Genomic DNA, 55,781 nt, shown 5'->3' on the forward strand with positions numbered 1-55,781 from the left:
GTTCTACACAATGCCGGACAAATGAAGCGGAGGTGACGTGCTTTGACAGATTTTTTGCCGGAAAATGATCAGGAATTGCGGGACTGCCTGTCCGAGTTGGCAGAGAGCATCGTCGCACACATCACCGACCAGGATCCGGAGCACTATCAGGAACTGCTGAGCGCTTTTGTTTCGCAATTGTTTTTGTGCGCCACCAGGCAGAGCATACGTAAAGAGCGCAAAGCGCGCCAGGCAGAGGGCATTGCCAAGGCGAAGGCCAAGGGCGTCAGCTTTGGCCGGAAGCTGCGGCCCCTGCCGGATAATTTTGAGGAGGCGCGGCTGCTGTGGCGCAGCCATGAGATGAATTTGCAGGACGCTGCCAAGCACTGTGGATTGCCCAAAAGCACCTTCTATGGGGCGGTGCAGCGGGTGGAAAGCGCAAACAAGTCTTAAGGGGCCTCGAATAAGTCACCCCAAAAGGCTTAGCGCACGTCTCGCTAACGGCCTTTGCGCGGTATTGCTATAAAAACGAGTGGGAGGGAACCCATGCTGACTTTGAGGATCAAATCGGGAGAATACATTACCATCGGGGAGGACGTGGCCGTACAGATTTTTGACCGTCCAGGCGATTCCTTTGAGGTATCCATAAAGGCCCCGCGGGAAGTGCCCATCTTCCGCAGCGGCGTTTTTGAGCGCAGCGAGAGCAGGCCCGATGGCCTGAAAGACCAGCGGGTGAAGCCGCCGTCGGAGAAGCGGCGGGACGAAAAGCGCCTGCGGGCTTTGGCAAGGCGGGAGGAACGGTATGCCGCTGTGCGGGAAATGAGCACGATTCTGGATAAATTGGAAAAAACAAGGGACTGCGCGGAGCTGCACGAGATGCGCAGGCTGTTAGACAGAGTGATTTAGGTTTCTGCGGGCACGCGCGGCCCGTTGAAATATACAGCGCTGTGCGGGTGAACTTGGCCAGTTTGCCTAAACGGCGCAACGCACACAGAACTCCGGCGACGAACGCCGGGGCGAAGTTTACGCTAAAATCATATTAAAGGAGAAAAGTTATGCGTATTCAACACAACATTATGGCGATGAACGCCTACCGGAACTACAATACCAACACTTCCGCGCTGAGCAAGAACCTGGAGAAGCTGTCCTCCGGCTATAAGATCAACCGCGCTGGCGACGACGCTGCCGGCCTGGCTATTTCTGAGAAAATGCGCGCCCAGATCACCGGCCTGAACGCTGCCCAGAAGAACGTAAAGGACGGCGTCAGCCTGGTAAAGACCGCTGAAGGCGCCATGCAGGAGATCCAGGACATGCTCAACCGCATGGACTATCTGGCCACCCAGTCTGCCAACGGCACCTATGACAACGAAGTGGACCGCAAGAACCTGCAGAAGGAAGTGGACGCGCTGAAGTCTGAAATCAACCGCATTGCGGACAGCGCCAACTTCAACGGCATCAAGCTGATGGACGGCCAGCGCGCAGAGTCCGCAGGCACTGCTGTTACCATTAACAGCAGCGTCAGCGGCACAGTTACCGCTGGCGTGGCTGGCGGCGGCGGGGCTATCAGTTTAGGTGATGCTAATTTCACCACAGCCAATACGGATTCACAGCACGCAGGCGCAGACGGAGTTAATCGTCAGGATGCTAGCTTCACTATTGATTTGACAGGCTTTTCGGCTACTGCTGGGACAGCCAATGAGACAGTTTCGATCAAATTTGGTGCAATCACTCTTGGAACAGTAACCATACAAACTGCTGGTAGCGCAATGAACGCGGTTGGACTCGCAACTTCCATCGCGGATGCCCTTAGCGCATCAACCGTTAATATTGGCGGTGTGGGTTTTACTGTAACCAATACTGGTAGTACTCTTGTCTTCACTATGGATCCCGCGGCTGCCTTAACGAGTGCGAATGCTGCTAGTGTTAATGAACTTATTGGCGCAGAGGTGCAGATTGATGGCACGGCCCAGATTGACAAGAAGGGTGTTGAGCATGGTGCTGTAGACATCACAGAGGCTGTTGCAGCGAAAGCAGGAGACCTGGCCGGTATTGACTTCACAATCACCGAAGATCTGATGGGCCAAGGCAAGCAACTGACCATTGGCGATACGACATTTGTATTCCAGACAGAAGCGGGTACGACTCCTGATACTACTACTGTACCCACAGGTACTACAGCAGTTGTGATTGATGTCAGCGGCAAAAAGACTGCTGCTGAGCAGGTGCAGGAAGCTGTGCGTAAGATTGCCACGGCTGGTAGAAACATTGGGCATGACAAGGATGGCGATGGCACATCAGATGCCACTTTTAATATTTCCTCTGTCGGCCCGAACACGATCCATTTGGATCAGCAGATGCCTGGCACCGGTACCCCGCCGGTTTACAGCGTTGATGACATGAAGGGGATGTTCTCCGCTGCTAATCCCACCACGTCTGCTGTAGCAGGCAGCCTGGAGCTGTCTCCCACCATCAGCGTGGACGTTGCGGAAGGCGAGCGCGTAAGCTTTGGCGACGGCAAGACCTATGTGATTGTCGGGGCCACCAGCGACAAGCTGACCGCTGATATTGCCGCAGCCCAGGCCGATGAGAAGGTAAGCGAAATTTACGTAACGGCTGAAAGCTTCAACGAAGAGCTGAGCAAGTTTGCCCTGGATAAGGCTGTGAAGGACGCGCTGGCTGACACCGCCGCAACCGGGTATAATGGCAGCAAGCTGACTGCCGCCGTTTCCAACGGCACAGCCACCATTACAGCCGCTGCAAGCAGTGATGTTGGAGTAGAAGACACACAGACAAAGCTGGAAGCCTTCCAGACGGCTGTGGAAGCAAAGCTTGCTAACTTTAAGGTGCAGAAGGTCACCGAAGACGACATAGGCAACTCTGGCCTGAAACTGCAGATTGGCGACACCAGCGACAGCTTCAACCAGCTTCAGGTGAAGATTGGCGATATGCACACCAGCGCTATGGGCACCATGGAGTCTGTTGTAGAGGGCGGCAGGCAGACGGCTGTTTCCGGCAAGTCCATTGCGGACATCAACATCAGCACCCCCGAGGGCGCCCACGAGGCCATCGACGTTATCAAGAACGCCATTAACTATGTTTCCGGTATCCGCGGCGACTTGGGCGCAACCCAGAACCGCTTGGAGCACACCGCTAACAACCTGAGCGTTATGGCTGAGAACATTCAGGATGCTGAGTCCACCATCCGCGACACAGACGTTGCCGAGGAAATGATGGCTTACACCAAGAACAACATCCTTATCCAGTCCGCACAGGCTATGCTGGCCCAGGCCAACGCAGTGCCTCAGGGTGTTCTGCAGCTTCTTGGCTAATCTTTACAGCATTTTTACAATTTCAAAAAAAGGTTATGGGGCGGGCGTGTGCCCGTCCCATTTCCTGCTTTTGGGGGAGCCGCCCGCCTGGGGCAGTTTCCCCAAGGTCAGGAAAAGGAGGAAAAACATGGACACCATTTTATCCATTGGCATTATTTTTAAAAACGACATCCGCTGTATCGAGCGCTGCTTGAAGGCGCTCCAGCCCTTGCGGGACGCTGTCCCCTGCGAGCTGGTGATGGCGGACACAGGCTCGGACGACGGCAGCCGCGCAGTGGCGGAAAAGTATGCGGACACCTTGTTTGATTTTCCCTGGATCAACGATTTTGCGGCCGCCCGCAACGCGGTTATAGACCGCTGCACAGGCGAATGGTACTTATCTGTGGATACGGACGAATACATGGACGAGGATGTGGAGGAGATTTCCCAGTTCCTCCTCACTGAAAACCAGTCCTGCAACCTTTGCCGCGTTACCATCCGCAACTATCGGGACTATTCTATGGACGGCTCTTACGCCGACTTTTACACCCTGCGCATGGTCAGGCTTTCCATCGGGGCACGCTATCAGGGGGCCATCCATGAGGCGTGGACGGGCCTGGAGCGTGCCGGCTCTGCTTTGCAGTTTACCAAGACCATTTTCCATCACGACGGCTATGTGAACATGGCCCAGAACCCGGAAAAGCTTAAGCGGAATATGAGCCTTTTGCGGGATAAGGTGAAAAGCGACCCCAAGAACCTTCTCACCCGCCTGCAGATTATCGAAAGCGGTTTTCAGGAGCCGGACTACTTAGACCAGTTGAAAAAGTCCCTTTCTATGGTAAAGCGCAAGGTGGCTGGGTGGAAGCTGTTTGGCCCGCCGATTTTCCGCCACGCAGTTTCCATCGCCCACGACCGCAAGCTGGCCGAATTCCAAAAGTGGGCCGACCAGGCGGAAGAGTGGTTCCCGGATTCCTATTTTGTCCGTATCGACGTAAAGGTTCACCGGATGCTGGAGAGCTTTGAGCGGGAAGAGTATGCAGAAAGCGTCCGCCAGGGGGAAGCGCTGCTGGAGGCTTATGCGGATTACCGGGCAGGCCGCGGGGATTTGAACTGCCAGGCGTGCAGCACGCTGCAGATGGCCTCGCCTTATCATGAGCGGACTGTGCGGCTTTGTCTGGCCAGCGCCTGCCTGGAGGATGGAAAAGCCGGAAGGGCCTTGGCGCTTTTGCAGGAGCTGGAGTTCAGCCGCCTGGACAGGGTGCAGACAGAAAACCTGACCAAAACCTTGTGCGCCCTGCACATGCGCAGTCAGGAGGACACAGACTCCCTGGTACTGGCAGCGTGGGAGGGGATTACCACCCCGGAGCCGGACGAAAAGCGGGCAGAAGAACGCCGCCTGACCTTCATGGTGTTTGGCTCGGCAGCGTTTACCGCCAACTACCAGCAGGACGAGGCAAAGAAAGCAAACTTCTGCCGCCACGCCTGCGGAGTCTTTGCGCCTTTGGCGGAAAAGTGCGGGCTGGGCCTGGCTGCCTCTATCCTGGGAACGGAAGACCCGGAGGAAATGGCTGCCTTGCTGGCCCGGGTGGGCAAGTGGGCAGAGCTGCCCTTCCCGGCCCTCAGCCGCTCCATAGAGTCCGGAGTGGAGTTCCCGCTGCCTGGGAAGCCCCTGAACGTGGAAAGCATGGACGAGCTGGCAGGCCGTTTGGCTGCAGACTGGGGTGTGTTTTTCCCCATGGTACAGCGCGCGGCAGAGGAGGATTTCGCCCAAAACTGGCAGAAGCTTTGCTGGGCCAGGGGATTGTCCCTAAACGCACTGCAGAGGCACAACTGGAAAAGCGGCAGGGAAGAGGACGGCATGGCCCTGGCACGCTTTTTCGCAGACGTTGAGAAGGTGTTTTTGCCCAGATGCTATAACCCGCAGGTGCTGGCAGAGGAAAACCTCTCTGTGCTGCCGCCTATGCACCGCTTCGGGTGGTATTGTGTTCAGGCTTTTGACGCGCTGGACAAGGGGGATGTGATTAGCTACACCCACTTGCTACGCAAGGGCCTGGCGGCCCATGAGGGCATGAAAGCCGTGGTTGAATTCTTGACCGACCACACCCCTCAACTGCAGGCCGCGCGGCCTGACCCCGAGCTTCTGGCTTTGGCGGAAAAGGTGCGGGGGATGCTGTCGGTCTATCCGGAGGACGACCCGGCGGTGGCGGCAATAAAGCAAAGCCCCGTATACCAACGGGTGGCGCATTTAATTGAGGAGTGAAGGTATGGATAAGGAGACAGGGAATGCCTTAAGGGCCTTTCTATGATGGAAATCAGCATAATGAGGTTAGAGACAAATGACGTTGGCCGTCAAATCCTTTATGGAAGGTACGGCAGAAAAGCTGGGTGTAGGGAAGCGGACGGGAGGGGTTCAATGGTTCCTGTCGGCAGGGAACAAGCTGCCATAAACGCAAAGCAATCATAAAAGGCCGACCCGCAGGTTCTCTTCCTGTGGGCCGGCCTTTTTCGCGTCAGGGCAGAATGTTCTTGTAAGCCAGCCGCTCCATGCCGCCGCCAAAGAGACAGGCCTATCGGTTGCGCTCCTTTAAGCTTCTCTCTATATCCCTCTGGGCATCCCTCTTGGCAGCGTCTGCCCTCTTGTCATAGAGCTTCTTGCCCGAGGGCAAGAAAGCCGCTCCATGCCGTCGTCAAAGAGGCTGGCCTATCGGTTGCGCTCCTTTAAGCTTCTCTCTATATCCCTCTGGGCATCCCTCTTGGCAGCGTCTGCCCTCTTGTCATAGAGCTTCTTGCCCTTGCATAACCCCACCTGCACCTTCACCCGGGAATCCTTAAAATAGAGGGAAAGGGGGATAAGGGAGTAGCCCTGCTGCTTGACAACGCCGTAAAGCCGCTGGATCTCCCGTTTGTGCAGCAGCAGGCGGCGCACCCGCATGGGATCCCGGTTAAAAATGTTGCCGAAGTCATAGGGGCTGATGTGGCAGCCGTTTAAGAGCATTTCCCCGTCCACCACAGAGCACCAGGCGTCCTTCAGGTTCACCCGGCCTTGGCGCAGGGATTTTACCTCCGTGCCTACCAGTTCAATGCCGGCCTCATAGCTTTCCTCCACGAAATAGTCGTGATAGGCTTTTTTGTTCTGTGCAATGGTTTTTGTGTTGGATTTCGCTGCCATAGCGCACCTCCTTTTTGCTAAAGGGCAAAATGTTCCTCCAGAACCGCCAGTGTTTCTTCTATTGTGCGCGTGCCGTCGCGCAGCAGCGTGAAAAAGCCGCTGCTTTCAAACGCGCGGTACACAGCAGGGCTGTTAACCTCTGCCAGGCATTCCCGGTAATTCTCCATGGCCTTTTCCGGATTCTCCGCCTGCTGTATCTGCGACAGGATAAACTGCTTTTCCGGATCCTCCCGGTCAAAAAAGCTTTCCACAGAAAGGCTCTGGGGAGCCAGCAGGAAAGCCACATGGTGGTAGTCGGAGATTCCTTTCAGCCACGCGGGGGAAATGTTGGTGTCCACAAACACCTTTTCCCCTCCCCCGCCAACTGGATCAGGCGGGCAATCTCCAGGCCCGCCGCTTCCTGGCTGCACCCGTCAATCCACTGGGCATACTCCTGGGGCGTGCGGCTGATAAATTCCTGCCAGCTTTCCATGGTCTGGAAATAGGAAAGTGCCGGCTGGTTCTCCGGGTCAACAGCATCCATCAAAACATCGTGGTAGTTTTCGCCGCAGCAGATACCGCCATGCTTTTCCGCCAGCAGCCGCACCATGGTGGATTTCCCGGCGCAGGCCGTTCCGTTGATAAAGTAACAGTCCCGGAAAAGGGTGCGCAGAATATTGCTTTTTATGGGGATTTCCATTTTTTCCTCCTAAAGGCCCAACGCCCCAGCAGCCAAAAGGCCAGGATGCACAAAAACAAGGCGGCCACATTATACTGTATCGGGGCCAAAAAGGATACGTTGAAAAACATGTGGCACAGTGCGGCAGAAAGCAAATTCCCATGCCGCAGGTAGAGCCATCCCAGCACAAAAGAAACCAGCACTGCCCAGAGCAGCAGGAACGGGATGTCCTTTGCCCCCATCCCATTCCGGGCAACCCACATGGGGATATGCCAGAAGGCCCAGGCCAGGCCCGCCAGCAGCAATGGCCCGGCCTTTTTCTCGCCTGCTGCCAGGCTTTTCAGGAAAAACGCGCGCCATGCCAGTTCCTCCGCAAAGGCGGTGGCGTAAAGGTACACGCAGCTAGTCGCAAGGCCCCCTATGGATCCGTAAGAGTCCCGGAACAGATGGGCCTCTGTGGCAAGGGCGTAGGCCAGCGACACAGAACACCCCAGCACTGCGACGCCCAGGCAGGCCACTGCCTCTTGGGGGGAAAAGGCCCGGCAGTTTTCCAGGATATGGGATTTCGCCTTGCCGGCAGGCAGCAGGAACCCTAAGGTGGCCAGGGGCGGCACAAGGACAAAGGCCCCTGACAAGCCTGCCAGAACCCTGGGGACTGCCATGCCGCCCAGCTCCAGCAGGCGGGGCAGGTAAAGGGAGATGGAAAAAACATAGACCAATACCAGCCACAGGGCGGCTTTCCTTTTATCCGTCATAATTCCTGTCGGCCCTCCATAGCCCTTTGCAATGTGACCTCGTCGGCGTATTCCAGGTCGCCGCCCACAGGGATGCCATAGGCAAGCCTTGTCACCTTCACCCCCAAAGGCTTTAAAAGCCGGGAAAGGTACATGGCGGTGGCCTCCCCCTCCACAGTGGGGTTGGTGGCCATAATCACCTCCCGCACCCCGCCGTCTATCCGGGGCAGCAGCTCCTTGATTTTCAACTGCTCCGGCCCAATGCCGGACAGCGGCGAAATGGCCCCATGGAGCACGTGGTACAGCCCGTTATACTCCCCGGCCCGCTCCAGGGCAAACACATCCTTCGGCTCCTCCACCACGCAGATTAAGGCCTTATCACGCACAGGGCTGCGGCACACCGGGCACAGCTCGTCGTCCGTCAGGTTGCAGCAGACAGCGCAGTAATGTATTTTCTCGTGGGCCTCCAGAATGGCCCCCGCAAAGCCTTCCGCCTGCTCCTTTGGCATGTCCAGCACAAAATAAGCCAGCCGCTGGGCGGTTTTGTGGCCTATGCCGGGCAGGCTTTCAAATTTTTCCACCAGGCTTTCCAGGGGCGGGACATGGTATCCCGCCATTACATCAGCCCCGGTATGCTCATGCCGCCGGAAAGGGCGCCCATGCGATCTTCCCGCTCAGCGGCGGCAGCCCGCAGCGCCCCGTTGACAGCGGCGGTCACCAGATCTCCCAGCATTTCCGCGTCCTCCGGATCAATCACCTCGGGCTTTATCTCCACAGCCTTCACTTCCAGCTTGCCGGAAACCACAGCCTTCACCGCGTCTCCCCCGGCTGTGGCGCTGTACTCCTTCTCGTCCAGCTCAGCGGAAATCACTTCCATCTGCTCCTGCATTTTCTGGGCCTGCCGGGCAAGCTGCTGCAAATTGGCAGCCCCTCCGCCGCCATATCCCTGGGGTAATCTTGCTTTCATAAAGCTGTCATCCTTTCAAAATCAAAATATTATAGTGTCAAATCCTGAACTTCTCCCCGCTCACTCCTCCACCTGGGTGGGGATGCCCGCTTCTTCCGCCCGGCGGAGCAAATCCTCCAGCGGGTCTGCGGCAGCGCTTTCCTTAGAGGCGGGGGGCCGGTAGGGGCCAAGCTTATAGGCCCGGCCTGTCACCTGGAAAACCGCCTCCCGCATACGCTGGCGCTGCTCTGCCTTCTTTAAAAGCTCAAAGGCGATTTCCGGGGCCTCAATCAGCAGGTATTCCCCGCTGGTGTAGGCGGCAGAGCCGTCAAAGGCCATGGCCACGCTTTTGGTGGTGCCCCGTATCACCTGCAGAATCTCCGGCCACTGGCGGAAGCGCTGGGCCTCGGCGGAAAGGGCCTCCACGTCCACTGGGGGCTGGCTTTTAGGGGCCGCGGGCTTTTTAGGCGCCGGGGCTGGGACAGGCTTTTCCGCCGGCGGGGCGGGGGGGCCGTCGAACACCGGAGGAATTTCCTCTGGCTCCGGCTCAGCCGCCGGGCTGGCGGGCGCGGCTTCCTCCGCCCGGGCAGGGGCTTCCTCCTCCAAAGGGGGCAAGGCCCTGGGCGGCACGCCGCTTTCAAGCTGTTCAATCCGCCGCAGCAGGGCGGCAGTGCTGTCGTCCAGCTCCGGGGAGCACAGCCGCACAAAGGCCATTTCCAACTGGGTGCGCTGGTTCATGTACCGCATTTTGTGCAGCGTGTCCTCCAGGGTGTCCAGCCCGTGAAGGATGGCGGAAAGGCTCATGCCATAAGCCTGCTGCTCCAGGGCCGCTATCTGGGTGGGGGGCAGGGTGAGGAGCTTTCCCGGATCCCGCATGGTTTTAAACAGCATCAGGCTGCGGAAATATTCCGCCATCTCCTCGCACAGCCGCACCATGTCCTTCGACTCCCTGTGCAGGCCGTCCAGGGTTTCCAGGGCCTTGGCTGCGTCCCGCTCCGCCACAGCCTGGGCCAGGGTGGTGAGATACCCCTGGGCCGCCACTCCGGCGGTAAGGCCCACCACCTCCAGGGTGACGTGCCGCCCCCTTCCCAGGCACTGATCCAAAAGGGACAGGGCGTCCCGCAAAGCGCCGTCTGCAATGCGGGCAATAAGCAAAGCCGCGTCCTCGTCCAGCTCCGCCTCCTCCAGCCCCGCCACCTGGATAAGCCGCCCCGCCATGGCCTGGGGATCGATGCGGTGGAAATCGAACCGCTGGCACCGGGAGAGGATGGTGGGCAGCAGCTTGTGAACCTCGGTGGTTGCCAAAATGAAGATCACATGGGCAGGAGGCTCCTCCAGGGTTTTCAAAAGGGCGTTAAAGGCAGAGGCCGAAAGCATATGCACCTCGTCGATGATATACACCCGGTATTTGGCGGTGGTGGGGGTGAAGTTTGCCTCCTCAATCAGCCCCCGGATGTTGTCCACGCCGTTGTTGCTGGCAGCGTCAATCTCCACCACGTCCAGGATGGACCCTTCCTCCAGCCCCCTGCACACCGGGCACTCCCCGCAGGGATCTCCCTCCCTTGGGTCAAGGCAGTTGACGGCCCGGGAAAGGATTTTGGCGCAGGTGGTTTTCCCCGTCCCCCGGGAGCCGGTGAACAGGTAGGCATGGGCAATACGCCCCCGAGTCAGCTCATTTTTCAGGGTTACGGTAACCTGGGGCTGGCCCACCACGTCCGCGAAAAACCGGGGCCTGTATTTCCGGTACAGCACCTTATACACAAACGCCGCCTCCCTTCATACGTTTATCTTTATTTTATAGAAAAACAACAGCCCGATAAGATATGAGAACGGACAGGCGACCTGCATCGCCCGGGAACATCCGCTTAATGCTGCTCGGTTCCCCGCCTGACATGGTTCACGGCGTCCCGCCGCGCAGACCTGTCCGCTCCCATATTCTATCGGGCCATTTGGCCGCCTGTCCACTATTATAAACGCTTTCTCTTGAAAAAACAAGAGGGAAATGCTATTATAAGAGAAAATGCATCGTGTAAAAAACCTGGAAGCTGTACCAATAGGCTCCTGCACAAACCTTTTCGGGAAATTTAGCGGGCTTTAGTGTTGGAAATCCTCGAAATACGAAAGTAATCCTTGCGGTTTCCGCCTTGAACCCCACAAAATTTCCTCGAAAATCTTCCCACCAATCCTATCGGTACAACTTCTTAGAGAAAGGAACGATACCGGGCACAAAAGGGGAGGCTTCCCCGCTTTTTGTGGAAATCCCGTATCGAATGGCGATTTTTATGCAGATTCGTAGAACCACCCCCGCAGACCTTCCCGCTGTGGCAGCCCTGTATGACGAGGCCCGGGCCGCCCTCCGCGCAGCCGGGGTAAATCAGTGGCAGGACGGCTACCCGGACGGGGCTTCTGCCAGGGCCGATATGGAAAAGGGCGCAGGCTTTGTGCTGGAGGACGGCGGGGAAGTGATTGCCACAGCCTGCCTGGCCTTTGGCCGCGAACCCACCTATGACGTAATAGAGCAGGGCGCCTGGCAGGCCCAGGGAGAGCCTTACGGCTTCCTGCACCGGATAGCCGTTTCCCCCAGGGCAAAGGGAAAGGGCGCGGCAGGGCTTTTCTTTGAAGAGCTGAAGCGGCAGGCCCGGGAAAGGGGTATCCGCGTCCTGCGGGGGGACACCCACCGGGACAACAAGGCCATGCAGCGGGTGATGGCAAAAAGCGGCCTCTCTTACCGGGGCATTATCCATATAGAGGACGGCACCGAGCGGCTGGCCTATGAGATCATCCTGCCCTGACGCGAAAAGCCCGGCCTGCAGGAGGGAGACCTGCGGGCCGGACTTTTTTATGCTTGTTTTGTTAAGGCAGCTTGTTCCCTGCCGCCAGATAGAGGGCGTACCAGTCCTCCCTGGCAAGATCCACGTCGCACCCGGCGCAGATTTCCTGCAGGCGGGCCGCATTGGTGCTGCCGCTTATCACCTGCATCCCTGCCGGATGGCGCAGAATCCAGGCAGTGGCAAGGGCCTGGGGGGTAGAGCCATACTTTTCAGCCAGCTCCTCCAGCTTTTCATTCAGGGCCGGGAACTTGGGGCTGCCTAGGAACACGCCCTCAAAGAAGCCATACTGGAAGGGGGACCAGGCCTGGATGGTTAAGCCCTTCAGGCGGCAGTAATCCAGCACCTCCCCGTCCCGGTCGGCGGCATGGGGGAACTCCGTATTGGCGCAGATGGCGTGATCCACAAGGCCCGTAAAGGCCAGGCCGAACTGAAGCTGGTTTACGGCCAGCTTTTGCTTTAACCCGGACTGGAGCAATTCCGCCTGCCGGGCGTTAAAATTGCTGACGCCGAAATGCAGCACCTTGCCGCTGCTTTCCAGGCGGCTGAAGGCCTCCGCAACCTCCTCCGGCTCCATCAGCGCGTCCGGGCGGTGGAGCAGCAGGAAATCCAGCCTGTCCGTACCCAGCCGGGAAAGGATGCCCTCCACGCTTTCCAGGATGTGCTCTTTGGAAAAATCATACATATTTTTGCGGATGCCGCACTTGCTCTGGAGAACCATCCTGTCCCGCAGGCCCGGCTCCGCTGCCAGCAGCCTGCCAAAGGCGGCTTCGCATTCCCCGCCCCCGTAAATGTCCGCATGGTCGAAAAAGTTCACGCCATTGTCCAAAGCCGTATGGACAAACCGGGAAAGCGCCTCCGGCTCCATGCTGCCAATGCGCATACAGCCCGCCACAATGGCGGAGGCATCCACCCCGCTGATATCCAAATATTTCATAGCCGCGTCCTCCTGTTTTCCGCCTGCTTTGCAGGCATGTTTGCAAATAGTATAGCATGGATGGTATACTATTTACAAGCCGGCAGGCGGCACATGCTGCCAGAAACAGCGCAAAGGAGGCGGCTTATGGCGGAGAAATGGGAATTTGATGGGGTTCTCCATGAAATACCGGAGAAGGGCGGGGCCTATGTGGCCTTTCCCTGGGACATCCGGCAGGTGTTTGGGAAGGGGCGGGTGAAGGTACACGCCCTGTTTGACGGCCTGCCCTATGACGGCAGCATTGTAAACATGGGGCTGAAAGGCCCAAAGGGCGAAACCGTCTATATTATCGGGGTACTGAAATCCATCCGGCAGAAGCTGGGGAAAAAGGAAGGGGATTGTATCCACGTTGTGATAGAGGAACGGCAGTGACCTTTCCCCCTGCAAACCAGCAAAATTTTGTCGAAGGGCTTGCATAGTAGGCCCTTTCCGATTATAATGAAATAAGATTGGTATTTCGGGCAAAGCCTGCCCTGAAAAACATTATAAATTTTGAAAGGAGTACCAATATGAACTATTCCCATGAAGTGGAAAATATGTGTACGGTGAAGAAAGGCCCTCATCATGGCCCGGCCCCCATCCCCGAAGAGGGCAAGTGGGTCAAGTCCTATCAGATTTCGGACATCAGCGGCCTTTCCCACGGCATCGGCTGGTGCGCTCCCCAGCAGGGCGCCTGCAAGCTGACCCTGAACGTGAAGGAAGGCATTGTGCAGGAGGCTCTGGTGGAAACCCTGGGCTGCTCCGGCATGACCCACTCTGCCGCCATGGCCGCGGAAATCCTCCCCGGCAAAACCCTTCTGGAGTGCCTGAACACCGACCTGGTGTGCGACGCCATCAACGTTGCCATGCGTGAAATCTTCAAGCAGCTCGCTTATGGCCGCAGCCAGACCGCCTTCTCCGAGGACGGCCTGCCCATCGGCGCCGGCCTGGAAGACCTGGGCAAGGGCCTGCGCTCCCAGGTGGGCACCATGTTCTCCACAGGCGCCAAGGGCGTGCGCTACATGGAAATGGCTGAGGGCTATGTCATCAAGATGGCCCTGGACGAGGAAGGCGAGGTCATTGGCTATCAGTTTGTCAAGCTGGGCAAAATGCTGGAGGACATCCGCCATGGCGTTTCCCCTGACGAGGCCTATAAGAACAACATTGGCCAGTATGGCCGTTTTGACGGCGCCGCCAAGTATATTGACCCCAGAGAAGAATAATAGAGTGACCATACATAGATTAGGAGGACAACGAAATGGCTAATGACGTCATGTTTGAAGGCAAGGAAAGAAGAATGCCCAAAATTGAGAAGTGCCTCAACCAGTATGGCCTGGGCAGCCTTGAGGAGGCAAGGGAGCTTTGCAAGTCCAAGGGTTTCGACCCCTACGATATCGTCAAGGGCGTACAGCCCATCGCTTTTGAAAACGCCGGCTGGGCCTACATCCTGGGCTGCGCCGTTGCCATTAAGAAGGGAGTAAAAACCGCCGCCGAAGCTGCCGAGGCCATCGGCATCGGCCTGGAGGCTTTCTGCATTCCCGGCTCTGTGGCTGAGCAGCGCAACGTGGGCCTGGGCCATGGCAACCTGGGCGCCATGCTGCTCAGGGATGAGACAAAGTGCTTTGCCTTCCTGGCAGGCCACGAGTCTTTTGCCGCCGCCGAAGGCGCTATCGGCATCGCAAAAACTGCCAACCGCGCCCGCAAGGAGCCTCTGCGCATCATCCTCAACGGCTTGGGCAAAGACGCCGCTTACATCATTTCCCGTATCAACGGCTTTACCTATGTAAAGACAGACTATGATTTCTTCACCGGCGAGCTGAAGGTGGAAGAAACCAAGCCCTTCTCCGACGGCGAGCGCGCTGCTGTTAAGTGCTATGGCGCAAACGACGTGCTGGAAGGCGTAGCCATTATGAAGCATGAGGGCGTGGACGTTTCCATTACCGGCAACTCCACCAACCCCACCCGTTTCCAGCATCTGGTAGCTGGCACCTATAAGAAGTGGGCTTTGGAGAACGACAAGAAGTATTTCTCTGTGGCCTCCGGCGGCGGCACCGGTCGTACCCTGCACCCGGACAACATGGCAGCCGGCCCCGCTTCCTATGGCCTGACCGACTCCATGGGCCGTATGCATGGCGACGCCCAGTTTGCCGGCTCTTCCTCTGTGCCTGCCCACGTGGAAATGATGGGCCTTATGGGCATGGGCAACAACCCCATGGTAGGCGCGACCGTTGCCTGCGCTGTGGCAGTATATGAGGGCATGAAGTAAGAAGCTGTACCAATAGGCTCCTGTACAAACCTTTTCGGGAAATTTAGCGGGCTTCTGTGTTGGAAATCCTCGAAATACGAAAGTATTTCTTGCGGTTTCCGCCTTGAATCCCACAAAATTTCCTCGAAAATCTTCGCACCAATCCTATCGGTACAGCTTCTAAATCCCGCCTTGCCCATACAGTATAAAACAAAAAAGCCGGCGCAGCTAGGATGGCTGCGTCGGCTTTTCCTATATGTTTCGTTATTTTGGGGGCTTCTCCACACCTTTTGCCTTTTCCCGCTCCTGCAGCTCCGGCAGGGGCGCCATGCCGTTTAAAAGGTCATGGAGCACGTCCGTCACCGCCAGCTTTTCCGCCCGCAGGCGGTAGGAATAGAAGTCCAGCATCCCGGGATCCGCCCCTTTCAGCTTTTCCCTCACTTCCTCTGCCCGGGATATATAAACTTGTATCTGCTGCATAAACCGGGCAAAATGCTCGTTCTCAATCATGGCGCTGACAAGCTGGGGATTAAGCCCTTCCGGCTCCCCTGTGTTGTGGGCGCTTTGCAGCAGCACAGCAGCTTTTTCGCTGAGGCCCATCTCCCTGACAGTCATCCTTTCATTTTCCTTCACCCGGAAGGCGGAGCGGCCCAGCAGCCAGTCCACAGACACGCCCCACAGCTCTGAAATTTTCTGCAGCACCTGGGTGTCCGGGAACCGGGTTCCCGTCAGGTAAGACCGCGCCAGAGCCTGGGACATCCCCAGCTTTTTGGCAAACGCCTCCAGGGACATGCCCCCCTGCAAATCCTGGAAGGATTTCTGAAAGGCGCGGAATATCTCGCCGTTGTTTTCCTCTCTACGCATAAGCCCTCCTGTATGCCCACCCTGCTTCCATACTTTGACTATACGGCAGTTTCCCTCTAAAGTCAAGGGTTTTTTTGGTATTCCCTTTAAAAAACTTTCCCGCCGGAAAGCTCTTTTTCTTGCATGTGGGAAAGGAAAGAGATACAATGATAGCAGGGGTTAAAAAACGCAGGCCCTGATACTTAGAGCGTGTCCGCGCAAGCTGAACACATTCCACTGAGGAGGTTATACATCTTGAAAGCATTTATGGACAAAGATTTTCTGCTGGCCACCCAAACGGCAAAGGAGCTGTACCACGGCTGTGCCGCAGGGCTGCCCATTCTGGATTACCACTGCCACATCAGCCCCCAGGAGATTTTCGAGGACAGGCGGTTTGAGAATATCACCCAGGTGTGGCTGGGCGGGGAGAACCCGGCGGGCGGCTGCGCCGGGGATCACTATAAGTGGCGGCTGATGCGGGCGAACGGCGTGGAAGAGCAGTTTGTCACAGGCAGCGCCCCAGACAGGGAGCGCTTCCAGAAATGGGCGGAAACCCTGGACAAGGCTATCGGCAACCCCCTCTACCACTGGAGCCATCTGGAGCTGCAGCGGTTTTTCGGGTATAAAGGCGTGCTGGGGGCTGATACGGCGGAGGAGGTATGGAACCTGTGCAATGAGAAGCTGCAAGAGCCTGCCATGAGCGCCCGCAGCCTTATCACCCAGTCCGGGGTCACGCTGCTCTGCACCACCGACGATCCTGCCGACGATCTCCGCTGGCACAAGGCACTTGCGGAAGACGCAAGCTTCCCGGTGCAGGTGCTGCCCGCCTTCCGCCCCGACAGGGCCATGAACCTGGAAAAGCCGGATTACCTTTCCGCCATATCCAGCCTGGAGGAAGCGGCGGGCATGAAGATTGCAGGCTTTGGGGACTTGCGGGCAGCGCTGCAAAAGCGCATGGCTTTCTTCCATTCCATGGGCTGCCGCCAGTCCGACCACGGCCTGGAATATCTTATGTACAGCCCCGCCCCCCAGGAGGATGTGGAGAAAATCTTCTCAAAGCGCCTGGCAGGCGTTATGCCCACCAGGGAGGAAGAGGAACAGTTTAAAACCGCCTTCATGCAGTTTGTAGGCGGGGAATATGTCCGGCTGAACTGGGTGATGCAGATACACTTCGGCTGCACCCGGAACAACAACACCGCCATGTTCGGGCGGCTTGGCCCGGACAGCGGCTTCGACGCCGTCCACAGCGGTTCCCCTGCCGTCAGCGCCGGGGCCTTCTTAAACGCCCTGGCCCAGAAAAACGCGCTGCCCAAAACCATCCTCTACAGCCTGAATCCCAACGACGACGAGCCTCTCTGCTCTATCACCGGCTGCTTCGCAGAGGGAGGCACTGTGGGCAAGGTGATACAGGGCGCGGCCTGGTGGTTTAACGACCACAAAACAGGGATGATAAAGCAGATGACCTCTTTTGCAAACACAGGCCTGCTGGGAAATTTCCTGGGTATGCTCACCGATTCCCGCAGCTTCCTGTCCTATCCCCGCCATGAGTATTTCCGCCGCATTCTCTGCGATCTGCTGGGCGGCTGGGTGGAAAACGGGGAGTATCCCTATGACATGGAAAAGCTTACGAAAATTGTGAAGGACATCTGCTATAACAACGCTGTCCGCTATTTTGGCTTTGACCTGGAAACCATCTAAAAGGATGTTGCAAAATGGGGGGAAAGCTGTTGTTTTGGGATCGCCCCTTTTTCAAAAGGGGTTGCGGGGTGTGGGGTGGTTGCTATGAGCTGATCGAGCCGGCAGGCGAGACTCAAAGCCCTATAGGTATGCACCGTAGATATAAACTGCGTGTTCGGACACTCCCCCTGGATTTCCCTCTATTGATTCCCCTCAGCCCCTGTGGTATAATAGCCGCAAAGCGGCTATTATACTTGATCTAAAATGTGTCCCGCCTTAGCCTTTCCTTCGGTCAGGCAGGCGATGGACACAATACCAACGCGTTTCGCGCTTATGGTATAATTTGTAAAAAAGAACAGGCTCGGCATAAGGAGGAAGAAACGTGGATTACGCGGCAAAAGCACTGGAAATGCATAGGGAATGGAAGGGGAAAATCAGGGTGGACACCCCCTGCCCCCTGGCAGGCAGGGACGATCTTTCTGTGGCCTACACCCCGGGGGTGGCGGCCCCCTGTTTGGAGATTGCCAAGGATAAAGAGCTGTCCTATACGTACACACGCCGGGGCAACCTGGTGGCTGTGGTGACGGACGGCACCGCTGTGCTGGGCCTGGGAGACATCGGCCCCGAGGCGGGGATGCCTGTGATGGAGGGCAAGTGCGCCCTGTTTAAGGCTTTTGCCGGGGTGGACGCCTTCCCCCTGTGCATACGCAGCAAGGACGTAGACGAAATTGTGCGCACAGTGGAGCTGCTGGCTGGCTCCTTTGGGGGCATCAATTTAGAGGATATCGCAGCCCCCCGGTGCTTTGAGATTGAAGAGAAGCTTCAGGAGCGCCTGGACATCCCGGTGTTCCATGATGACCAGCATGGCACTGCTGTGGTGACGGTGTCCGCTATGATAAACGCCCTGCGCCTCACAGGACGGAAGCTGGAGACGGTTTCCGCCGTGGTCAACGGCGCGGGGGCCGCGGGCACCGCCTGCACCCGGCTGCTCATGGCTCTGGGGCTTAAAAATGTGGTGGTGTGCGATAAGGCAGGGGCGCTCTATGAAGGCATGGAGGGCATCACCCCGGCCCAGCAGGCTTTAGCCGCCGCAACCAATCCGGAAAAGAAAAAGGGCGCCCTTGCCGACGTTATACGGGGCGCGGACGTGTTCATGGGCTTCTCCGCCCCAGGGTGCCTCACAGGGGAGATGGTGCGCACCATGGCAAAGGATCCCATCATCTTTGCCTGCGCCAACCCCACCCCGGAGATTTTCCCCGAGGAAGCCTTGGCGGCAGGGGCCAGGGTGGTTGGCTCCGGTCGCTCGGACTATCCCAACCAGATAAACAATGTCCTGGCCTTCCCCGGCATTTTCCGGGGAGCCTTGGATGTGCGGGCCAGGGAGATTAACGACAAGATGAAGGTTGCCGCAGCTAAGGCGCTGGCAGATCTCATCTCCCCCGCAGACCTCAGGGAGGACAATATCATCCCCTCCGCCTTTAACCCCGCCGTGGCCCCCGCCGTCGCCGCCGCTGTGGCCCAGGCCGCCAAGGATTCCGGCGCAGCCCGGGCTTAAGGCTCCGCATTTAGGAATCCGCCAAAGAGCGTCCCGCCTTTGGAATTTCGCGCATGCAGATTGTGAGAATGGGCAGGCTTACGGCCCGCGTTTTAGAATGGATTAGGAGGATGCTTATGGAATATAACAAGCTGGTGCGAGATAAAATACCACAGATGATAGAGTCCCAGGGGGAAAAGCCTGTTATTAGAATCTTAGGGGAAGAGGAATACCACGCCGCGCTGGAGCAAAAGCTCCTGGAGGAAGCCGGGGAGTACCGGGAAAGCCGGGAGCTGGCAGAACTGGCGGACATCCTGGAGGTGGTTTTCGCCCTGTGTGAAGCGGACGGGCACACCCTGGAGGAACTGGATACAGCCTGTCGGAAAAAGCACGAAGCCCGGGGAGGCTTTGCAGAGAGGGTGTTCCTTGTCTCAAAAAGCACTTGACAAAACCCCCAGGAGGCGCTATCCTGTTTTTGCGGCCGCTGGCATTGCAGGCCGGAACTTAGGAAAGAAGGAATGAAGATGGGAAACTCCCAAAAGTCCGTTTACAAAATTGCGGCAGTCGGTATATTCGCCGCTTTGGTTTTCGTATCCAACTTAATCAGCATCCCTATCCCTGTGGCTATCGGGGACGTAAGCCGCATCCACCTGGGCAATATTTTCTGCCTGCTGTCCGGCTTTGTGCTGGGGCCTGTGGGAGGCGGGCTGGCGGCGGGCATCGGCTCTGCCCTGTATGACGTGACAAACCCTGCCTACATCGCCTCCGCGCCCTTCACCTTTGTGTTCAAGTTCCTGCTGGCTGCTGTGTGCGGCTGGGTGGCCTATGCCCGGCAGCAGGAGGGCGCAAACCACAAGCTGAACATCTGCGCCGCGGCTGCGGGCAGCCTCGTTTACATGGCGCTGTACCTCTCAAAGGCTTTTGTGCAGGGCCTGCTGGTTGGCAGCGAACTGGGGGCGGTGCTGGTCGCCGTTGCCACAAAGGCCGCCACCTCCGGCATCAACGCCATCATCGCTGTGGTGATTTCAGTGCCCCTGTGCGCGGTAGTGCGGGCGGCGCTGAAAAGAAGCCATCTGCTGGATAAGCTGCAAAGGGGCTGACCCATGGAGCGCCTGGGCTTCGACCTCGTTACAGCCATTATCCTCCTTATCGCCCTGTATTTTGTGGTGAAATCCGCAGTGAGCAGCGCCATTGATGACAGCAAAAATGAAATTGCCAAGGCTGTGAAAAAGGGCATAGAGAAATACGAGCGGGAAAAAGAAGAAGGCAGCCCCAAAGAGACAGAAGAAGAATAGCGCGAAAAAGCAGGCCGCAATATGCGGCCTGCTTTTTGTATAGGCTTTTACCCCTTCTTTTCCTCGGAAACCTCCGCCAGATCCTTTTTGTAAAGGTATTTTTCCACTTCCTCCACCATGTTCTGGGGCACCTTGCGCTCTACAGGGAACACCCTGCCGTTAATCAGCGCCCGGGAAACCTCCAGCACCAGGCGGGTGGTTTTTTCCAAAGCCTCCGGGGAAAGGAAGCTTAAGGTATCAAAGCGGTTGTGGATATAGGCCGCGCCCGGGGCGCCGTCCCGGCTGAAGTTGATGGCGGGCACGCCGCTGTCTGCAAAGGGGATGGAATCGCTGGAATAGATGCCCTGCCGGACAGCCGCCCCGCAGCCGCATATTTTCATCATGTATTCCGCAAAGGCCACAAGCTTTTCCTCCGCTGTCACAGCTATCTTGTCCACGCCCAGCACAGGGCCGCCCACGTCCACGTTTATCATCAGCAAATGGTCGGCAAGCTCCTCTTTATGGGCCTTCACATAGGCCCAGCTTCCTTCCAGGCCAATTTCCTCTGAGCCGTACCACATGAATTTTACCGTGCGGCGGGGCGGGTTCTCCACAAAATACCGCAGGATTTCCATGTTGATAACAGAACCCGCGCCGTTATCGTACACGCCCTTGGAAAAGTCCACAGAATCGTAATGGGCGCCGAAGGAGACGATTTCTTCCGGCTTTTCTGTGCCCACCACTGTGGCGATAACATTGTGGGAGGTGCGCTCCACTGTGGTGTTTTTCAGCACAATGCGGGCTTTGGCGGCCCCCCGCTTCACCATGTCGAAGGCGTCCAGCACCCGGGTATGCACCATGGGCACATTGCCAAAGGCCCGCAGGGTGCGGCGCAGCTTCCGGGTGGCTAAATCCGTCTCGTCCCGGCTATCCCGCAGCTCCCCCTCCATGGTGACGATGCCCGCCACGCCGGCCTTCATCAGCTTCTTGAACAGCGGCACCCGCATAAAGCCGTTTACCAGCACGATTTTCCCTTTGGCTTCAGAAAGGCTCACCTCGTCCCCGTCCTCCACATAGAGGAATTCAGCGGCAAGCCCGTCGCCGAAGGTGTTCTGGGCACATTTATAGCCTGTGACAGGATAGCTTTGCTGGTATGGCTCTAAAATTTCCAGGGTGGCTGTTTCAACCTCCGCATCCTCAATTTCAAAATCCTGGAGGATAACAGGCACCCCCAGGGCCTCGCATTCCGCCTTTAAAATCTCCGCCGCCTGCAGCTCCTCCGCAGAGCCTGCTGTGCGGGTGAACCCGATTTTTTCCAGCAGTTCCATTTCCCTTTTTCCACAGATATCCATTTGCAGCCTTCCTCTCTTTTTTAGGGTTTGTTTGAAAATAGAGAAAGTGTCGAATTTTTGAGACAAAACAGGGCGGTTTCAAGGCGGAACCCGCAAGACAGGCTGTCGCCTGTCGAGGATTTCCAACACAGAAAACGCACGTTTTGGACAAAAAGACGGTGTTTACGATTTTTCAAACAAGCCTTAGTTATTCCGGTTTTTCTTTACTTTCAAATTTAGACTGGCACAGCCCGGGGTCGCGCCGTTTTGCTAGGCTTCTATGCCCTTTGGACATTATAGCACAGGGGCCGGGGAAAGTCACGGGCAATTTCCCGGTTCGGCGCCTTCCTGTTCGTCTTTACAGGCAAATCCGGAGGTGATGGCCCCGGCAGGGCAGGCATCCCGGCACTTTCCGCAGCGGATACACTCTGGGCCGCCGCAGCCTTTTGTAACCTCCACTGCCATGGGGCAGGCATGTTCGCACTTTTTGCAGCCTGTACATTTGCTTTTGTCCAGCTTTATCTGGTAAAAGCTGAAGCGGTTAAACAGGGAATAAAAAGCGCCTAAGGGGCAGAGATAGCGGCAGAAGGCCCGGGGAATGAACACGCAGGCCGCCAGGATTACAACCAGCACCAGGGCTTTCCAGCTAAAAAGCGCCCCCATGAGGGATCGCAGGGAGGGGTTTGCCAGCAGCAGGGGCACGCCGCCTTCCAGGGTGCCTGCCGGGCAGAGGTATTTGCAGAAATAGGGCGGGGCAACTCCGGTATCTGTCACAGCAAAGGCGGGCAGCAGCACCACCAGCACCAGCAGGACAGCATACTTAAGCCACCGCAGGGGCTTGTCTATTTTCTTTGGCACCCGCAGCTTGGGGGAGGGGATTTTAAAGAGCAGATCCTGTACCAGCCCGAAAGGGCACAGAAGCCCGCAGATAAGCCTGCCCAGCGCTACACCGAAGAGCATAAGCAGGCCCAGCACATAAAAGGGGAAGCGGCGGCTGGAGCCGCCCAGTACGGCCTGGAGGGAGCCGATGGGGCAGGCCCCCAGGGCGCCAGGGCAGGAGTAGCAGTTGAGGACAGGCACGCAGACAGCTTTTGTGCCGCCTGTGAAAATTTTCCCCTTGGCAAAGCCTATGGCATAGCCGTTTACCACTGCGGCGGCAAGGAGCTGCACCCTGCGCTGGAAGGAAAGCTTCCCCTTTTTCAGCCTATCCCGATGCATTCCAGACATATTTTCACCGCCTTCTGCAAAACCCCCATGTGTTCCTGTCCTAAAAGGCCCAGGAGGATGCATACAGCCGCCAAGGCCAGCAGGCCGTACCGCGCTGCCAGGATCCCTTTACGTTTCAAGGGTGATCTCCTTTTTTCCGCCCTCCTGCAGGGCCTTGTTCATGGCGTCCAGGAATACGCCGGACAAGTCTGCCTGCCCGCCGATAACCGCCTTGCCCACCTGCTTGCCGGAGGAATCCAGGAAAATGGTGGTGGGGATAGCCTGGATATCAGTCAGAAGGCTTTGGAAGGCCTCGTCCCCACTGACAAGGGTAATCCCCTCATACCCGGCAAGCTCCAGCAGGGCTTTGGCTTTGCCCTCGTTGCCCTGGGCGTCGGTACACACGGTGATAAGCTGCACATTGTCCGGCAGGGCCTTTTCAAAGGCAGCCAAATCCGGCATTTCCGCAATGCAGGGGGAGCAGAAGGTGCCCCAGAAGTTAATAGCGGTCAGATCTTTTGCGGCAATGTCCTTTTCTGTGAAGCTGCCGCCGTCCAGGGTTTGGGCGGTGAAGGCCTGCGCCGCCTCCCCGGCAGAGCAGCCTGCGGCCAGCAGGGCAATTGCCAGCAGCATGGGCAAAAGGCGTATGACAAGTTTTCTTAATGGCATGGTTTTCCCTCTCTTCCTAGAAAAAGTCAAGTAATAGGTGCTAAGGCTTATTATACCCCCTGCCGGGGAAATCGGCAAGGGCGAAAAACAGCATGTATAGGGTACGCAGTTCAAAAGAGGCAATAGCCTTTTTGGAACCAGCGGCAATGCCGCATGCTTGAAAATCGGGCTATACCGATTTTCAAGCGCGTTTACTATACGCCCCCGGCTGTTTTTTATCCTGATTTTTAAGGAAAGGGCTTTATTTTGGGGCCAGATTGCAATATAATATAAAAAGCGGTTCTGCCCTTCGCAGCGGAAACGGGAAGCGCGGCTTTCCTATTATACAGGTTAGGAGATACTGGACATGACAAATTTTGATGAAAATCTGCTGGACAAGGTAAAGCGCCTGCACTTTGTAGGCATTGGCGGCTCGGGCATGTGCCCCATGGCAGAGCTTCTGCACCATGGGGGCTATGTGCTTACAGGTTCTGACCGCAACGAGTCCGACACCCTCCAGCGGGTGCGGGCCATGGGCATCCCGGTTTTCACAGAGCACCGGGCGGAAAACATCGGGGACGCAGAGGCTGTGGTGTATACCGCCGCCTGCCGGGACGATAACCCCGAGCTTGTGGCCGCCCGGGAAAAAGGCGTCCCCACCCTGGAGCGGGCCGTCATGCTGGGGATGCTCACCCGGCGCTTCCAGCAGACTGTAGGCGTTTCCGGCACCCATGGCAAAACCACCACCACAGCCATGCTCACCCAGGTTTTCATGGAATGCGGCATGGATCCCAGCGCCATTATCGGCGGCAAGCTGCCCCTCATCGGCGGCAACAGCCGGGCTGGGAACAGCGAAACCATGGTGTGCGAGGCCTGCGAGTATGTAGACAGCTTCCTGCAGCTCACCCCGGCAGTGGCGGTAATTCTGAACGTGGACGCGGATCATCTGGACTATTTTAAGACCCTGGATAATATTGTGAAATCCTTTCATCAATATGCCAGCCAGGCAACCCGCCTGCTGGTGGTAAACGGGGATGACAAAAAGGCCATGGAAAGCGTGGCGGGCCTTGACAAGGAGCTTGTCACTTTTGGCCTCAGCGATAAAAACGACTACTATCCCCAGGAGATGAACGAGGAGCCTTCCGCCTGCGAGGACTTCACCCTGATGCATAAGGGGAAGCCTTTAGGCCGGGTGGAGCTTTCTGTGCCCGGGCGCCACAACATGCTCAACGCCCTGGCTGCCGCTGCCTGCGCCCACGCTTTAGGCGCGGAACCGGAAGCCCTGTGCCAGGCGCTGCACCATTTTGCCGGGGTACACAGGCGCTTTGAGGTGCTGGGGAAGTTTGAGGGGGTTACGGTGGCGGACGATTTCGCTCACCATCCCACAGAGCTGACGGCCACCCTCACCTCTGCCATGAAGATGGGCTACCGGAAGGTGTGGGCCATTTTCCAGCCCCACACCTATTCCCGCACCTACACACTGTTAGAGGATTTCGCCAAGGCCCTGGCTATCCCCGACCACCTGATATTGACAGAGATTCTGGCGGTGCGGGAGGAAAACATCTACGGCATCAAGACAGCGGATCTGGCACAAAAAGTGCCGGGCAGCGTGTGGTTTGAAGGCTTCCCCGAGACAGCGGACTATGCCATAGCCCACGCGGGGCCTGGGGATCTGCTGCTGACTTTAGGCGGCGGGGACGTGTATAAATGCGCCAACCTGATAGTGGAAAAATATAAGCAGCGGCAGGAGGCAGGGAATGATGGAGCGGGACATTAAAGCGTGTTTTTTCGACATTGACGGCACCCTTATCGACCATGAGGGGGGCAGCGTTATGCCCCAGTCCACCAAGGAGAGCCTTTGCGCCCTGCGGGAAAAAGGGGTGAAGCTCTTTGTGGCAACAGGGCGCCCCCCCACCATGGTGGATTTTATTGAGCAGTATTTCCAGTTTGACGGGTTTGTTTCCTTAAACGGGCAGCTTGTTGTGCTGCGGGACGGCACAGTGCTCCACCGCATGGCCCACAACCCGGAGGATATCCGGCGGCTGGTGGAGATTGTGAAAAAGGAAAAGTTCCCCTGCCTGATCATTGAGGAACATGAAAGCTTTTACGTACTCGACGGCGAGGCTGTCACCCAGCACCACAGGCGGGCCGGGGTGGCCCTGCCCCGGCAGTATGACATCGGGAGGCTGGAGGAGCACCCGGTGCTGCAGTTTCTGGTATACGGCCTGGAAAACCTGCCCTATATCGCCTGCCTGCCCCACGTTGAGCCTACCAGCGCCGGGGGGCACATCCAGGACATTATCCCCAAGGGCGGCGGCAAGGAAGTGGGCATTGCCGCCGCGGCTGCCCATTACGGCATCAGGCGGGAGGAAATCATGGTCTTTGGCGACGGGGACAATGACCAGCGGATGCTGCGCTGGGCCGGAGTGGGCGTGGCTATGGGCAACGGCTCGGAAAAGGCCAGGGCCGCGGCAGACTACATATCCATCCCGACAGGCCAGGGCGGGATTTATCACGCATTAAAGCATTTCGGCGTGCTGTAACGCGCCGGGGAAAAGGAGGGGCACAGTATGAAAAAGGTGATACCAGACTGCTATTGGCCCAGTTCCGCCAACGGGGCATATGTAAGCCATGAGGCCATCTGTGTTTTAAACCAGGGGGACGAGCCGGCAGAACTGGACATCACCCTGTATTTTGAGGACAGGGAGCCGGTTTCCGGCTATCATGTGACAGTGGAGGCCAGGCGGACAAAGCATATCCGCATGGACAAGCTTACAAACCATGCCGGGCAGCCTGTGCCCCAGGACACCCCTTATGCGGCGGTGGTGGAGTGCAGCCGGGAAGTGGCCCTGCAATATTCCCGGGTGGATACCACCCAGGCGGAGCTTGGGATGATGACCACCCTGCTGTAGGGCGGCTGTATAACAGGGCGCTTTGGCGCATATGCTATAGATACAGGGCCTGCGGCGGCTGGGAAACCTGCCGCGGACAATATGACGAAAGGAGCGATACCGGGCAAAAAGGGCGGATGCTTCCTCCCTTTTTGTGCGAACCTGTATCGCATGGTGTTTTTTTATGTGTACCAGCATTGCCATGACAAGGGACTGCTTCTATTTTGGGCGCAACATGGACTGGGAGTGCGGCATGGGGGAACAGGTGGTGGTTACGCCCCGCCGGTTCCCCTTCCATTTCCGCAAAGCCCAGCCCATGGAGCGCCATTATGCCATGCTGGGCATGGGGATGCTGGACGTGGGATATCCCCTGTATGCGGAAGCTTCCAATGAAAAGGGGCTGTGTATGGCTGGGCTGAATTTCCCGCAGAACGCTTGGTATGCTACCCAGCCGGATCCGGTGAAAAACAATATTTCCCCCTTTGAGCTGATCCCCTGGGTGCTGGGCCAGTGCGCCACGCTGGGGGAGGCCCGGTGCCTGCTGGAGAACACCTGGCTGGTGGCAGTCCCCTTCAGCCCTCAGGTGGGCCTGTCGCCCCTGCACTGGCATATTGCGGACAGGAGCGGCTCCCTCGTGCTGGAATCCACCAGGGACGGGATGCATATTTATGATAACCCTGTGGGGGTGGTGACGAACAATCCCCCCTTCCCCTTCCAGATGCAGAACCTGTGCCAGTATCTGAACCTAAGCCCCGGCACCCCCAGCAACTGCTTTTCCGCCATAGACGGCCTGGAGCCTTTCGGCTATGGCCTGGGCAGCGTGGGCCTGCCCGGGGACTTCTCCCCTGCCTCCCGGTTTGTAAAGGCGGCCTACCTTGCTGCCAATTCCATCTGCCATGGAGACGAGGAAAGCTGCCTGTCCCAATTTTTTCACCTGCTGGGGGCAGTGGCTATGGTGCGGGGCAGCGTGGTCACCCCGGAGGGGAAGCTGGAGACAACTACCTATACCTGCTGCATCAACGTTACAAAAGGCCGCTATTATTATACCTCTTATCACAACAGCGGCCTGACAGGGGTGGACTTGTACAGTGAGGATTTGGAAGGGGAAAGGCTTGTGTGCTACCCCATTGAGCAGAAGGCTGCTGTGAAATGGCAGAACAGGCGGTGAGAAAGCCGCAAAGGAAAGCCCCCGCCCAGGAGAGAGAGTTCTCCGGGACGGGGGTTTTGTCTGGAAGCAGGCTCTATCGGCTTTTTGAGGCAGCAAGGGAACGGCGGAGGGTAAAGAGCAGGAAGAGGCCGATGAGGAACAGGATGGCAAGGCTGATAACGCCGATGGAGTCCCGGCCTGTGGCCTGGGTGAAGGTAGCTACCAGCAGGGGGCCGATGACGGCGGCAAACTTCCCGAAAATATCGAAGAAGCCAAAATATTCGTTAGAACGCTCCGAGGGGATGAGCTTGCCGAAATAAGAGCGGGAAATGGCCTGGATGCCCCCTTGCACTGTGCCCACCAGGAAGGCCATGCACCAGAAAAGCACCAGGGACAGGGTGCGGGCGCCGTCGTCGCCGGGGTGCTGCTCAATATTGAAGCCCATGAAGAAACCCACCAGGGTGATGAAGAAATACACGCCCACCGCGCAGCTTAACAGGTTGATGGAGCCGATTTTCTCCGCCAGCCGGGCAAAGAGGATGGAGAAGGGCACCGCCACTATCTGGGTCATCAAGAGGGCCAGAATCATGCTGATGCTGTTCAGGCCCAGCTTGGTGCCATAGGAGGTGGAAACGGAGATAATGGTGTTCACCCCGTCAATATAGAAGAAATAGGCCACAAGGAAGAGGAAGATTTTTTTGTCCTGGAAAATCTCCTTTGCGGTGCGCCACAGGTTTGAAAAGGAGGAGCGCACCAGGTTTTTCTGCGGCTCAATATAGTGTACCTGCTTCACGTTTTTCAGCATGGGGATGCTGAACACCAGCCACCACAGGCTTGTGAGGATGATCACCAGCTTGAAGGCCAGCACGCTGTCCATGCCCATGACCATCAGCAGGATGATAGACAGCACAAAGGGGATGGTGCTGCCGCCGATATATCCCATGGCATAGCCCCAGGAGGACACCCTGTCCATGCGCTCTGGGGTGGTAACGTCGGTGAGGAAGGAGTCATAAAACAGGCAGGAACCGGAAAAGCCGATGTGGCTGAGGACATAGCCCGCAAGCAGAAGCTGATAGCTGTCCACAAAAGCGTTTGAGAGGGTGAATGCCACGCCGATAAACAGGAAGGCGGCAAAAAGCTTTTTCTTGTGGCCCTTGTGATCCGCCAGCGCCCCCAGCACCGGGGCCAGCACCGCCACCAGGAAGGTGGCTGCCGAGGTGCCGTAAGACCACAGCACCAGGTTGTCCGCGCCAGAAGCCTTGCAGACGGAGTTAAAGTAAATGGGGAAGATGACCGCCAGGATGTTGGTGGCGTAGACGGAGTTGGCCCAATCGTACAGGATCCAGCTTTTCTCCACCTTGGTAAACTTTTTGGTGGTTTTCATGGAGCAGCAGCCCCCTTTCATATCAATATAGTCATTATCTCATATTTTTGCGGATGATTCAATAGAATTTTGTCAATTTTTGCAAATAAACCCTAAGGGGCCTTTTTCATGGGGATATCCCATTGCCTTATTCCCTCACAAAAAAGGCTACGGCTCCTGGTAGCGAAGCCGCAGCCTTTCTGAACCCGGGATACAGGCCTTTACTCCGTGACGGACACCGCCACGCCGTTTACCTCCACCCCGTCCTCTGCCCGGATGAGTATGTATTTTTTCCCGTCTATCAGCCGGGTTTCCACCAGATGGGCAAAGTCCGCCTCCACCTTTATAAGGATGTTAGGCGTGCGCACCTGGGTTTCCTTCTGGTCAATCAGGTTTTTGGGGCTGACAGCCTGCTCCCCGAATTCCTCCTCGTACTGCTGGGCAAAGGCAGAAATTTTCTCCTCCTCCACCTCGCAGTCCCGCAGCACCTCCGACAGGACGCGCTTGGAGACTACCAGAGGCTCCGGGTCTTTCCGGGCCTTGTGGTTGTCCACCATTTCCCGCAGGCGGTCTGTCACCCCCTGCACCACGTCATAGCTGCATTGATCCCCCAGGGATTCCGCCAGCAGGGTGCGGAAGGTTTCCTGCTGGACGGCGGCGGGCATGGGCGGCTCCACCCGGAAAACAGAGTCGATAAACTCCGGGTGGTTCTCCTCCGCCCGCTTGGAGTAATACAGGGCGCTGTACAGGTTTGCGCAGCGGTCGTCAAAGGCGGGGAACAGGAAGCCCAGCTCCGGCGGGGACACCAGCCGCTCCACGCCACGGTTCTCAAACACGTTGTCCGGCACGTTATAGCTTAAAACGGGCTTTGTCTCTTTAATGGGGCAGATGCTGCACAGGATATAGGCATACACATCGTTGGAGCCGTCCGGCAGCATGCCGCCGTCCTTTGCCCGGTAAGGGATGTCATATTTGTCATAGGCCAGCAGAATCATATAAGGCGTGTCCAGGGCAAGGCTGCTGGTGATTTTTTCATAAAACGCAGTGGTAACTTCCTCATCCTTCAGCTCTGTCTCCCGCAGGGCCATAAGCAGCCGGTGCTCGTCGCTGTCCGCCACCTGCTGGGTGGTGAAAACGATATCCGTCAGATTTTTTCCCAGGCTGCCGGAAAGGGTGCGCTTCAGGGTGGAAAGCAGGTTCTCCACCTCCTCCTGGGGGGTGGAGGCCAGGGACTGGCCAAATTGGGAGGTGATTTCCCCCTTGGCGCTGACATAGCACCCGCGCACCTGGGTGATGCTGGTTTTTTCCGGATTAAAGCGGCGGCGGATTTCACCGATTTCTTTTTCGTTCATAGCGGATTCCTTTCTGTTCCTTCTTGAGATTTTCTTTCCTATTGTACCGCAATCAGGCCAAAAGTGCAAACATATTTTTGGAGCAGGAAAAGGGCCGCAGCCTGTCAAGGTGCTGCGGCCCTTTTCCGTAAGGGAGGAAATGTTCCTTGTTTGCTGTTAGGGCTTGTTTGAAAATAGAGGAAATGACGAATTTTTGGTCAGAAGTGGTCAGATTCCAGGATAAAACCGCAGGTCAACCTGCCGGTTGACGAGGATTTTTGACGTAGAAGATGGCCGCTTATGGGCAAAAAGACAATGTTTTCGATTTTTCAAACAAGCCCTATTTGTTCCCCGCTTTTTTGCCGGGATGGCAGAACCCGCTGTGGGGGCACCCGCCGCAGCCACAGGAGCATCCGCCTTTGCCCTGCTTCCAATTGTAAACGCACCTGGCTGCCACGGCTATAAAAACAGCCGCCACCAGTATGCCAATAATGATGGTTGGAAGATTCACTTGGAAAGCCTCCTTAACTTCTATGGGTTTATGGGACTGGGGTGGGAAAAGATTTGCGAAGTGATTAGCTGGAGCTAACTCTTGAGCTGCCTATAGTTTATCACAACTAACCACCTTTGTCAACCCTCTTTCCGCAAGGAAACCGGAAAAACAAAAGCCGGGGGAAGCCCCGGCTTTTGTGCGCGCATATGGCAAGCGCTTATTTTTCCCCATTTCCCAAGGAAAGGATCTGCTTGCCCGCAAACTGCATGAGCAGGAAAGCGGCCACGCAGGTGATAAGGATTTCAGGCAGCATGTAGGTGCCGTTATAGCAGGTGGAGTAGATAATGGCCAACTGGTTCCCTGTAAGGGAGCTGAGCCCGGGGAAGAAGGCCGCCACCAGTTCCTGCATGTAGCTTACCTCCATAAACTGCGCCCACAGCAGCCAGCCGGAAAGGATGGAGGCGATATAGCGGGCCAGCATGGCGATAAGGCAGCCCAGGGTGAAGGCCAGGGGATCGTTTTGGATCTTGTGCCGGAGAATGCCTGCCAGCCCCAGTACTGTGAAGGCCAGCAGGTAGTCCAGAAAAATGGAACCCGCCACAGTGGCGCCGGAAATGCCCTTTAAAGCGTCCAGGCCAAAGAGCAATTCTAAAACGCTGAAAACAAAGCCTGCCCCCAGCCCCCATTTTGTGCCGGCGCGGTAGGCAAAGAGCATGACTGGCAGCATGGAGCACAGGGTAATGCTGCCCCCATAGGGGAGGTCGAACACCTTGATAAAGGAAAGGGCTGTGCCAAGGGCCACCAGCACCCCGCCTGTTACAAGGTTCAGTGTGCGTGCAGAACGTGCGTTCATGATTCATCCCTCTTTCTGAAAAAAGCTCGGTGAAAAATGAAAATGCCACTTGGAAAAAATCCAAATGGCAGTGAAAAACATTCCCCCGGCGGGCAGCTTGCGCGCAAAACAGCCCTGCCCTTATGATGAAATGCTCCCTACGTCGGTATTATCCGCATCAGGTTCCTGCCAGAAGGCATAGGGTTTAAGCTCGAAGCTCCTCTCAGCTGCCTGCGCACACAGGCGGCACCCCTGTTTTCATTTTTCTGTATCCATTGTAAAGCTTTTGAGGGATTTTGTCAACCCGGAGATTTTTTTGGGGAGCGTCCATGGGCACAGCCTTCAGCAATAGAACTCCAGGGGATAAGAAGGGAAGCGCAGCTCCTCAAGCTGGTCGATGGTTACAAGCCCGGCAGGGGCCAGCAGCACGCTGGGAATGCGGTTGACAATGGTGGCGCAGGTGTGCTCCACTGTGGCAGGCTTCACCACGTGGAATTCCATGTCCGGCTCCCCGGTGATTTTCCAGTCGCACATGTCCCCATCCTCCGGGCCGTATACCTTGCCGATGCACTGGGTTTCTATAACAGGCCCCTGGAAGGTTTCTGTGGTAACTACCGCCGCCATGCCAATGCAGTTTCCTTTGGGGATGGTGGCGCCCATGGTTTCAGAATAGAGGTCGGCATCGTGGAAATAGGGCACGCACTTCTGAGTCTGGCTTTTGATTGTCAGGCCCAGTTTAGAGGCCAGGGCCTCGTTGGAGTTCCACACATAGGAAGGCTCCAGCACCTCCGGATGGGCTATCTGCTTTTCAAATTCCTCAGGGGTCAGCATAACCCCATGGGCCTTGGCCAGGGCCAGGCCATATTCCTCCACGTTATAGCTTACCGCCCCTTCTATCTTTTGGATGCTGTTGCAGCTTGCCGCCGCCAGCCCTACAAGGTTCACCCAGAAGGTGTCCTCCATGCCGCTGCCCACAAAGGTGCAGCCTGTTTCCTTTGCCAGCACGTCCAGGGCATTGGCCCGGGCCGGATCGGTAGTCCAGCAGTAGGTGGCCTCTTCGCAGGTGGTAATCACGTTAATTCCCCGGGAAAGGCATTTTACAAAGTGTTCATAGCAGTCGCTTACCAAGCTGAACAGGGTGACGATGGCAATATCCGGATCGCAGCTATCCAGCACGTGGTCGGCATCGCTGCTGATGAGCACGCCTGTTTTCACCCCCAGCCCGGCATAGTCTCCCACGTCCATGCCCACGATATCCGGATTTACGTCTATGGCCCCCATAATCTGCGCCCCATGCTCGTGGAGATACCGCAGGGTGTATTTGCTCATTTTGCCGCAGCCATACTGCACAACCTTTATCTTTTGCATAACAAAAGCCTCCTTGGATTTTTAGGCAACACCGCACAATTCACGACCGCCGTCTTAAGCGGCATCTCGCGGGCTATTTTTCCGTCATAGCGCGCAAAGCCTGCTTGACAAACGCCAGTTTGCCTGCGCAGCCTTTATGCCCCCTGACGAAAAAATCTCTTCCGCGGTATACCACTTAGAATTATGCGGTATTGCCTTTACCTTGTACAAAAAATGATGAGGAAGTGATGTGAATATCCTATACAGGCTGGCGGGAAGATATACCGGGCCTTTGAAAAAAATGGGCTGTAAGAGAAAAGTAAGCACTTTTCGTGAGATGGAAATTGACATTTGCCCCCGCCGCCAGTATACTGTTTTATAGAGGATTATCATAACTTTACTAGGGAGTTGACCTGCCATTGAAATGGTTTGAAGCGGCGGGCCTGCGTTTTGGCCAGGGCCTGCCTAAAATATGCGTGCCGTTAACAGAAAGCCGCCTGCCGGCCCTGCTGGAGGAGGCCGCTTTTGTGCGCGCCCTGCCTGCCGATCTGTATGAATGGCGGATGGACTGCTTTGAGGAGGACGTGGGCTTTGCCCTGTCCGCCCTGAAAAGCGCCCTTGCCCCCAGGCCCCTGCTGTGTACGGTGCGCACCCAGCAGGAAGGGGGAAAAATCCCCCTGGAAGGGGAGGCCTATGAGGAGTTCCTTCTGGCCCTGCTGGAGCGGGGGGGCTTCGGGCTTTTAGATATCGAGCTTTCCAAGGGCAGGGACCGGGCAAAGCGGCTGCTGGAAAAGGCGGCGGAAAAGGGCGTTGCCGCCGTTGTTTCCCGGCACGACTTTTCCGGCACCCCGCCGGAGGAGGAAATTGCCGGGACCCTTATGCAGATGCGGGAACTGGGGCCTTGCCTGCCCAAATATGCCGTAACCCCCCGGCGCCCGGAGGATGTGCTGGCCCTTTTGGGGGCCACCCTGCGGGCCAGCAGGGAAACAGGCCCGGTTATCACCATGGCCATGGGGCCGCTGGGGAAGGTAAGCCGGGTGTGCGGGCAGGCGTTTGGCTCCTGCGTGACCTTTGGGGCAGGGAAAAGCGCCTCTGCGCCAGGGCAGTTAGGGGCGGAGGATCTGCGGGCCATCCTGGAGGATCTCAGCCCGGAAGAGCCGGGGAAGGAGGAAGCGCTGTGAAAAATGATATTGATTCCATTTTGGAATCCATGTTCCGGGGCGGCAGGCTGCATTTTAAAAGCACCGGGGAGTTAAAGCACGCCAGGCCAGCCCCGCCTGTTCCCGATAAGGGGCAGCCCCCCCTGGAGGGCGCCCTCCAGGCCCAGCAGCAGGCCGGGCAGGCCCTGGGGGCAGTGGAACAGGTAAATGACGGGCTGTCACGTTCTTTGCAGGAGAGCATCGAAAGGCTGACCCAAGAAGCCAGGGCAGACATGGAAGGCCTTCAGCGCCGGCTGGAACAGGACGGGGTGGACAATCAAGAGAGGGCGGCAAACAGCGGATCCCCTGCGGACATGGACAAAGCCTTTGACATTGCCCGGCAGGAAACGGCCCGGCAGGTGCTGGGCCAGGAGAAATTTATAGAGGCCCTTGCCCTGGCGTTCAAGCGGCCCTTTGTGGCAGGGGCCGGGAAGGAGTCCCCCCTGTGCCGGGCGGCTGTGCTGGGCGGGACGGGCACCGGCAGGCACAGCGCCATTAAGGCTATGACCGCCTCCCTGGGCAGGCAGGGGGTGCTGAAAAGCCCCAAAACCGCGGCGCTGGACCTATCAGCCTACCATACCCCTGGCATGGAAAAGCTTTTTGTGCAGGATTTGTACGCGGCCCTGAAAGGCGGGGCAGCGGCCCTGCTGTTTGAAAACTATGAAAAGTGCCATCCCTCTGTGCTGTCCATGGCTTCCAGCCTGTTCCGGCAGGGGGAAGTGGCCCTGCCCGGGCGGTATGTGGAGCAGAAGGGGATTTTGGCAGACATCGGCACAGCCCTGGCCCCCGGCGCGGTTTCCACCCTTTCCGCAGGGGGGAAATACCTGTTTTTGGTGGCGGGCAAAAGCGAGGCCGGGCTGGGGGACGCCTTTGGCGCGCCCTTCCTCTCGGCCCTGGACGACGTGCTGTATACAGAGGACTTCACCCGGGAGGCCCTGGGGCAGATAGCGCAAAACGCCCTTCTGGAGCTGCGGAGCCGGGCGGAGAAGCAGCTTTCCCTTGCCCTGTCCTTTGGGGAGGCGGAGAAAGAGGCCCTGGCAGGGGTATACACCCCGGCCCAGGGCGCGGGGGCCATTGACAATGAGGCCCAGCGGCTCTATAAGGCCTATAGTGAAGAAAAGCTGCGCAAGTCCATCACTGGCCCCTGGCAGGGGCGGCTTGCGGCTAAGGACGGGGCTTTAAGCGCGTTTTATACCTGGGAGGGCGGGGAAACAGAGGTGCGCCTGCCCGGCACAGAGGGCCTGGGGGTGCAGCAGGCGGCTTTGGAGCAGGTGAAAAAGGAGCTGGAGGAAATTGTGGGCCTTGGCCCTGTGAAGGACTATATCCTCTCCCTGGAGGACAACTTCAAAATCCAGCAGATGCGCAAGGCCCGGGGCCTGAAGGCGGACTCCCCTTCCATGCACATGATTTTCACCGGGAACCCCGGCACCGGCAAAACCACCATGGCCCGGATTGTGGCCCGGTATTTAAAGGCCATCGGCCTGCTTTCCGGCGGGCAGCTTGTGGAGGTGGCCCGGGCGGATCTGGTGGGCCAGTATGTGGGGCACACCGCCCCCCTGACCCAAAAGGCCATACAGGCTGCCCTGGGAGGCGTGCTGTTCATTGACGAGGCTTACGCCCTTTACAGGGGCAAGGACGACAGCTTTGGCCTGGAGGCCATTGACGCCTTAGTAAAGGGCATGGAGGACAACCGGGAAAGCCTGGTGGTCATCCTGGCAGGGTATTCCCGGGAGATGGAGGAGTTTTTAACGGCAAACTCCGGCCTGCGCTCCCGGTTCCCCCATATCATTGAGTTCCCCGATTACAGCCCGGAGGAGCTGTGGGAGATTACCCAGGGCATTGTGAACGGGAAGGGATACCGGATGGACGAAGCCTGCAAGGCGCCGCTGCTCCAGTATTTTGAAAGGATGGGGCAGAACGGGGAACGGGACAAAGGCAACGGGCGCATGGCCCGGAACAAGGTGGAGCAGGCGGTTATTGCCTGTTCCCGCCGGAACATGAAGGAGCCGGAGGAAAAGCGGGATCTGGAACTGCTCCTGCCGGAAGATTTCGATTTGGAATAGCATAAGGAAAACGGGCGGGGCAAAGCTTCCGGCCCGTTTTTTGCAGGGAAAACATGCTGCGCGGCGGAAAATATACAAAAAGTTTCCAAAATGAACGTGCCCCGCCAACTATTGCATATTGCACTTTCGACAGTTTTCCTGTATAATATACGATATACTGCATACTGCGAAAATTGGGGCATTTTGCGGCCCCGCAGGACGGGGCAAGGCAATTTGCCATATCTGGCTGCAAGAGGAGGGTGTCCTGTGCTCTCAATTTTTGACTGGTTTGGCTACAGGCTGACCATGGAGGAGCGTTACCGCCTGATTAAAAAGGCGGGCTTTTCCGGGGTAATGATATTGTGGGGGCACCGGCTGGGCCGGGGGATGGATTTCCGCCTGGCCCCGGAAATCGCCCGGGACGCGGGCCTTTTTGTGGAAAACCTCCATGCGCCCACAGAGCTGCAGCATGCCTTGTGGGAGGAGGGCCTTTCCGGGGAGGAAGCGGCGGAATGCTATCTGTCCTGCCTGGAGGACTGCAAGGCGGCAGAGGTGCCCGCCATGGTGCTGCACCTGCCCGGGGATGACTTTGCCCCCACAGAGCAGGGCCTTAAAAGGCTTTGGCGCTTGGTGGAGCGGGCGGAGCGGCTGGAGGTGAACGTGGCCCTGGAAAACCTGCAGAACCTGAAAAACCTTGCCTGGGCCTTCCAGCAGATAGATTCCCCCCGGCTAGGGCTGTGCTATGACTGCTGCCACCATTATAATGACGCGCCGGAGGAGGACTTGCTGGGAATGTACGGCGCCAGGCTGATGGCCCTGCATTTGCACGACAACGGCGGCGCCAGCCGGAGCTGCTGCATTCAGCACCGCCTGCCCTTTGACGGGGACGTCCCCTGGGCCAGGGTGATGCAGGCCATCGCCGCCACAGGCTATAAGGGCGTTACCGCCCTGGAGCCTATGTATTGGGATTATCAGGAGCTGCCGCCGGACGTTTTCCTGTACAGGGCCTTTGAAAAGGCCAAGCACCTGGACAGCCTGCGGGGGCGGTAAATTCCCTGCGCAATTGGGGAAAGGAGGCACGCGCAATATGGGAGATACAGGCAGAAAAACTTTGTTCCTGGGGGCCACAGCCCTGCTGGTGGTGGTGATTATCGTTATTTCCGCTGTGATGCTGGCCCGGGGGCCGCGCACCAGCTCGGTGGAGCTTTTGGAAAAGGACGGGAACACCGCCAAAGTGAACGATATGTACGAGGGGGACATGACTATCCCCTATTATGATATCCGCACAAGCAACTACAACCCGGAGGACTTCGAGGAGAAAAACGGCGTGGTCACCTACGCGGGGGACTCCTTTGTGGGCATTAACGTCAGCCAGAAGGCCGGAGAAATAGACTGGAACGCTGTGGCGGAAAGCGGCGTGGAATTTGCCATGATCCGGGTGGGATACCGGGGCAATGACAAGGGCCGCATCTCCCTGGACAGTAACTTCGAGGCGAACATTACAGGGGCCACAGAGGCAGGCCTGCCTGTGGGGGTATATTTCTATTCCAAGGCCGTTACAGACACGGAGGCTGAGGAGGAGGCAAATTTTGTGCTGGAGCAAATCCGCCCCTACCAGATGACCTACCCGGTGGCAATCTTTTGGGAATATGACCGCAAGGACAGCGGGGAGGTGGACGAGAAATCCCGCACCGTGCGCTGCAACGGCGACCAGGTGACAGGATTCATCCAGACCTTTTTAAAGAAAATCAAGACTGTAGGCTATAAAACCGCTTTTTACGCGGACAAGAAAATGGGGTATGAAAGCCTGGATTTGTCCCGGCTGACAGATCACGACATGTGGTACGCGGAGTACCAGCCGGCCCCCAGCTTCTATTACGACTATAAAATGTGGCAGTATACCAAAGACGGGGAGGTGCCCGGCATCAGCAAGCCGGTACCCATCACCATCAGCCTGAAGGAATATAAGCCCTGAAGGACTAAAACTTGCAAACAGAAAGGAACGCTTATGGCAACACAAAAAAGACGGCCCCCCTCCCGGCGCGCCGTCCTGCTGAGAAAATACCGGAAGTGGCTGCTTCCCGCGGCCTGCGCCCTGGTGGCCCTGCTGATTATCGGGCTTTCCCTCTTTTACATCCTCCGCTTTGCCGAGCCGGAACCAGAGCCGCCCGCCTCCTCCCTCATCCCGGAGAACATGCTCCAGGTGGAGGATATCTATGAGGGCACCCGGCTTATCCCCAAGTTTGACCTGCCGGTGTGCCAGTATGAAAGGGAAAAGTTCAACGACGTGGGCCGCTTTGTCCGGTATGAGGACGGCAAGGCCCTGATGGGCATCGACGTTTCCGAGTTCCAAGGGGATATTGACTGGGCACAGGTGAAAGCTTCCGAGCAGGTGGATTTTGTGATCATCCGCCTGGGATACCGGGGCATGACCCAGGGCCTGCTGGTGACGGACGAGTGCTTTGAGAAAAACTACCAGGGGGCTGTGGACGCGGGCCTGCCCGTAGGGGTTTATTTCTTCTCCCAAGCCATTACGGAAGCCGAGGCTGAGGCCGAGGCGGACTATGCCCTTTCTGTGCTGGACGGGCGCGGCCTTGATTACCCCATTGCCTTTGACTGGGAGCCGCCTGTTCCCGGGGAAAACCTGCCTGCCGAGGATCTCAGGGCTTATAACGCGCAAGGGGCCGATGTGGCCCGCTTTGGCGCGGCCTTCTGCAAGCGGGTGGAGGAAGGGGGCTATAAGCCCTGCTTTTACTCCAACAAAAACATGATCTATAAATTTTTCGATATGGACGCTGTAAAGGACTATCCCATCTGGCTGGCAGAGTATCAAAGGGAGCCAAGCCTGTATTACAATTTCCGCATGTGGCAGTATTCCGACCAGGGCACCATCCCGGGCATCAGCACTACAGTGGATTTAAACATCTGCTTTGAGCCGTACTAACGTATGGAGGAGGAAACCCCCGGCACCGCGCCGGGGGTTTCCTGTATGAACGGCTGTGCCCTGCCTGAAAAGATTAGTGTGAAAAATGCAGAGAAGGGAACGATACCGGGCACAAAAGGCTGAACTTTCATCTCTTTTTGTGCGTATTCTGGTTCGCATGGCGATTTTCATGTTTTTTCCAAAAAGACTTGTAACGAAAAGGCTTTTTGCCGGTCTAAAAGACAAAGGGGGCGGGGAAGATGAAGGAGTTTGACCAGGTGTATACCGAATATTTTGAAGCGGTATACGGCTGCATTCTGAAGCTGAGCCACGATCCGGATTTGGCGGAGGAGGCCACTCAGGAGGCCTTCTTTAAGGCCCTGCGGAAAATCGGCAGCTTCCGGGGAGAGTGCAGTATGGGGGCATGGCTGTGCCAGATTGCCAAAAACACCTATTTCTCCCTGCTGGAAAAGCACAGGCGCACCAAGGCCCTGCCGGAGGACGCCCCCGACCCCTTTGATATGGAAAGCCGCTTTGCCGACAAGGAGCAGGCCCTGGCCATCCACCGGGTGCTCCACACCCTGGAGGAGCCGTACCGGGAGGTGTTCTGGCTGCGGGCGCTGGGAGAACTGCCCTTTGCCCAGATAGCCGCCCTGTTCGGCAAAACGGAGAGCTGGGCCAGGGTGACCTACCATCGGGCGAAACTGAAAATAAAGGAGGAATTATCGTGAAACTGCCCTGTTCCATTATACGGGATCTGCTGCCCCTGTACCACGACAGCGTGTGCGCCCCGAAAACCGCCGCCGCCGTGGAGGAGCACCTTGCAGGCTGCGAGCCCTGCCAGGAGGTTTATCACAATTTGCAGGATGAAAAAAAACTGGCCCTTGTGCCATTGGCCCCGCCCCCCGGCGTTTCCGCCTTGCAGCGGGTGAAACGGCGGATCCGCATGAAATATATGCTGGTTGCCCTGTCCGTCCTGCTGGTGGTGGGAGGGGCGGCTGCCGGGGTGATGGTGTTGCTGAACGTTATCACGGTGGATTTCCCTGTTGACGACTTGCTGGACGTGCAGTTTACCACGGAATGGGGGGACGGTACGCCCATTGACAGCGCACTGCGGCTGACCTTTTCCGAGGATTCCCCCCAGGTGGGGCTGAACTGCAAGGCCGTTCCCCTAGACGAGAGCCGGGAGGATACAGAGTGGGCGCTTTTAATAAGCCGGCGGGCGACCTTGGGGCATATGCTGCTGGCAAAGCTGCATTTGATGGACTATCGGAACTCGGGGCCGAATTTATACTACCTGGATCTGGACTGGACATTTTATGCGCCGTATGCCTCCTTTTATGGCATAGATCCGCCAAAGGAAGAATGGGGAAATTTTATTTCCAAGGCGTACTATTTCGAGGATTACGACATGATGAACCATGTAAGCTTCGGGCTGCCGCCGGAAGAAATCAAACAGGCTGTGCAGGATTATGGCACGCTGGTATGGGAGCGGGACAAAGACCCTGCGGCAAAGTGAAGAAGGCCCTTCGGGGCCTTTTTTCTTTGTTTTTTTCTTGTCTCTTTTTCCCAAAGAACCGGGATTTTCCGGCTTGCATTTTGGAGGAGAATCCAGTATAATATCCCATATAGTATGATACCGTTCCGCAGGACTAGAAAGGGGGCAGAGGTATGCTGCAAGGGATTGCCGCTTCGGACGGCATTGGTTTAGGCAGGGTAATGCTTTTGGAGGAACACAGCCTTGTTTACAGCGACCTGCCCCCGGCAGACCCCAAGGCGGAGCTGCTGCGCTTCCAGGGGGCCATGGAAACCTTTTGCAAGAATACGGCAAAGCAGGCGGAGCTGCTGCGCCGATCTGCCGGGCACAAGGAGGCCCAGATCCTCTCCTCCCACATCCAGATGGTTTCCGACCCCTATTTCCAAGGGGAGATTGAAAAGCGCATTGCAGAGGGCCAGCGGGCCGAGGCGGCGCTGGATCAAATCTGCCAGCTCTTTATCGCCATGTTCTTAGCTTCCGGGGACGATATGACCCAGCAGCGGGCCGCAGATATCCGGGACATCCGCACAGCGCTGCTGTGCGTGCTGCTGGGCCTGAAGGAAATTGAGGTGACAAAGGCCCCCAAGGGCACAGTGCTGGTGGCAAAGGAGATTTCCCCTTCTGTGGCGGCGGGGATTAACCCGAAAAACATTGTGGGCATTGTAACGGAAATCGGCGGCAGGACTTCCCACTCCGCCATTCTGGCCCGGGCCTTGCAGGTGCCGGCTGTGCTGGGCCTGCCCGGATCCACCACCCTTTTAAAGCCCGGCTCCTTTGTCATTGTGGACGGCACCGAAGGCCAGGTAATCCCTGAGCCGGACGGGGAAGTGGTGCAGGCATACCGCCAGCGTCGGGCGCGGTTTTTGCGGCGCAGGCGGCAGCTTAACAAGCTCCGGGGCGCGCCCACCCAAACAGCCAGCGGGGAAACCTACGGGCTTTACTGCAATATCAGCAAGCCCGAGGACGCGGAGAAGGTGCTGGAGGAGGACGGCGAAGGCGTGGGCCTTTTCCGCACGGAATTTCTCTTTATGGACAGGGAAAGGCTTCCCGGGGAGGAAGAGCAGTTTGCCGCCTATAAGCGGGCGGCGGCAGTCCTGGGGGACAGGCCCCTGACCATCCGCACCCTGGATTTAGGCGGGGACAAGGCCCTGCCTTACCTGAACATGCCCAAGGAGGAAAACCCCTTTTTGGGCCTGCGGGGCATCCGGTACTGCCTGCAGCACCCGGAAATTTTATACACCCAGCTCCGGGCCGTCCTCCGGGCCAGCGCCTGGGGGAATGTGCGGCTGATGTTCCCTCTCATCTCCACCCCGGAGGAGCTTTGGGCAGGCCGCGCCCTGCTGGAAAAGGCTAAAGTGGAGCTGACTGCCCAGGGCATGGCCTTTGACCCCCACATTCCTGTGGGCATTATGGTGGAAACCCCGTCTGCCGCCCTTTTGGCGGATGTGCTGGCCCGGGACGCGGACTTTTTCAGCATCGGCACCAACGACCTGACCGGCTACATGCTGGCCTGCGACCGGAACAATCCCCAGATTTCCGGCATGTTTTCTTCCCTCCAGCCCTGTGTCCTGCGGACTATACGGCACATTGTCCAGCAGGCGCACGCCCATCATATCCCGGTGGGCATGTGCGGCGAAGCCGCCGCCGACGCCCTGATGGCCCCCCTGCTGCTGGCTTTCGGCCTGACAGATTTCAGCGTGGCCCCAGCCTCTGTCCTGACAGTGCGCAATTTTATTTCCCACTGGTCTTTGGCGGAAGCCCGCCTTGCGGCAGAAGCGGTGATGGCCATGGACACTGAGGAGGAAATCAGCCGCTATCTGCGCCAGCGCCCGGAAACCCAGCCCCTGTAAACACAGGTTGCTCTTCCGGAACAGGCATGGAGGGAAAAAGCCTGCTGCCCGTTCAGGAACCGCCCGGCGCGGCGTTGCGGCAGCGCCGGGTTTTGCATGTGGAGAAATTCTAGAAAATTTTCAGGAATAACCTGTTGCCTTATTTCTGCTCTCTGCTGTCTAAATCAGGTATACAGCAGGCGGCGGGGCTTTGTCCCTACGGGAAAGCGGCTTGACTTTCCCCGGGATTTTGTGCTATTATAAATTCGCGTACTATATTCTGCTTTTTTCTGGTTTCCCCTGCAGAATCCGGCGGTATTCCCGCCGGCCTTGCCTGTAACTATACGCAAGGAGAAACGGCCTATAAACGGAGGATAAACGCTTTGCTGGCAGAAGGGGAGCCTTCCGGAAAACCGGAGGGCGGCCCGGGCGGCAGGAAAGGTTTTGGGATAAATTTTATCAAAGCTGGGAGCAGGCCCTTTCTGGCGCCGCCCTCTAGCCGGAAAGGAATGGAATGTTTATGAAAAAGCTTATGGTATGGATGCTGGCGGCTCTGCTGGCCCTGGCCCTGTGCGCCTGCGGCGGCAAAGACGAGGCGGAAAGCTCTTCTGCTTCGCCCAGCCCCAGCCCTAGTGCCAGCCCCAGCCCCAAGGCAAGCCCCTCTGTAAAGCCCAAGGCCAGCAAAAGGCCAAAGGCAAGCCCCAAGGCCAGCAAGAAGCCTTCCTCTTCGTCCCGGCAGGAGAAGGAGGAAGAAAAATCCTCTTCTGAGGAGAGCAGCGAGAGCAGCCAGCGCCCCAGCCAGGGCGTGGAAGGCACCCCTCCTCCCGGCGCGATAATTGAGCCGGCGGATACCCCCGCCCCGGACTTTACGCCGGAACCTCCTCCTGAGTCCACCCCGGAACCGATTCCTTCGCCGCCGGACATTTCCTCTTATATTGGCGGTAGCCTGGGGGCCTTTACCAGCGTGTATGGCGTCCCCACCAGCAGTTCCTATACCAGCAGCAGTATGGGCACCGGCGAGGACGGTATTTTGGCCATAGGCGGCTATACAGTGTATACTTACCGGGATGAAACTGGCTATGAGTATATAGTGGATATTGGCTGAGGCCGGAAGATTTTGAAACAGCAGAACCCTTTGAAATGGGCAGGGCTTGGCCCTGCCCATTCTTAAATTGCATTCAGGGATTTGGCATTTCCCGGGAAAGAGAGCGGAGACGGCAGAGGGAGGAGTGCGTATGGAAACAGTAGAAATGCGGGTGGTGGCCCGGGCGCGCAGCGGCTTCTCTGTAAAATTCGGAATTCCCCGGCAGAGCGGGCTGGTGGAGGCCCTGCGGGCGCAAATCGTTTTTGAGCCGGAGTTCCGCTCTCCCGAGGCCCTCCGGGGACTGGAGGGCTTTTCCCATCTGTGGCTGCTGTGGGAGTTTTCCGCAAACCGCCGGGAAAGCTGGTCGCCTACCGTGCGCCCGCCCCGGCTGGGAGGCAACCAGCGGGTGGGGGTGTTTGCAAGCAGATCCCCCTTCCGGCCCAGCCCCATTGGCATGTCCTGCGTGACCCTGGAGGGCATCGATCTTTACACCCCGGAAGGCCCTGTCCTCACAGTGGGCGGCGGGGATCTGCTGGACGGCACGCCCATTCTGGACATCAAGCCCTATGTGCCCCTTTCCGACTGCCGGCCCCAGGCCAGAGGGGGCTTTTCCGACGATCACCGGGCAGACAGGCTTTCTGTGGACTTTCCCCCGGCGCTGCTTGCAAAGGTGCCGGAGGAGCTGCGGGAAGCCCTTTGGGGCATTTTAGAGGGGGATCCCCGCCCTGGCTATCATAATGACCCGGAACGGGTGTATGGCCTGCCTTTTTCCGGCCTGGAGGTGAAGTTTGCCGTGGCGGAAGGGGTGCTGCAGGTGAGGGCGGTGGAACAGGAATAGACTGCAGAAAAAGGATGCCGCAAGCGCTTTTGCTTGCGGCGTTTCTGCTTTCGCAGGGGGATTCAGCTCAAAGGGTTTGAGAATCCGCCGCTGGGTTATAATAGAGATCGCATATCTCTTTTGAACTACCTTAACTGACAGGCTTCGGGGCAAAAATGTGCTATAGTTAACGCAGCTCAAAAGAGGCAGCAGCTTTTTTGAACCAGTGGCGATGCCGCATGTTTGGAAAGTGGGCTATACCGGTTTTCAAGTGCGTTTACTATAGGACAAAAGGGGCTTTGCCTGCGGGGAGGGGAGAGCCGCTGCCTGGATTTAGCAGCTATATTGGGAAATGGAGACAAAGTTTTCAGAAAACTACACCAAGTTTTTAATCAAATTACTAAAAACTACTTGAAATTTTTCCAAAATATGATATGATAGTACCAAACAACCCGGTGATACCGGAATAAGGAGTATGGCGCAATGGATAGTGATAAGCTTACAGCCCCTGATAAACTGAAAATACAAGAGGAAAATCTTCCCCTTTACCTGTTCCGCGGCGGGAAAAACCGCCGCGCCTATGAGTATATGGGCCTGCACAAGTCTGTGAAGGACGGCAAGCCCTGCATGGTGGCCCGGGTTTGGGCGCCTAACGCCAAAGCTGTGTCTTTAGTGGGAAATTTCTGTAATTGGGATGCTGCCAAATACCCCCTGCAGCGCCTGGACGACGGAGTGTGGGAGGGCTATACAGACTTTGAGTTTGCTCCCTATGAGCTGTATAAATTTTATATCAAAACAGCAGGGGGAGAGGATGCCTACAAGGCAGACCCCTATGCCAGCCACTGCGAAACGCGGCCCGGCACGGCCTCCCGGTGGTATGACCTGGAGGGGTATCAGTGGCACGATAAGTCCTGGTATGACCAGAAGGCCCGAAGCCCCCACTATAACCAGCCAGTGAATATCTATGAGGTGCATGCCGGATCCTGGCGCAAATATGCGGATGGCAGCGTGTTCTCCTATGAAAAGCTGGGGGATGAGCTGATTCCCTATGTGCGGGATATGGGCTTCACCCATATTGAGTTCATGCCCCTGACGGAATACCCGTATGACGGCTCCTGGGGCTACCAGGTGATGGGATATTTTGCCCCCACCTCCCGGTATGGCACACCCCATGACTTTATGCGCTTTGTAGACCGCTGCCACGAGGCGGGCATCGGCGTGATTATGGACTGGGTGCCCGGGCACTTCCCCCGGGACGCGGCTGGCCTTGCCAAATTCGACGGCACCCCCTGCTATGAATATGCCGATCCCAGGAAGGGCGAGCACAAGGAGTGGGGCACCCTGGTGTTCGACTATGGCAGGCCTGAGGTCATAAGCTTCCTCATTTCCAGCGCTGTGTTCTGGCTGAAGGAATACCACATAGACGGCCTGCGTGTGGACGCGGTGGCCTCTATGCTGTATCTGGACTACAACCGGCGGGATGGGGAGTGGGTGCCCAACAAGGACGGCGGCAAGGAAAACCTGGAGGCCATCGCTTTCCTCCAGGCCCTGAATGAAGCTGTGTTTGCCGAGATACCCGACCCCATGATGATTGCGGAGGAATCCACCTCCTGGCCCATGGTGTCAAAGCCCGCCTACCTGGGGGGCCTGGGCTTCAACTACAAGTGGAACATGGGCTGGATGAACGACATGCTCCGGTATATGTCCATGGATCCCCTGTTCAGAAGCGGCAACCACAATTCCCTGACCTTTTCCTTCTTCTATGCCTTTTCTGAGAACTTTGTGCTGCCCATCTCCCACGACGAGGTGGTGTACGGCAAAGGTTCCCTTATCAATAAGATGCCCGGGGACGATGAGATGAAGGCCGCCGGAATGCGGTGCTTTGTCAGCTACATGATGGCCCATCCTGGGAAGAAATTACAGTTTATGGGGACAGAGTTTGCCCAGAAAAACGAGTGGAATTTTGAAAAGGAGCTGGAGTGGGGCCTGCTCCAGTATAAGGAGCACCAGGATGCCCAGAGGTTCTTTAAAGCTGTGAACCACTTCTATCTCAGCCGCCCGGAGCTGTGGGAAATCGACTTCTCCTGGGAAGGCTTTGAATGGATATCCAATGACGACTACCAACAGAGCGTTATTGCCTTCCGCCGCAAGGCAAAGGACGGCAAGGAGCTGGTGGCTGTGTGCAACTTTGTGCCGGTGCAGCGGGAGAACTACTGCATAGGCGTGCCCTTCCGGGGCGTGTGGGCCGAGGTGTTCTCCTCTGACGCCAAGGAGTTTGGCGGGGAGGGCGTGACAAACGGCAGGAAAATCAAAACTGTGGACGAGCCTATGCATGGCTGCCAGCAGAGCGTAAGCCTGACCCTGCCGGGAAATTCCGTGTTCTTCCTGGAGTGCGTGGAGAAAATCCCCAAAAAAGAAAGGCCCGCGGCATTGCCCGTCCCCCAAAAGCCAGAGGCAAAGCAGGCGCCCAAGCCACGGGCGGCGGGGGTGCAGGCCCCCTGATAGGGGACTGCTGCGGTCAGGCAAAGCGCATGTTTTTTACCGTTTTGGAAACAGGGCTTTTTATACAGGCAATAAATAAAATATATGATTTAGGAGGACAAAGAAATGTTACCCAAACAAGAGGTTGTGGCCATGCTGCTTGCAGGCGGCCAGGGCAGCCGGCTGGGGGTGCTGACGAAGGATATCGCCAAGCCCGCCGTGCCTTTCGGAGGGAAATACCGCATCATCGACTTCCCGCTGTCAAACTGCGTCAATTCCGGCATTGAGACGGTAGGCGTGCTTACCCAGTACCAGCCCCTGGAGCTGAATGAATACATCGGCAGCGGGCAGCCTTGGGATCTGGACAGCATGAACGCCGGCGTACATGTGCTCTCTCCCTATGAAAAGCGGAAAAAGACCGACTGGTATAAGGGCACTGCCAATGCCATCACCCAGAATATCCCTTTTATCGAGCGGTATAACCCGGATTATGTGGTGGTGCTCTCCGGCGACCATATCTATAAGATGGACTATTCCAAGATGATTTCCTTCCATAAGGAAAAGGGCGCGGCAGTGACAATTGCCGTACAGCCTGTGCCCATGGAAGAGGCCAGCCGTTTCGGCATCCTCAACACCAATGAGGACGATTCCATCTATGAGTTTGACGAGAAGCCCAAGAAGCCCAAGTCTGACTTAGCCAATATGGGCATTTATGTGTTCACCTGGGAGAAGCTGCGCAAGTTCCTCCTGGCTGACGATGAGGATCCCAAAAGCTCCAATGACTTTGGCAAGAACGTGCTGCCCGCCATGCTGAACGCTGGCGAGAAGATGTTTGCCTATCGGTTTGAGGGCTACTGGAAGGATGTGGGCACCATTGACAGCCTGTGGGAGTCCAACATGGATCTGCTGGATCCCAACGTGCCCCTGGATTTAAGCGACGCCGACTGGCGCATCTATTCCCGCAACCCGGTTATGCCTCCTCACTATGTGGCAAAGGGCGCCCATGTGCAGAACTCCCTAATTGCAGAGGGCTGCAACGTGTACGGGCAGCTGGAGTTCTCTGTGTTGTTCGCAGGGGTGTACGTAGCCCCCGGCGCTGTGGTGACGGATTCCATCGTCATGCCCGGCGCAAGGATAGAGGAGGGCGCCCATGTGCAGTATGCCATTGTGGCGGAAAATGCTGTGATAGGCCCTAACTCTGTTGTAGGCAAGCGGCCCGAGGAAGTGGAAAACAAGGACGAGTGGGGCGTGGCTGTAGTAGGCCCGGACTGCAAGCTGCCCGCAGGCAGCGTGGTGCCCCCCAAGGCTATGATCGATGCTGAGGAGGTGGAGAAATAATGCGCGGCAATGAAGTTATTGGCATCCTTTTTGCCTATGTGCATGAGGAGCGTGTGCGGGAGCTGACCCAGAACCGGGTGATGGCTTCCATCCCCTTTGGCGGGCGCTACCGCCTGGTAGACTTCCCTTTGTCCAACATGGTAAACTCCGGTATGAACAAGGTGGGCGTCATTACAGAAGAAAATTACCAGTCTTTGATGGATCATTTAGGCTCCGGCAAGGCGTGGAACCTTTCCCGCAAAAGCGAGGGCCTGTATATGCTGCCTCCCTTTGGGGCAGACACCCGGCGCACAGACGGGAAAATTGAGTCTTTGGCCTCTATCATGCGTTTCCTGCAGAATTCCCACGAGGAATATGTGCTTTTGTCCGACTGCGACACGGTTATGAATATTGATTACCGGGATGTGTTCAAGTTCCACACCGAGAAGCAGGCAGATATTACGGTGATTTACCGCCATGGCATGTCCCCTGACACCGACAAGAATGTGGTGTACACAGTGGATCCCGAAGGCGTGGTGCGGGATATGCTCATTAAGCGGGGCAGCGATGCCGACTGCAATTACGCGGTGGGTATGCGCCTGATGAAGCGCGACTTGCTTATCAACCTGGTGCAGGACTGCATGAGCCGGAACCTCTCCGACTTTGACAGGGATTTAATGCAGCGCAACCTGGGGGATCTGCGTATCTGCGGCTATGAGTACACAGGCGCCGCCTATACCATTACCTCCTTCAGCAGCTATTTCAACGCCAACATGGCCCTGATGGATCCCAAGGTGCGCAGCTCCCTGTTTATCCCTGACCACCCCATCTATACGAAAGTGCGTGACGAAATGCCCGCCCGCTACGGCTTAGGCTCCTCTGCCAGCAATTCCATTATTGCGGACGGCTGCATTATTGACGGCGAGGTGGAGAACTGCATTCTCTTCAGGGGTGTGAAGGTGAAGAAGGGCGCGAAGCTGAAGAACTGTGTGATTATGCAGAACTGCGTCATCGGCGAGAACACCAAGCTTGACTATGTGGTGGCGGACAAGAACGTGACCTTTGCTGACAACCGCACCATGGCTGGCTACCAGACATATCCCGTCTATGTGGCCAAGGGCGGGCAGGTATAATCCTGCTCTCTCCCAGCGGGCAAAGACTTTTTACCAATTGACGTAAGAAAGGAAGATTTCCGTATGAAGGTTCTGTTTTGCGCCAGTGAAGCCCTCCCGTTTTCCGCGTCCGGCGGTTTGGCTGATGTAGCCGGATCCCTGCCCCAGGCTTTGCGGCAGAGGCTGATTGGCTGCCGTGTGGTAACGCCTCTGTATGACTGCGTCCCCCAGGAGCTGCGGGACAACATGAAGTTTATCACCAGCATCAGCGTGCCGGTGGCTTGGCGGCGGCAGTACTGCGGCATTTTCGAGGCCAAGATTAACAATGTAATTTATTATCTCATTGATAACCAGTATTACTTTAAGCGCAACAGCCTCTACGGGCATTTTGATGACGCGGAGCGCTTTGCCTTCTTCTCCCGGGCCATCCTGGAGATGCTGCCCTATGTAGATTTCAAGCCGGACATCATCCAGGCCAACGACTGGGAAACCGGCTTGGTGCCTGTTTACTATCGGCTGTTCTATGCCAACAACGAGTGGTATTCCGGCATAAAAACCTTGTTTACCATTCACAACATCCAGTATCAGGGCCAGTATGGCAAGGAAATCCTGGAGGACGTGTTTGGCATACCGAATTATGAGAGCCAGCTTTTGGAGTTTAACAAGGACGTGAACCTGATGAAGGGCGCTATCGAGTGCTCCAACTGGGTGTCCACTGTAAGCCCCTCTTATGCCCAGGAGATTTTGGATCCCTGGTTTGCCCATAAGCTGGATCCCATCCTGCGGGAGCGTTCCTGGAAGCTTTCCGGCATTTTGAACGGCATTGACACTGTAAACTATGATCCGGAGACAGATCCGGCCCTCTTTGCGAATTACAGCCAGAAGGATAAGAAAAATAAGGCTGTGAACAAGGAAAAGCTGCAGGAACGGCTGTGTATCAATGTAGATCCGGACGTGCCCCTCATTGGCATGGTCACCCGGCTGGTGTCCCACAAGGGCTTGGATCTGGTGAAAGATGCTGTGGACAATATTATGGAGTATTCCAATGCGCAAATCGTAATTTTGGGCAGCGGTGATTTAGAATATGAAAACTACTTCAAGTGGATGCAGGAGAAGTATCCCGGCAGGTTTGTGCTGTGCTTGGGCTTCGTGCCGGAGCTGTCCCGGAAGATTTACGCGGCCTCTGACATTTTCCTCATGCCCAGCAAGAGTGAGCCTTGCGGCCTCTCCCAGATGATAGCCCTGCGGTATGGCTCTATCCCTGTAGTGCGGGAAACCGGCGGCTTGAAAGACTCCATCGCTGACAGCGGGGATGGAAAGGGCAACGGCTTCACCTTCCTCACCTATAATGCCGGGGATATGCTCAATTCCCTGCACAGGGCCATTTATGCATACAACTCCGACAAGGAGGGCTGGGGTGTTCTGGTAGACCGGGCTATGGGCTGCGACAACAGTTGGGGCAAGTCTGCTGGAGAATACATCCGCCTGTATAAGGAAATTTTGAAAAACTAAGCGTATACCAGATCCCCTTTATTTTGCCGGGAAAGCTGTAAAAAGCTTTCCCGGCTCTTTTTTTCTTGGGCAGTGCTGTGTAACGGAAAATTCCGGCCGCATATATACGCCGTGGAATGCTGCACACCCTGTCCCACCCCATTTCCAAAATGTCAAGATGAATTATGATATCTGCCTTAGAAACGTAGGTTGTAATATTAAATGCGAAAGAACACGAAGCCCCCAAAGCGGGGCGGGACAGTTCTTCCGCATTTATTTTTTTTATACCATGAAGCGCGGAAAATGTCAATAAGAGAGGTGAAAGCATGGCGGGGAAGTATAAATACCTGACGTTTGAGGATCGGCAGAAAATCGAAGTGTGGCACGCCCGCGGGGATCGCCCGCTTGAAATGGCCGCGCGGCTGGGCGTACATACGGCGACGATCTACAACGAGTTAAAGCGTGGTTACGTTGGGGAGCTGGACAGCAAGCAAAGGGAAATCTACAAAGCGGAGCGGGCGCAAGCAACCGTTCAAGAGCATTTCAAGCGGCGGGGCCGGACGGCGGCAACGGCTGGGAAGGGAGGTTAAGACCGTGACAGAGTATGAACGGATCACGCAAAGCCCGCAGGCGTTGGCGGCATTTCTTCGGGAATTGCCCGTAATAGAAGCCCCGTGGGATCGGGCTTTCCAGAAGCAATATTGCGCCGGGTGCGCCGCCACAGATTGCGACGCTTGCCCGAATGAGGCGTGCCGGAATAATCCGGCGTGGTGGCTGGCGCAGGCGGCCACAGAAGAACGGGGGCGTTCAGAATGAGCATTTGCCGGGGGTGCGGGTAAGAAATCGACTGGATCAGGACGGGTGCCGGAAAGAATATGCCCGTTGATCCCGCGCCCGTCTTTGTGATTGAAGGCGGCGGGAATGACCGCTTTGTAACGGACGAAGGGGAGGTTATCACCGGACGCGTTGCCCGTCCGGAAGAGGAAAGCCGCGATCTTCCCGTTGCTTTCGTGCCGCATTGGAAGACTTGCCAGAACGCCGGGGACTTCCGGCACAAGCGGCGGGCATAAGCAGAGAAAGGAGCTATTCAAACATGGAATACAAAATAACAACCGCTTTGTGCCGTGGGTGGTTCAAAGGGACGATCGGGAAATACTCTTATTCCGCGAAAGTATATGACACGCCTTCGCGCTTCGGGATCAATCACGGGCGGGTTAGCAAGCTGGCGATCTATGACGAAGACAAACGGCGGCGCGAAGGTTGGGAAGCGGCCTGCATTGTCAACTATGATCGCGGGTGGGACGTTCGGCCAAAAGATAAAGAAGCGAAAGACGTTTTGAAAAGCCTGCTTCCCGAATGAGCCGAAGGAAACGCGAACGGTGCTTTTCGGCAACAAGAAATCCGTAGGCTATTCGGAGTTTTACAAAGCCGCAGTTGCGGGCTATGCCGCGGAATTGAAGGTTGACGTATACACGGAAGCGGAAATCCGAAGCACCTTTCACAGCGGCAGAGTAACGGGCGATCTTGCAAGTTCTATCAAAGCAACGTCCGTCAAGAAGAAGGACAGCACGCAATACGTGGAGGTATACCCGCAGGCGACAAACCGCCGCGGGGAGCGTAACGCCACGGTGGGATTTGTCCACCAATACGGGCGATCCAATATGCCCGCGCGCCCGTGGTTCACAAGCGCGAATGAGAAGGCCGCGGGAGAGGTACAAGAGGCAATGCGGCAGGAATGGGAGAAACAGCAAGGAGGCGGGGCCGAATGATTGACACCGTGGACGCGCTGGTAAAATCCACGCTTACCGCCCTTTGCCCGAATGCGGAACGCCAGCTTTACCGCGGGAAAGCTGGCACGTTCTTCACATATCAGCTCGTTTTGTCGCAGGACAGAGACGCGGCAGAAGACGAAATGCAGGGGACGGAATATATTTACCGCGTTGACCTTTATTCAAAGCGGGATTATATAGCCTTGTTGCGCCGGACGAAGCAGGCGTTGAAGGCAACGGGCTTCTATGGGATCGTGATTGATCCGGAAACCTACGAAACGGACACAGGCTTTTACCACGTTCCCATTGAATGCAGATACTACGAAAAAACGGAGGTATAAAAACTATGGCAACTATTGGTTTGCGCGATCTTTACCGTGCGCCGATCACGGTTGACGAAAGCGGCAAGGAAATATATGGAACGCCCGTGCGCATGGCGAAGGCCATTAGCGCGGAAATGTCCGTAGAGGTGGCCGAAGCCATTTTGCACGCCGACGACGGCGTTGACGAAGTGGTGAAGGAGTTTGTTTCCGGGGAGCTGAAACTGAACGTAAACGATCTTATGCCCGCCGATCTTGCCGCCCTGTTGGGGCAGACGCAGGACGCGGACGGCGTGGTATACGCAGGAGAGGAAGACGATCCCCCGTATATGGCAATCGGATTCCGCGCGAAGAAGGCCGACGGAATGTATAAATACATTTGGCTTTACAAGGTGAAGTTCGCTATTCCGTCCGAGAAGTACCAGACAAAGGGGGACGGAATCGAATTTGTCACGCCGGAAATCACGGGGCAGTTTATCAAACGCCCGGATGGGCGGTGGAAGGCTGAACACGTGGCCGTTCCCACGGAAGCGGCGGCGGCAAGCTGGTTCAGCGCGGTTCGGGAGCCGAAAGAAGACGCGGCCTAAAATCTGAAAAGGAGGAACGGGGAAGCCCCTTCACGGGGGCTTCCCCCCATTTTGTTATGAGCGCGATTAAAGACGGGCGTTTGCCGATCGTCCTTGACAAAGAACAAAGGGCGTATTCCTTCGCCTGACGAACGCGGACTTGCCGGAAAAGCCGAAACGCAAGCGGCCATATCACACAGTTAAAACAGTGAAGCGCGCCGAAAGGTAGATGTCAAGCGCGCGGAAGGCTGGATTGCCAACTATCCGCGCAAAATATTAGGTTGGAAAACGTCTGAAATGATCTTTCGTGCCGCCGTCGCCGCCCTCTGAAAAAAACATTTCAAATTTTTTCGCATTTGCTCTTGACATTTCCGATATCTGCCTTAGAAAAACTTCTTGACGAATTCTTTCCCCTGTGCTATAATAATAAACACATTCGGGGAAGGCCTGTGGCCTGTTCGCAGTAGTATTTGCTGTGTAATGTGCGGGTGTAGTTCAATGGTAGAACCCCAGCCTTCCAAGCTGGTCGTGTGGGTTCGATTCCCATCACCCGCTCCACTTCCGTATCAGCAGGATGCTGAAAAATATTTTAGTGCTGAGAGGGGCCTTGAAAGTTAAGGCCAGGAATGTTTTCATTCCTTTATTTTATGCGCCAATAGCTCAGCTGGATAGAGCAACTGCCTTCTAAGCAGTAGGCCAGGGGTTCGAGTCCCTTTTGGCGCGCCAATATGGTGGATGTAGCTTAGCTGGTTAAAGCGCCAGATTGTGGCTCTGGAGACCGAGGGTTCGAATCCCTTCACCCACCCCATACATAAACGCGGAGTTTAATTCTCGTAATTAGGCTCCGTGTTCCCATATTGGGCTGTCGCCAAGCGGTAAGGCAACGGACTTTGACTCCGTCATCCCGTGGGTTCGAATCCCGCCAGCCCAGCCAAAAGGAGACAAAAGCATTTTGGAGGCTTTTGTCTCCTCTTTTTGTGCCCTAAAATTCCATTGCAGAAATAAAAAGCGTGGATAGCGTCATAATTCGCGCTTTTTTGTTCTTAAATATACAAGAATCGCATGATAAGCCACTAATAATCAGGTTCAGCAGGATAAAATGGCACAATCAATTCTACTAATTTGTAGGTTCTACTTGAAAATGCTTGAGTAATCGAATATAATGTAAGAAAGGAAGATAATCGTGAAGTTGTCCCCATTGGAATCAAAAATCTTCGGCAAAGTATGCTATGGCTTTCGGCGTGACAGGAACAAGAGAGTAGAAACAGTTGAGCAGGAAGCCGAAACTGTGCGGGAGATATTCGCCCTTTGCCTGTCAGGAAACAGTTTGGAGAAGATTCAAGAGCATTTGTGCAAGCAAGGTATTCCTTCTCCATCCGGGAGAACAGTGTGGAGCCGTGATGTCTTGAACAAACTGCTAAACAATTACAAGTACACGTTTGGCATTATCGACCATGCCACTTACATGGCTGTGGAAGAAATGAAATCAAAGCGGTGCAGAAATCCCAATCGGAATATCGAGGACGATGAAGAATGGAACGAGCAAGTCAATCTGAGCTACTATGGGCCTATGCGATAACGAGAGATGAGTATGCCAAGAGGCTAAGTGAAAAATCGCTGCTCAAAGCGGAAGACCTGGAGTTTATACGAGACCGTATCTTTGAACTTATCAATCGTGGAGAGGCCAACATACATGACCCGAAGGAGAATCAAAGGCTTCAAGCGGTTGTAGAAAAGTATTTGTATCCAGCAGATGACTATATCTCACTGACAGATATCGCAAAGCGCTTTGATTCAGGGAGCCCAAGCTATGTGATTCAAAGCTGGCTGCGCAGTAGGAATACAATCGCATTCCTGGGCCAGTGGGAAAGAGAAAACAATCCCAATTTTGACGAGCAGGCTTTTCAGCAATTAATTGTTGACGTACGCTCCCCATCCTACACCTTGACTCCTGCCAGATGGATTGAAAGAGTAAGTGCTATTGGAATTATCTCCAGGCGAGGGAAAAACGGTGGCACTACGGCCCATCCTTTCATTGCTTGTGATTTTGAGATGTGGGGCGACGCACTATTTAGGCGTGATGTTATTAGCCAGCTTATTAAAGACAAAAAATTTTAGGAACTATACCACAAGATTCCGGTTCACTATATTGAGAAGGAACACTCTTTGCCAGGGAAAAAGCGTATTGATAAATTGCATTGTGAGATAGAATTTCAGTAATGATTTGATTCTGTTACAGAATGGAGGCCAATTTCTTTTGTTGAAAAGGGAAGCACGACTTTTTTCTCTATAGTCTGTTTTAAAACTCATCTATTGCGTACAAAACGACGAAGTGATGGAATAGAGCACATGAAGAGACATGAAATCAGTGAAGGGCAATGGAATAGGATCAAGGACATGTTTCCTCCTGAGAGAAACCCCCAGGGAGGCCGGCCCGGCAAAAGCAACCGTAAAATATGCTCAACACAATTTTGTATTGGCTGGACACCGGGGTACCGTGGCGGGATCTGCTGGAACGGTTCGGGCTATGTCAAGGCGTGTACAGCCGGTTTCGG

The 55,781-nt window shown here is 56.4% G+C and carries 59 protein-coding genes, 4 tRNA genes, 1 other RNA gene and 1 riboswitch (1 of these 65 running past the window's edge); of the genes, 45 read left to right on the forward strand and 19 right to left on the reverse strand.

Going from position 1 to position 55,781, the window contains the following annotated elements; all coding sequences use genetic code 11:
* Window positions 1-42: 42 nt before the first annotated feature.
* The 4 genes from D1841_RS07115 (at window position 43) to D1841_RS07135 (ending at window position 5,547) form a co-directional block, all read left to right on the forward strand.
* Complete coding sequence (locus D1841_RS07115; protein ID WP_160642589.1) at window positions 43-432, forward strand: hypothetical protein; 390 nt, start codon at window positions 43-45, stop codon at window positions 430-432.
* 93 nt (window positions 433-525) lie between these two features.
* A complete protein-coding gene (locus tag D1841_RS07120) occupies window positions 526-885 on the forward strand; it encodes a carbon storage regulator (protein ID WP_160642588.1) in 360 nt (119 codons plus the stop codon).
* Between the two features lie 149 nt (window positions 886-1,034).
* The gene (locus D1841_RS19065) at window positions 1,035-3,308 is read left to right on the forward strand and encodes a flagellin (RefSeq protein ID WP_237076244.1); all 2,274 of its coding nucleotides are present in this window, start codon (window positions 1,035-1,037) and stop codon (window positions 3,306-3,308) included.
* A 127-nt stretch (window positions 3,309-3,435) separates the two neighbouring features.
* Window positions 3,436-5,547 carry a glycosyltransferase gene (locus D1841_RS07135; RefSeq protein WP_160642587.1) on the forward strand — a complete coding sequence of 704 codons (2,112 nt, stop codon included), beginning with the start codon at window positions 3,436-3,438 and terminating at the stop codon, window positions 5,545-5,547.
* Window positions 5,548-5,988: 441 nt separating this feature from the next.
* Here the strand turns inward: D1841_RS07135 and smpB are convergent, their stop codons facing one another.
* The 8 genes from smpB to ffs all read right to left on the reverse strand — a co-directional run bounded on the left by smpB (window position 5,989) and on the right by ffs (window position 10,720).
* The gene (smpB, locus tag D1841_RS07145; RefSeq protein ID WP_160642585.1) at window positions 5,989-6,456 is read right to left on the reverse strand and encodes an SsrA-binding protein SmpB; all 468 of its coding nucleotides are present in this window, start codon (window positions 6,454-6,456) and stop codon (window positions 5,989-5,991) included.
* A 17-nt stretch (window positions 6,457-6,473) separates the two neighbouring features.
* Window positions 6,474-6,794, reverse strand: coding sequence for a hypothetical protein (locus tag D1841_RS19070; protein ID WP_237076243.1), 321 nt, complete (start codon window positions 6,792-6,794; stop codon window positions 6,474-6,476).
* A complete protein-coding gene (locus tag D1841_RS19075; protein ID WP_237076242.1) occupies window positions 6,764-7,135 on the reverse strand; it encodes an AAA family ATPase in 372 nt (123 codons plus the stop codon). The genes D1841_RS19070 and D1841_RS19075 overlap by 31 nt, the downstream gene beginning before the upstream one ends.
* Entirely contained in the window at window positions 7,120-7,869 is a 750-nt protein-coding gene (locus tag D1841_RS07155; RefSeq protein ID WP_160642584.1) for a CPBP family intramembrane glutamic endopeptidase, read from the reverse strand. Before D1841_RS07155 ends, D1841_RS19075 begins: the two co-directional genes overlap by 16 nt.
* On the reverse strand, window positions 7,866-8,465 hold the full coding sequence (gene recR / locus D1841_RS07160; RefSeq protein ID WP_160642583.1) for a recombination mediator RecR: 600 nt from the start codon (window positions 8,463-8,465) through the stop codon (window positions 7,866-7,868). Before recR ends, D1841_RS07155 begins: the two co-directional genes overlap by 4 nt.
* The gene (locus D1841_RS07165) at window positions 8,465-8,815 is read right to left on the reverse strand and encodes a YbaB/EbfC family nucleoid-associated protein (RefSeq protein WP_160642582.1); all 351 of its coding nucleotides are present in this window, start codon (window positions 8,813-8,815) and stop codon (window positions 8,465-8,467) included. Before D1841_RS07165 ends, recR begins: the two co-directional genes overlap by 1 nt.
* A 60-nt stretch (window positions 8,816-8,875) precedes the next feature.
* Window positions 8,876-10,555 carry a DNA polymerase III subunit gamma/tau gene (gene dnaX / locus D1841_RS07170; RefSeq protein WP_160642581.1) on the reverse strand — a complete coding sequence of 560 codons (1,680 nt, stop codon included), beginning with the start codon at window positions 10,553-10,555 and terminating at the stop codon, window positions 8,876-8,878.
* A 67-nt stretch (window positions 10,556-10,622) separates the two neighbouring features.
* Window positions 10,623-10,720, reverse strand: an RNA gene (ffs, locus tag D1841_RS07175) — signal recognition particle sRNA small type.
* A 344-nt stretch (window positions 10,721-11,064) separates the two neighbouring features.
* Here ffs and D1841_RS07180 point away from each other — a divergent pair.
* On the forward strand, window positions 11,065-11,586 hold the full coding sequence (locus D1841_RS07180) for a GNAT family N-acetyltransferase (protein ID WP_161879943.1): 522 nt from the start codon (window positions 11,065-11,067) through the stop codon (window positions 11,584-11,586).
* Window positions 11,587-11,647: 61 nt separating this feature from the next.
* On the opposite strand, the gene D1841_RS07185 is transcribed toward D1841_RS07180, so the two are convergent.
* Window positions 11,648-12,559, reverse strand: a complete 912-nt coding sequence (locus tag D1841_RS07185) for an aldo/keto reductase family oxidoreductase (protein WP_160642577.1) — start codon at window positions 12,557-12,559, stop codon at window positions 11,648-11,650.
* Window positions 12,560-12,685: 126 nt separating this feature from the next.
* Here D1841_RS07185 and D1841_RS07190 point away from each other — a divergent pair, with 126 nt between their 5' ends.
* From D1841_RS07190 to D1841_RS07200, 3 genes are all read left to right on the forward strand, one after another.
* The gene (locus tag D1841_RS07190) at window positions 12,686-12,970 is read left to right on the forward strand and encodes a DUF1905 domain-containing protein (RefSeq protein WP_160642576.1); all 285 of its coding nucleotides are present in this window, start codon (window positions 12,686-12,688) and stop codon (window positions 12,968-12,970) included.
* A 137-nt stretch (window positions 12,971-13,107) separates the two neighbouring features.
* Window positions 13,108-13,800: an iron-sulfur cluster assembly scaffold protein gene (locus tag D1841_RS07195; protein ID WP_160642575.1), complete on the forward strand. Its 693-nt coding sequence runs from the start codon at window positions 13,108-13,110 to the stop codon at window positions 13,798-13,800.
* 35 nt (window positions 13,801-13,835) lie between these two features.
* The gene (locus tag D1841_RS07200; RefSeq protein ID WP_160642574.1) at window positions 13,836-14,843 is read left to right on the forward strand and encodes a GGGtGRT protein; all 1,008 of its coding nucleotides are present in this window, start codon (window positions 13,836-13,838) and stop codon (window positions 14,841-14,843) included.
* A gap of 243 nt (window positions 14,844-15,086) precedes the next feature.
* Here D1841_RS07200 and D1841_RS07205 read toward each other — a convergent pair whose 3' ends face one another.
* On the reverse strand, window positions 15,087-15,686 hold the full coding sequence (locus D1841_RS07205; RefSeq protein ID WP_160642573.1) for a helix-turn-helix domain-containing protein: 600 nt from the start codon (window positions 15,684-15,686) through the stop codon (window positions 15,087-15,089).
* A gap of 234 nt (window positions 15,687-15,920) precedes the next feature.
* Here D1841_RS07205 and uxaC point away from each other — a divergent pair, with 234 nt between their 5' ends.
* The 5 genes from uxaC (at window position 15,921) to D1841_RS07230 (ending at window position 20,171) form a co-directional block, all read left to right on the forward strand.
* A complete protein-coding gene (uxaC, locus tag D1841_RS07210) occupies window positions 15,921-17,363 on the forward strand; it encodes a glucuronate isomerase (protein ID WP_160642572.1) in 1,443 nt (480 codons plus the stop codon).
* A gap of 361 nt (window positions 17,364-17,724) precedes the next feature.
* A complete protein-coding gene (locus tag D1841_RS07215) occupies window positions 17,725-18,897 on the forward strand; it encodes a malic enzyme-like NAD(P)-binding protein (protein WP_160642571.1) in 1,173 nt (390 codons plus the stop codon).
* Window positions 18,898-19,013: 116 nt separating this feature from the next.
* Window positions 19,014-19,322: a nucleoside triphosphate pyrophosphohydrolase gene (locus D1841_RS07220; RefSeq protein ID WP_237076240.1), complete on the forward strand. Its 309-nt coding sequence runs from the start codon at window positions 19,014-19,016 to the stop codon at window positions 19,320-19,322.
* 78 nt (window positions 19,323-19,400) lie between these two features.
* A complete protein-coding gene (locus D1841_RS07225) occupies window positions 19,401-19,976 on the forward strand; it encodes an ECF transporter S component (protein WP_160642570.1) in 576 nt (191 codons plus the stop codon).
* Between the two features lie 3 nt (window positions 19,977-19,979).
* Window positions 19,980-20,171 (forward strand): DUF6019 family protein, encoded by a 192-nt coding sequence (locus D1841_RS07230; protein ID WP_160642569.1) that lies wholly within the window; start codon window positions 19,980-19,982, stop codon window positions 20,169-20,171.
* A 47-nt stretch (window positions 20,172-20,218) separates the two neighbouring features.
* On the opposite strand, the gene D1841_RS07235 is transcribed toward D1841_RS07230, so the two are convergent.
* The 4 genes from D1841_RS07235 to D1841_RS07250 form a co-directional block, all read right to left on the reverse strand.
* On the reverse strand, window positions 20,219-21,502 hold the full coding sequence (locus D1841_RS07235; RefSeq protein WP_160642568.1) for a M28 family metallopeptidase: 1,284 nt from the start codon (window positions 21,500-21,502) through the stop codon (window positions 20,219-20,221).
* Window positions 21,503-21,799: 297 nt separating this feature from the next.
* Complete coding sequence (locus tag D1841_RS07240) at window positions 21,800-22,708, reverse strand: 4Fe-4S binding protein (protein ID WP_160642567.1); 909 nt, start codon at window positions 22,706-22,708, stop codon at window positions 21,800-21,802.
* Window positions 22,681-22,827, reverse strand: coding sequence for a CD1871A family CXXC motif-containing protein (locus D1841_RS07245; RefSeq protein ID WP_166554240.1), 147 nt, complete (start codon window positions 22,825-22,827; stop codon window positions 22,681-22,683). The genes D1841_RS07240 and D1841_RS07245 overlap by 28 nt, the downstream gene beginning before the upstream one ends.
* Window positions 22,817-23,356: a TlpA disulfide reductase family protein gene (locus tag D1841_RS07250; protein WP_160642566.1), complete on the reverse strand. Its 540-nt coding sequence runs from the start codon at window positions 23,354-23,356 to the stop codon at window positions 22,817-22,819. Before D1841_RS07250 ends, D1841_RS07245 begins: the two co-directional genes overlap by 11 nt.
* Window positions 23,357-23,702: 346 nt before the next feature.
* Between D1841_RS07250 and murC the strand changes: the two genes are divergently transcribed.
* The 4 genes from murC (at window position 23,703) to bsh (ending at window position 27,394) form a co-directional block, all read left to right on the forward strand.
* Window positions 23,703-25,112, forward strand: a complete 1,410-nt coding sequence (gene murC / locus D1841_RS07255) for a UDP-N-acetylmuramate--L-alanine ligase (protein WP_160642565.1) — start codon at window positions 23,703-23,705, stop codon at window positions 25,110-25,112.
* Entirely contained in the window at window positions 25,093-25,878 is a 786-nt protein-coding gene (locus D1841_RS07260) for a Cof-type HAD-IIB family hydrolase (RefSeq protein ID WP_160642564.1), read from the forward strand. The genes murC and D1841_RS07260 overlap by 20 nt, the downstream gene beginning before the upstream one ends.
* Before the next feature lie 27 nt (window positions 25,879-25,905).
* Window positions 25,906-26,247: a sensory rhodopsin transducer gene (locus tag D1841_RS07265; protein WP_160642563.1), complete on the forward strand. Its 342-nt coding sequence runs from the start codon at window positions 25,906-25,908 to the stop codon at window positions 26,245-26,247.
* 163 nt (window positions 26,248-26,410) lie between these two features.
* Entirely contained in the window at window positions 26,411-27,394 is a 984-nt protein-coding gene (bsh, locus tag D1841_RS07270) for a choloylglycine hydrolase (protein WP_160642562.1), read from the forward strand.
* Window positions 27,395-27,467: 73 nt separating this feature from the next.
* Here bsh and D1841_RS07275 read toward each other — a convergent pair whose 3' ends face one another.
* The 5 genes from D1841_RS07275 to D1841_RS07295 all read right to left on the reverse strand — a co-directional run bounded on the left by D1841_RS07275 (window position 27,468) and on the right by D1841_RS07295 (window position 32,760).
* Window positions 27,468-28,757 (reverse strand): MFS transporter, encoded by a 1,290-nt coding sequence (locus D1841_RS07275; RefSeq protein WP_160642561.1) that lies wholly within the window; start codon window positions 28,755-28,757, stop codon window positions 27,468-27,470.
* Between the two features lie 200 nt (window positions 28,758-28,957).
* Entirely contained in the window at window positions 28,958-30,088 is a 1,131-nt protein-coding gene (locus D1841_RS07280) for a DUF4317 domain-containing protein (RefSeq protein ID WP_160642560.1), read from the reverse strand.
* A 319-nt stretch (window positions 30,089-30,407) separates the two neighbouring features.
* Window positions 30,408-30,578 carry a FeoB-associated Cys-rich membrane protein gene (locus D1841_RS07285; RefSeq protein WP_160642559.1) on the reverse strand — a complete coding sequence of 57 codons (171 nt, stop codon included), beginning with the start codon at window positions 30,576-30,578 and terminating at the stop codon, window positions 30,408-30,410.
* Window positions 30,579-30,777: 199 nt separating this feature from the next.
* Window positions 30,778-31,413, reverse strand: coding sequence for an energy-coupled thiamine transporter ThiT (locus D1841_RS07290; RefSeq protein ID WP_160642558.1), 636 nt, complete (start codon window positions 31,411-31,413; stop codon window positions 30,778-30,780).
* A gap of 117 nt (window positions 31,414-31,530) precedes the next feature.
* Window positions 31,531-31,656: riboswitch (TPP riboswitch) on the reverse strand.
* A 78-nt stretch (window positions 31,657-31,734) separates the two neighbouring features.
* The gene (locus D1841_RS07295; RefSeq protein WP_160642557.1) at window positions 31,735-32,760 is read right to left on the reverse strand and encodes a dihydrodipicolinate reductase; all 1,026 of its coding nucleotides are present in this window, start codon (window positions 32,758-32,760) and stop codon (window positions 31,735-31,737) included.
* Window positions 32,761-33,158: 398 nt separating this feature from the next.
* Here D1841_RS07295 and aroD point away from each other — a divergent pair, with 398 nt between their 5' ends.
* The 28 genes from aroD to D1841_RS19790 form a co-directional block, all read left to right on the forward strand.
* Window positions 33,159-33,920 carry a type I 3-dehydroquinate dehydratase gene (aroD, locus tag D1841_RS07300; RefSeq protein WP_160642556.1) on the forward strand — a complete coding sequence of 254 codons (762 nt, stop codon included), beginning with the start codon at window positions 33,159-33,161 and terminating at the stop codon, window positions 33,918-33,920.
* A complete protein-coding gene (locus D1841_RS19785; RefSeq protein WP_160642555.1) occupies window positions 33,917-36,001 on the forward strand; it encodes an AAA family ATPase in 2,085 nt (694 codons plus the stop codon). The genes aroD and D1841_RS19785 overlap by 4 nt, the downstream gene beginning before the upstream one ends.
* Before the next feature lie 246 nt (window positions 36,002-36,247).
* Window positions 36,248-37,030, forward strand: coding sequence for a sugar phosphate isomerase/epimerase family protein (locus D1841_RS07310; RefSeq protein WP_160642554.1), 783 nt, complete (start codon window positions 36,248-36,250; stop codon window positions 37,028-37,030).
* Window positions 37,031-37,067: 37 nt separating this feature from the next.
* A complete protein-coding gene (locus D1841_RS07315; protein ID WP_160642553.1) occupies window positions 37,068-37,955 on the forward strand; it encodes a glycoside hydrolase family 25 protein in 888 nt (295 codons plus the stop codon).
* A 33-nt stretch (window positions 37,956-37,988) separates the two neighbouring features.
* Window positions 37,989-38,924, forward strand: a complete 936-nt coding sequence (locus tag D1841_RS07320; protein ID WP_160642552.1) for a glycoside hydrolase family 25 protein — start codon at window positions 37,989-37,991, stop codon at window positions 38,922-38,924.
* 239 nt (window positions 38,925-39,163) lie between these two features.
* Entirely contained in the window at window positions 39,164-39,634 is a 471-nt protein-coding gene (locus D1841_RS07325) for an RNA polymerase sigma factor (RefSeq protein WP_160642551.1), read from the forward strand.
* Window positions 39,631-40,422, forward strand: a complete 792-nt coding sequence (locus D1841_RS07330) for a zf-HC2 domain-containing protein (protein WP_160642550.1) — start codon at window positions 39,631-39,633, stop codon at window positions 40,420-40,422. The genes D1841_RS07325 and D1841_RS07330 overlap by 4 nt, the downstream gene beginning before the upstream one ends.
* Before the next feature lie 152 nt (window positions 40,423-40,574).
* Window positions 40,575-42,290, forward strand: coding sequence for a phosphoenolpyruvate--protein phosphotransferase (gene ptsP, locus D1841_RS07335; protein ID WP_160642549.1), 1,716 nt, complete (start codon window positions 40,575-40,577; stop codon window positions 42,288-42,290).
* 499 nt (window positions 42,291-42,789) lie between these two features.
* A complete protein-coding gene (locus D1841_RS07340) occupies window positions 42,790-43,374 on the forward strand; it encodes a hypothetical protein (RefSeq protein ID WP_160642548.1) in 585 nt (194 codons plus the stop codon).
* 130 nt (window positions 43,375-43,504) lie between these two features.
* On the forward strand, window positions 43,505-44,191 hold the full coding sequence (tsaA, locus tag D1841_RS07345; protein ID WP_237076239.1) for a tRNA (N6-threonylcarbamoyladenosine(37)-N6)-methyltransferase TrmO: 687 nt from the start codon (window positions 43,505-43,507) through the stop codon (window positions 44,189-44,191).
* Between the two features lie 462 nt (window positions 44,192-44,653).
* On the forward strand, window positions 44,654-46,672 hold the full coding sequence (gene glgB, locus D1841_RS07350) for a 1,4-alpha-glucan branching protein GlgB (protein ID WP_160642547.1): 2,019 nt from the start codon (window positions 44,654-44,656) through the stop codon (window positions 46,670-46,672).
* Window positions 46,673-46,777: 105 nt separating this feature from the next.
* Window positions 46,778-47,989: a glucose-1-phosphate adenylyltransferase gene (locus D1841_RS07355; RefSeq protein WP_160642546.1), complete on the forward strand. Its 1,212-nt coding sequence runs from the start codon at window positions 46,778-46,780 to the stop codon at window positions 47,987-47,989.
* Complete coding sequence (gene glgD / locus D1841_RS07360) at window positions 47,989-49,101, forward strand: glucose-1-phosphate adenylyltransferase subunit GlgD (RefSeq protein WP_160642545.1); 1,113 nt, start codon at window positions 47,989-47,991, stop codon at window positions 49,099-49,101. The genes D1841_RS07355 and glgD overlap by 1 nt, the downstream gene beginning before the upstream one ends.
* 63 nt (window positions 49,102-49,164) lie before the next feature.
* On the forward strand, window positions 49,165-50,592 hold the full coding sequence (gene glgA / locus D1841_RS07365; RefSeq protein WP_160642544.1) for a glycogen synthase GlgA: 1,428 nt from the start codon (window positions 49,165-49,167) through the stop codon (window positions 50,590-50,592).
* 305 nt (window positions 50,593-50,897) lie between these two features.
* Window positions 50,898-51,161 carry a helix-turn-helix domain-containing protein gene (locus D1841_RS07370; RefSeq protein WP_160642543.1) on the forward strand — a complete coding sequence of 88 codons (264 nt, stop codon included), beginning with the start codon at window positions 50,898-50,900 and terminating at the stop codon, window positions 51,159-51,161.
* Between the two features lie 4 nt (window positions 51,162-51,165).
* Complete coding sequence (locus tag D1841_RS07375) at window positions 51,166-51,387, forward strand: hypothetical protein (protein ID WP_161879940.1); 222 nt, start codon at window positions 51,166-51,168, stop codon at window positions 51,385-51,387.
* 59 nt (window positions 51,388-51,446) lie between these two features.
* Entirely contained in the window at window positions 51,447-51,641 is a 195-nt protein-coding gene (locus D1841_RS07380; protein ID WP_160642541.1) for a hypothetical protein, read from the forward strand.
* A 23-nt stretch (window positions 51,642-51,664) separates the two neighbouring features.
* Window positions 51,665-51,931, forward strand: coding sequence for a hypothetical protein (locus tag D1841_RS07385; protein WP_201751247.1), 267 nt, complete (start codon window positions 51,665-51,667; stop codon window positions 51,929-51,931).
* A gap of 19 nt (window positions 51,932-51,950) precedes the next feature.
* Window positions 51,951-52,340, forward strand: a complete 390-nt coding sequence (locus D1841_RS07390; RefSeq protein ID WP_160642540.1) for a hypothetical protein — start codon at window positions 51,951-51,953, stop codon at window positions 52,338-52,340.
* A complete protein-coding gene (locus tag D1841_RS07395) occupies window positions 52,337-52,681 on the forward strand; it encodes a hypothetical protein (protein ID WP_161879939.1) in 345 nt (114 codons plus the stop codon). The genes D1841_RS07390 and D1841_RS07395 overlap by 4 nt, the downstream gene beginning before the upstream one ends.
* 5 nt (window positions 52,682-52,686) lie before the next feature.
* Window positions 52,687-53,247, forward strand: coding sequence for a major tail protein (locus D1841_RS07400; RefSeq protein ID WP_161879938.1), 561 nt, complete (start codon window positions 52,687-52,689; stop codon window positions 53,245-53,247).
* Window positions 53,248-53,710: 463 nt separating this feature from the next.
* Window positions 53,711-53,784 (forward strand) — tRNA-Gly (locus tag D1841_RS07405).
* Between the two features lie 91 nt (window positions 53,785-53,875).
* Window positions 53,876-53,952 (forward strand) — tRNA-Arg (locus D1841_RS07410).
* A gap of 5 nt (window positions 53,953-53,957) precedes the next feature.
* Window positions 53,958-54,034 (forward strand) — tRNA-His (locus tag D1841_RS07415).
* A 50-nt stretch (window positions 54,035-54,084) separates the two neighbouring features.
* Window positions 54,085-54,160, forward strand: a tRNA-Gln gene (locus D1841_RS07420).
* Between the two features lie 354 nt (window positions 54,161-54,514).
* The gene (locus D1841_RS19085; protein WP_371721578.1) at window positions 54,515-54,805 is read left to right on the forward strand and encodes a recombinase family protein; all 291 of its coding nucleotides are present in this window, start codon (window positions 54,515-54,517) and stop codon (window positions 54,803-54,805) included.
* The gene (locus tag D1841_RS07430; protein ID WP_160642537.1) at window positions 54,760-55,344 is read left to right on the forward strand and encodes a KilA-N domain-containing protein; all 585 of its coding nucleotides are present in this window, start codon (window positions 54,760-54,762) and stop codon (window positions 55,342-55,344) included. Before D1841_RS19085 ends, D1841_RS07430 begins: the two co-directional genes overlap by 46 nt.
* 338 nt (window positions 55,345-55,682) lie before the next feature.
* Window positions 55,683-55,781: the 5' portion of a transposase gene (locus D1841_RS19790; protein ID WP_160642536.1), read on the forward strand. It continues 45 nt past the right edge of the window; 99 of the gene's 144 nt are visible here — the first part of the coding sequence; the start codon lies at window positions 55,683-55,685; its stop codon lies beyond the right edge, outside the window.

Origin of the sequence: Neglectibacter sp. X4 (genome assembly GCF_009917365.1) — a bacterium.
GTDB lineage: Bacteria > Bacillota > Clostridia > Oscillospirales > Acutalibacteraceae > Acutalibacter.

Excerpts from the sequence above, each read along its gene's own strand:
- D1841_RS07120 (WP_160642588.1), top strand. The coding sequence starts at position 526 with ATGCTGACTTTGAGGATCAAATCGGGAGAATACATTACCATCGGGGAG.
- D1841_RS19065 (WP_237076244.1), top strand. The coding sequence starts at position 1,035 with ATGCGTATTCAACACAACATTATGGCGATGAACGCCTACCGGAACTAC.
- D1841_RS07135 (WP_160642587.1), top strand. The coding sequence starts at position 3,436 with ATGGACACCATTTTATCCATTGGCATTATTTTTAAAAACGACATCCGC.
- smpB (WP_160642585.1), bottom strand. The coding sequence starts at position 6,456 with ATGGCAGCGAAATCCAACACAAAAACCATTGCACAGAACAAAAAAGCC.
- D1841_RS19075 (WP_237076242.1), bottom strand. The coding sequence starts at position 7,135 with ATGGAAATCCCCATAAAAAGCAATATTCTGCGCACCCTTTTCCGGGAC.
- D1841_RS07155 (WP_160642584.1), bottom strand. The coding sequence starts at position 7,869 with ATGACGGATAAAAGGAAAGCCGCCCTGTGGCTGGTATTGGTCTATGTT.
- recR (WP_160642583.1), bottom strand. The coding sequence starts at position 8,465 with ATGGCGGGATACCATGTCCCGCCCCTGGAAAGCCTGGTGGAAAAATTT.
- D1841_RS07165 (WP_160642582.1), bottom strand. The coding sequence starts at position 8,815 with ATGAAAGCAAGATTACCCCAGGGATATGGCGGCGGAGGGGCTGCCAAT.
- D1841_RS07180 (WP_161879943.1), top strand. The coding sequence starts at position 11,065 with ATGGCGATTTTTATGCAGATTCGTAGAACCACCCCCGCAGACCTTCCC.
- D1841_RS07185 (WP_160642577.1), bottom strand. The coding sequence starts at position 12,559 with ATGAAATATTTGGATATCAGCGGGGTGGATGCCTCCGCCATTGTGGCG.
- D1841_RS07190 (WP_160642576.1), top strand. The coding sequence starts at position 12,686 with ATGGCGGAGAAATGGGAATTTGATGGGGTTCTCCATGAAATACCGGAG.
- D1841_RS07195 (WP_160642575.1), top strand. The coding sequence starts at position 13,108 with ATGAACTATTCCCATGAAGTGGAAAATATGTGTACGGTGAAGAAAGGC.
- D1841_RS07200 (WP_160642574.1), top strand. The coding sequence starts at position 13,836 with ATGGCTAATGACGTCATGTTTGAAGGCAAGGAAAGAAGAATGCCCAAA.
- D1841_RS07205 (WP_160642573.1), bottom strand. The coding sequence starts at position 15,686 with ATGCGTAGAGAGGAAAACAACGGCGAGATATTCCGCGCCTTTCAGAAA.
- D1841_RS07220 (WP_237076240.1), top strand. The coding sequence starts at position 19,014 with ATGGAATATAACAAGCTGGTGCGAGATAAAATACCACAGATGATAGAG.
- D1841_RS07225 (WP_160642570.1), top strand. The coding sequence starts at position 19,401 with ATGGGAAACTCCCAAAAGTCCGTTTACAAAATTGCGGCAGTCGGTATA.
- D1841_RS07230 (WP_160642569.1), top strand. The coding sequence starts at position 19,980 with ATGGAGCGCCTGGGCTTCGACCTCGTTACAGCCATTATCCTCCTTATC.
- D1841_RS07235 (WP_160642568.1), bottom strand. The coding sequence starts at position 21,502 with ATGGATATCTGTGGAAAAAGGGAAATGGAACTGCTGGAAAAAATCGGG.
- D1841_RS07240 (WP_160642567.1), bottom strand. The coding sequence starts at position 22,708 with ATGTCTGGAATGCATCGGGATAGGCTGAAAAAGGGGAAGCTTTCCTTC.
- D1841_RS07250 (WP_160642566.1), bottom strand. The coding sequence starts at position 23,356 with ATGCCATTAAGAAAACTTGTCATACGCCTTTTGCCCATGCTGCTGGCA.
- murC (WP_160642565.1), top strand. The coding sequence starts at position 23,703 with ATGACAAATTTTGATGAAAATCTGCTGGACAAGGTAAAGCGCCTGCAC.
- D1841_RS07260 (WP_160642564.1), top strand. The coding sequence starts at position 25,093 with ATGATGGAGCGGGACATTAAAGCGTGTTTTTTCGACATTGACGGCACC.
- D1841_RS07265 (WP_160642563.1), top strand. The coding sequence starts at position 25,906 with ATGAAAAAGGTGATACCAGACTGCTATTGGCCCAGTTCCGCCAACGGG.
- bsh (WP_160642562.1), top strand. The coding sequence starts at position 26,411 with ATGTGTACCAGCATTGCCATGACAAGGGACTGCTTCTATTTTGGGCGC.
- D1841_RS07275 (WP_160642561.1), bottom strand. The coding sequence starts at position 28,757 with ATGAAAACCACCAAAAAGTTTACCAAGGTGGAGAAAAGCTGGATCCTG.
- D1841_RS07280 (WP_160642560.1), bottom strand. The coding sequence starts at position 30,088 with ATGAACGAAAAAGAAATCGGTGAAATCCGCCGCCGCTTTAATCCGGAA.
- D1841_RS07290 (WP_160642558.1), bottom strand. The coding sequence starts at position 31,413 with ATGAACGCACGTTCTGCACGCACACTGAACCTTGTAACAGGCGGGGTG.
- D1841_RS07295 (WP_160642557.1), bottom strand. The coding sequence starts at position 32,760 with ATGCAAAAGATAAAGGTTGTGCAGTATGGCTGCGGCAAAATGAGCAAA.
- D1841_RS07315 (WP_160642553.1), top strand. The coding sequence starts at position 37,068 with ATGGGAGATACAGGCAGAAAAACTTTGTTCCTGGGGGCCACAGCCCTG.
- D1841_RS07320 (WP_160642552.1), top strand. The coding sequence starts at position 37,989 with ATGGCAACACAAAAAAGACGGCCCCCCTCCCGGCGCGCCGTCCTGCTG.
- D1841_RS07325 (WP_160642551.1), top strand. The coding sequence starts at position 39,164 with ATGAAGGAGTTTGACCAGGTGTATACCGAATATTTTGAAGCGGTATAC.
- ptsP (WP_160642549.1), top strand. The coding sequence starts at position 40,575 with ATGCTGCAAGGGATTGCCGCTTCGGACGGCATTGGTTTAGGCAGGGTA.
- D1841_RS07340 (WP_160642548.1), top strand. The coding sequence starts at position 42,790 with ATGAAAAAGCTTATGGTATGGATGCTGGCGGCTCTGCTGGCCCTGGCC.
- tsaA (WP_237076239.1), top strand. The coding sequence starts at position 43,505 with ATGGAAACAGTAGAAATGCGGGTGGTGGCCCGGGCGCGCAGCGGCTTC.
- glgB (WP_160642547.1), top strand. The coding sequence starts at position 44,654 with ATGGATAGTGATAAGCTTACAGCCCCTGATAAACTGAAAATACAAGAG.
- D1841_RS07355 (WP_160642546.1), top strand. The coding sequence starts at position 46,778 with ATGTTACCCAAACAAGAGGTTGTGGCCATGCTGCTTGCAGGCGGCCAG.
- glgD (WP_160642545.1), top strand. The coding sequence starts at position 47,989 with ATGCGCGGCAATGAAGTTATTGGCATCCTTTTTGCCTATGTGCATGAG.
- glgA (WP_160642544.1), top strand. The coding sequence starts at position 49,165 with ATGAAGGTTCTGTTTTGCGCCAGTGAAGCCCTCCCGTTTTCCGCGTCC.
- D1841_RS07370 (WP_160642543.1), top strand. The coding sequence starts at position 50,898 with ATGGCGGGGAAGTATAAATACCTGACGTTTGAGGATCGGCAGAAAATC.
- D1841_RS07380 (WP_160642541.1), top strand. The coding sequence starts at position 51,447 with ATGCCCGTTGATCCCGCGCCCGTCTTTGTGATTGAAGGCGGCGGGAAT.
- D1841_RS07385 (WP_201751247.1), top strand. The coding sequence starts at position 51,665 with ATGGAATACAAAATAACAACCGCTTTGTGCCGTGGGTGGTTCAAAGGG.
- D1841_RS07395 (WP_161879939.1), top strand. The coding sequence starts at position 52,337 with ATGATTGACACCGTGGACGCGCTGGTAAAATCCACGCTTACCGCCCTT.
- D1841_RS07400 (WP_161879938.1), top strand. The coding sequence starts at position 52,687 with ATGGCAACTATTGGTTTGCGCGATCTTTACCGTGCGCCGATCACGGTT.
- D1841_RS07430 (WP_160642537.1), top strand. The coding sequence starts at position 54,760 with ATGGAACGAGCAAGTCAATCTGAGCTACTATGGGCCTATGCGATAACG.